This is a genomic window from Pseudomonas sp. DCB_AW (assembly GCF_026240895.1).
GTDB classification, from domain to species: domain Bacteria; phylum Pseudomonadota; class Gammaproteobacteria; order Pseudomonadales; family Pseudomonadaceae; genus Aquipseudomonas; species Aquipseudomonas kermanshahensis.
The window spans coordinates 1-56,195 of record NZ_JAPFCE010000030.1; the positions used below are offsets into that span (position 1 = coordinate 1).

Below are 56,195 nucleotides of genomic sequence, written 5' to 3' on the forward strand. Positions count from 1 at the left end.
CCCACAGGATGGCAGGGCTTTCAGGCACTGCGGGCTCCTGTGGGAGCGGGCTTGTCCCGCGAATGGGCCGGCACTGGCACAATCAGTCTCAGACTTTTTCGCTGGTCACCTGCACATGCAACGCCCGCCCAGCCCCAAGCCCGAAAACAATGGCACCCAGGCCTAGCACGGCAAAGATCCACCCCAGTGCCGCCCAGCCACCGGTCAGGTCATGCACCACCCCCACCGCAAACGGCCCCATCGACGCCAGTGTGTAGCCCACCCCTTGCGCCATGCTCGACAAATTCGCCGCCACATGGGCGTCTTTGGAGCGCAGCACGATCAACGTCAATGCCAGGGCAAACGTCCCGCCCTGCCCCAGGCCCAGCAGCACCGCCCACCCCCACAGCCCGGAAATAGGCGCATACAGGCAGCCAAACAGCCCGGCCAGGGTCACCAGCATGACAATTACGATGGCCAAGCGCTGGTCCTTGCCGCGCGTGGCCAGCCAGGGCGCACTGAGCGAGCTGATCAATTGCACGATCACCGAGCCCGACAGCACCAGCCCCGCCTCGGTTGGGCTCAGACCACGACCCATCAGAATCGAAGGCAACCAACCGAAAACGATATAGGCCAGCGACGATTGCAGGCCCATGTACAAGGTCACCTGCCAGGCCAGTGGGTCACGCCACAGGCCACGCACTCGATAGGCAACCTTGTGCAGGCCATGCCCCTGGCGCGCCTGCGGCAGCCAGACCAACATGGCCAACAGTGCCGGCACGGCCCAGAAGCCCAGCCCCAGCGCCCAGTTGCCTTCGTAGTGCTGGGCCAGGGGCACCGTGGCACCGGCCGCCATGGCCGCCCCCAGGCACAGCGCCATGGTGTAGACCCCGGTCAAGGTGCCGGCATGCTGTGGGAAGTCGCGCTTGACGATGCCCGGCAACAGCACGCCGATAATGCCAATGCTGGCGCCGGCCATGAGGCTGCCCAGGAACACCCCGGCCACCCCAAAGGCACTGCGCACTACAATGCCCAAGGCCAAGGTCAGGAGAATGCCGAGGATCACCCGCTCACTGCCAAAACGCCGCGCCAGCACCGGCGCCAGTGGCGCGAACAGGCCCAGGCACAGCACCGGCAAGGTGGTCAGCAAGCCAGCCTGCGAGGCGCTCAAACCCAGGCCTTCGGACACCAGGCCCAGCACCGGCGCCATGCTCGACAAGGCCGGCCGCAGGTTCAGCGCCACCAATACCAGGCCCAGCAGCAACAGCCAGGGCCGGCGCAGCAGCACAGGCTGTTGCTGCACCTGCTCGTCATCGGCTTCGGCGTCGATCAGCAGTTCGTCGAGTTCCCGCTCGCCGGGCGGGTTGCTACGGGTCATTGATTCAGCCATGGGCTTCTCGTGGTCAGGATTCGATGAGGGTCCGGCTCAGGCGCTTGGCCCGCTCCGAATCACGTTGTTCGATGGCGTCGAGGATTTCCCCGTGCAGATCGAACGTGGACTGGCAGCGCGGAACAGTGGTCATGTTGTGCTGCAGCGCAGCGGCCACCACGCCGGAAAAGTACCGGTACAACTCACTCAATGCCGGGTTGTGGGCGGCATCCACCAAGCGCTGGTGAAACACCAGGTCGCAGCTCACATACGCATCGATGTCACCGTGAAAATGCCCGGCGCTGCCCGCAAGGGCTTCACGCAACCCGTGCAGGTCGGCGTCGGTGCGGCGCAGCGCCGCCAGGCCGATGGCCTCGGCTTCGAGGATATGGCGAGTCTCCCGCGCCTGCTCGGGGGTGCAGCGGGACATCGCCTGTACCGCCATCAACGGGTCCTGGGCGGTGCGCAGGTAACTGCCATCGCCCTGCCGTATTTCCACCAGACCGCTGAACGCCAGCACGCGCATGGCCTCACGCACGGTATTGCGGCTGATGCCCAATTCCTGGGCCAGCTCCGGCTCAGTCGGCAGGCGCTGCCCTACCTGCCAGTCGCCGTTGAGGATGCGCTCGCGCATGCGCTCCACGGCAAGTTCGACCAGGGAACGCTTGGTCAGCTCTACGCTCATTACATTCAACCAATCATCCGATGAATTGCTGCAGCCTAATGGAAAGCCCTCTGAACAGCAAACCACCTGGTATTTCTGCCAGTTGTGAGCAGCACGCTTTATTGCAACGCTCGCTCTACCGTTCCCGGATGCCCCTTCATGCGATTATCAGCCCTGCTTCTGATGACACTGACGCTGCTGGCAGCTTGCGACCCGGCGCAGCCTGCGCGCCAACCGAAAACCCTGATCATCGGTATCGAAGGCGTGCAACTCGACCGTTACGAAGCATTGGGCGACGCCAGCAATCTGCAGCAACGCCTGTATTACGGCAGCGCCTACACCGGCGGCATCACCGGCAAGGCCAGCGAACAACCAACGCTCAGCGGCCCTGGCTGGGTCACCCTGCTCACCGGGGTCTGGAGCAACAAGCATGGCGTTGGCTCGAATGCCGAGTCGCTGCGGGTCTCCCCGGCCTTCCCCAGCCTGTTCAAACGGCTGCGCCAGGCGCTGCCCACCGCCTACCTGTCCAGTGTGGTGAACTGGTCGCCGATCAACACCGCGTTCCTGCTCGAGGACGCCCACGGCAACGACGTACGCGAGAGTGGCCTATCCGACGATAACGTCATCGCGCGGGCGCTGCAGATACTCGACACCACGCCCGCCGACTTCACCTTCATCCAGCTGGGCGAACCTGATGAAGCCGGCCACAACGGTGGCTTCGACAACCGCTACCAGCTGGCACTGCGAAAGGCCGACAACCAAGTGGGGGAACTGCTGGACGCGGTCGACCTACGCAGCCGCCGCCATCTGCGTGAAGACTGGTTGGTGATTGTCAGCACGGACCATGGCCGCGACTATTGGGGCAAAGGCCATGGCGGCGTCACAGAACAGGAAAAGACCATCTTCATCGCCAGCAATAAACCGCTGAACAAAGAACTGACCCAGCCCAGCATTCCGAAAGAAAACCCAGGGCCAAACAACCTGTACCGTCTGCCTGCGCAGACCTCAGTGGCACCCACCGTCCTGCGCCACATGGGCGTGGCACTAGAGCCGCAATGGCTGCTCGACGGCACACCCCTGCTCGGTAACACGGGCGCTCGCAAAGCAAGGGCCGATGAAGCCACTGCCCGCCTGCGCTGGCACAGTACCGCCAAGGGCTACGTGACCATCCTCAAGAACGGGCATGTGGTTGCACAAGTACCGGCTGGGGCCGAGCAGTGGACCGACCCGGACGGTATGGATGACGTCAACGACTATGTGCTGCTACTCGATGGCACCCCGACAGCCGTACGCAACAGGCCTGCCGGCATGCCGTACAGCATCGAGGGAATCGCCTATTGAGAGCCAGGTTCAGCCCTGAAAGCAAAAACCCCGCCTGGCAATCAGTGCCAGGCGGGGTCAGATCGAAGCAGGCGGCTACGTGAGCCCGCCTTGATCAGTTCAGCGCATCAAGCAACGCCTGGTTCATTTCCGGCGTACCGATGGTAATCCGCAGGAACTGGGCAATCCGCGCCTGCTTGAAGTGCCGCACGATCACGCCTTGCTCACGCAAGCGAGCCGCCAACTCGGCCGCATCCTGCTGCGGGTGACGGGCGAAGATGAAGTTGGCCGCCGAGGGCAGTACCTCGAAGCCTTTGGCCGTCAGTTGCTCGACCAGCACTTCACGGCTGTCGATCACCTTGCGGCAGGTTTCTTCGAAGTAAGCACGGTCTTCGAACGCCACGGCTGCACCGACGATCGCCGCACGGTCCAGCGGGTAGGAGTTGAAGCTGTTCTTGATCCGCTCCAGCGCTTCGATCAGGTCCGGGTGGCCCACTGCCAAGCCAACGCGCAGGCCAGCCAGCGAACGGGACTTGGACAACGTCTGGGTCACCAGCAGGTTGTCGTAGCGGTCTACCAGGCTGATGGCCGTCTCGCCACCAAAGTCGATGTAGGCCTCATCCACCACCACCACCGAATCCGGGTTGCCCTGCAGCAGTTGCTCGACCGCTTGCAGCGGCATCAGGCAGCCGGTCGGCGCATTCGGGTTAGGGAAGATGATCCCGGCATTCGGCTTTTTGTAGTCCTCGACGCGGATCTGGAACTGCTCGTCCAGCGCCACTTGCTCGTAGGCAATGCCATACAGGCCGCAGTACACCGGATAGAAGCTGTAGCTGATGTCCGGGAACAGCAGCGGTGCATCGTGCTGGAACAGGCCGTGGAAGATGTGCGCCAGCACCTCGTCCGAACCGTTGCCGACAAACACCTGCCCCGGGGTGACGCCGTAGTACTCGGCCACCGCCTGCTTGAGCCGGTCACCGTTCGGGTCCGGGTACAGGCGCAGGTTGTCGTTCAGCTCGCCGCGCATGGCTTCCAGCGCCTTGGGCGACGGGCCATAGGGGTTCTCGTTGGTGTTGAGCTTGACCAGGCGGGCCAGCTTGGGTTGCTCGCCCGGCACGTAAGGCACCAGGTCCTTGACGAAGGGGCTCCAGAATCGACTCATGCTCAGTTCCCCTTCTCTTGGGTCAGGATACGGTATTCAGCACTGCGGGCGTGGGCGGTCAGCGACTCGCCACGGGCCAGGACAGACGCGGTGTGGCCCAGCTCGGATGCGCCCTGCTCGGAGCAGAAGATGATCGACGAACGCTTCTGGAAGTCATACACCCCCAGTGGCGACGAAAAGCGCGCGGTGCCGGAAGTTGGCAACACGTGGTTGGGGCCTGCGCAGTAGTCACCCAGTGCTTCACTGGTGTGGCGGCCCATGAAGATCGCACCGGCGTGGCGAATCTGCGGCAACCAGGCCTGCGGGTCGGCGACTGACAGCTCCAAGTGCTCAGGAGCGATGCGGTTGGCCACGTCGATGGCCTGCTGCATGTCACGCACCTGGATCAGCGCGCCGCGGCCATTGACCGATTTCTCGATGATCTCGGCGCGTTCCATGGTCGGCAGCAGCTTGTCGATGCTGGCGGCAACGCGATCGAGGAACTCAGCGTCCGGGCTGACCAGGATGGCCTGGGCGTCTTCGTCGTGCTCGGCCTGGGAGAACAGGTCCATGGCGATCCAGTCCGGGTCGGTCTGGCCGTCACACACCACGAGAATTTCCGACGGGCCGGCGATCATGTCGATGCCGACCTGGCCGAACACGTGGCGCTTGGCGGTGGCGACATAGATGTTGCCCGGGCCGACGATCTTGTCCACCTGCGGCACGCTCTCGGTGCCATAGGCCAGCGCGGCGACGGCCTGTGCGCCACCCACGGTGAACACACGGTCGACACCGGCGATGCAGGCAGCGGCCAGCACCAGTTCGTTGACCTCGCCACGCGGGGTCGGCACCACCATGACCACTTCGGTCACTCCCGCGACCTTGGCGGGAATGGCGTTCATCAGTACCGAGGACGGGTATGACGCCTTGCCACCCGGTACGTACAGGCCAGCGCGGTCCAACGGTGTGACCTTCTGGCCCAGCACGGTGCCGTCGGCTTCGGTGTACTGCCAGGAATCCTGCTTCTGCCGCTCGTGGTAAATGCGCACGCGCTCGGCGGCTTTTTCCAGGGCTGCACGTTGGGTGTCGGTAATGCGCGTCAGGGCAAGCTCAAGGCGTTCACGGCCAAGAATCAGGTCATCGATGGACTTAGCATCGACACCATCGAAGCGCTGGGTGAACTCCACCAGCGCCGCATCGCCGCGTTCGCGAACGGCCTTGATGATGTCGAGCACGCGCTGGTTGACCGCGTCATCGGACACACTTTCCCAGCTCAGCAGATGATCCAGATGTCGGGCGAAATCCGGATCAGCGGCGTTGAGACGGGCAATTGCAGTGGACACGGTCATGGCGAGGGCCTCGATTATTAGCGAATGCTCAGGCGCCCTAGGCTACCAGTCCATCCGCGCGGGCACCCGAGAAAAGTGGCTATGACGCGGATAGACGGGCGCGACAGCGGAGGTCGCGCGCAGGAGTCAGCCGCGGTGTCGCGATTCGACGGCCTTGCGCAGGGTGTCGATCAGGCTCTGGATACGGGCGTGCTGCATCTTCATCGATGCTTTGTTGACCACCAGGCGGGAGCTGATCGTGGCGATCATTTCCTGGGGTTCCAGGCCATTGGCGCGCAGGGTATTGCCGGTGTCGACCACGTCGATGATCTTGTCGGCAAGGTTGATCAGGGGGGCCAGCTCCATCGAGCCATACAGCTTGATGATGTCGACCTGACGGCCCTGCTCGGCGTAATAACGCTTGGCGACGTTGACGAACTTGGTGGCCACGCGCAGACGGCCCTTGGGTTCAGGTGCGCCGACCACGCCAGCGGTCATCAGCTTGCAGCAGGCAATCTGCAGGTCCAGCGGCTCGTACAGGCCCTGGCCGCCGTACTCCATCAGCACGTCCTTGCCAGCCACACCGAGGTCGGCGGCGCCATGCTCGACGTAGGTCGGCACGTCAGTGGCACGCACGATCAGCAGGCGCACGTCGTCCTGCGTGGTGGGGATGATCAGTTTACGGCTCTTGTCCGGGTTCTCGGTCGGCACGATACCGGCCTCGGCCAGCAATGGCAGGGTATCGTCGAGAATTCGGCCTTTGGATAGCGCGATGGTCAACATGGGAAACGTCGGTCCTTAAGCGGCTACTGCCGGCCGGGCCTAGGCCCGACCTCATTCAATTCGTGTGTGGGAGCGGGCTAGCCCCGCGAACACCGGCAACGCCGGTGCCATACACCGCAGTGCCTCCTTCGCGGGACAAGCCCGCTCCCACATCGTGCGCCTGTGGGCTATTAACCCGGTACGCGGCGGATCTTGGCGCCCAGCATCTGCAGTTTTTCCTCGATGCACTCGTAACCACGGTCGATGTGGTAGATGCGATCGATCAGCGTATCGCCTTCGGCCACCAGCGCCGACAGTACCAGGCTGGCGGAAGCACGCAGGTCGGTGGCCATGACTGGCGCGCCCTTCAGCGTCTTGACGCCGGTGACGATGGCGGTGTTACCTTCGACCTGGATCTGCGCGCCCATGCGGTGCATTTCGTAGACGTGCATGAAGCGGTTTTCGAAGATCGTCTCGATCACCGCGCCAGTGCCTTCGGCGATGGCGTTGAGCGAGATGAACTGCGCCTGCATGTCGGTCGGGAACGCTGGGTACGGCGCGGTACGCAGGTTGACAGCCTTGGGCCGCTTGCCGTGCATGTCCAGCTCGATCCAGTCTTCACCGGTGGTGATGTCGGCGCCCGCTTCCTTGAGTTTTTCCAGTACCGCTTCAAGGATGGTCGGGTCGGTGTCCTTGACCTTGACGCGGCCGCCGGTGACGGCTGCGGCGACCAGGTAGGTACCGGTTTCGATACGGTCGGGCATGACGCGGTAAGTGGCCGAGTGCAGACGCTCGACGCCTTCGATGGTGATGGTGTCGGTGCCAGCGCCCTGAACATTGCCGCCCATGGCGTTGATGAAGTTGGCCAGGTCGACCACTTCAGGTTCACGGGCAGCGTTTTGCAGCACGCTGCGGCCTTTGGCCAGGGCAGCGGCCATCATGATGTTCTCGGTACCGGTCACGCTGACGGTGTCGAAGAAGAAGTGCGCACCGCGCAGGCCACCCTCAGGCGCCTTGGCCTTGATGTAGCCAGCTTCGACTTCGATCTTCGCACCCATGGCTTCAAGGCCACGGATGTGCAGGTCGACAGGGCGCGAACCGATGGCGCAACCGCCAGGCAGGGCTACTTCAGCCTCGCCGAAACGTGCAACCATCGGGCCCAGCACCAGGATCGAGGCGCGCATGGTCTTGACCAGCTCGTACGGCGCGACCAGCGTCTTGATGGTGCGTGGGTCGATTTCCACAGACAGCTTCTCGTCGATCACAGGCTCGATGCCCATGCGCCCGAACAGCTCGATCATGGTGGTGATGTCGTGCAGGTGCGGCAGGTTGGCCACAGTGACCGGGCCGTCAGCCAGCAGGGTCGCCGCCAGAATCGGCAATGCCGCGTTCTTCGCGCCCGAAATGCGGATCTCGCCGTCAAGGCGAGCGCCGCCAGTAATAATCAGTTTGTCCATTGGAGTCTCGCCGCCAAGTTGGCTCAGGTGCGCTCAGCCCAGGCTGCGCTGCTGAAAAATTTCATGGTTACCGCATGGATGCTGCCATTGGCGATCCAGGGATTAAGGTGAGCATAGATCGCCTGCTGACGCTTGACCGGGCTCAGGCCAGCCAACTCGTCGCTGATCACGTTCAATTGGAAGTTGCAGCCTTCGCCTTCAACTTCGACCCGGGATCCCGGCAATTTTTCTTCAAGGAAGCTTTTAACTTCTACGGCCTGCATGCTCAACCTCAATCGGCGCCCGATGCGCACGGGTCGGCCATCATACAAAAAAGCCCCTCGCCTGCGAAGCCCACTGAGGGCGTGCGCTGACCGAGGGGCCATCCTTCAGTGCATTGCCATCAAGTAGCCAGCACTTCATCGAGGTCATAAACCCCGGCAATTTCCCGCATGTCGTCGGGCATACCGCGTACTTCGAAGGCCTTGCCTGCCGCCTGGGCATCGCGGATAAACGCCAGCAGCAGCGACAGGCCGACGCTGGACGACTTCGCCACGGCCGAGCAATCCAGCACCATGTGCGGCTCGCGCGAGGCGTCGATCAATGCCTTGCCTTGCTTGCGCAAGGCCGGGCCGCTGCGATAGTCCAGCACGCCGGTCAAACGCAGTACGCCCGGCTCGGCCATGCTTACGCCAGCCTCACTCATTGCACTGCCTTCTCGGGCGACTTATCGGCGGTTTCCTTGGCCTTGGCCACTTCACCGGCCCAACCATCGATGGTCTTGTCCAGGTTGTTGCCGTTGCGCTGCATGGCATCGGCGAACTGGTCGCGGAACAGTTTGCCGATGTTGATGCCGTTGACGATGACGTTACGCACCTTCCACTCGCCGGCAATGTTCTCCAGGGTGTACTGCACCGGGTACACGGCGCCGTTGTTGCCGGTCACCTTCATGCCGACGCTGGCACGCTTGCCGTCATCAGCCTTGGCCGGGTCAACGACGATGCCCTGGTTGTTGTATTCCAGCAGGGCGTTGCCATAGAACTGCATCAGGCTGCGCTTGAAGTTCTCCTGGAAGCGCTGCATCTGCTCAGGCGTGGCCTTGCGCGAATACTTCACGGTCATGATGCTGCGGGAAATGCCGTCAGCGTCCACCACCGGGCCAAGGATGCGGTTGAGCGCATCGTAGAAGGCGTTGGGGTTGGACTTGTACTGATCCTTGTTGGCCTTGAGGTCGCCAAGCAATTCGTTGGTCGTGCCTTGCACCACATCGTGAGGCGTCTGCGCCGCCACGGTCAGCAAAGGGAAGGCCGCCAGCAGGACCAGCAGGCCACGTCGCAGGATCGAAATCATGGAAACTCCTTAATTAGCCGGTTGCGCTTCTTTCGGTTCCTTGCCAACGGAGTTGAGCAGGAACTTGCCAATCAGATCTTCCAGCACCAGTGCCGACTGGGTGTCGTGGATGGTCGCGCCATCCTTGAGCACGTCGTCTTCGCCGCCCACGCTGATGCCGATGTACTTCTCGCCCAGCAACCCGGCGGTCAGGATCGAAGCAGTGGAATCGGTCGGCAGGTTGTCGACGGTCTTGTCCAGCTGCAACGTCACCCGACCGGTGTAGGAATCACGGTCCAGATCGATGGCGGTGACCTTGCCGATCGTCACACCGGCCATGGTCACTTTAGCTCTGACCGTCAAACCGGCGATATTGTCGAAGTACGCATAAACTTTATAGGTATCGCTGCTCGGGCTGGCCGACAGCCCGCTGACTCGCAGGGCCAGCAGCAGCAGCGCCAGGATCCCGGCCAGGAGGAACAGGCCGACACCGATTTCCAGGGTGCGGTTTTGCATCAGAAATCTCCAAACATCAAGGCGGTCAGAATAAAGTCCAGACCCAGGACAGCCAACGAGGCATAGACCACGGTCTTGGTGGTGGCACGGCTGATCCCTTCTGAGGTGGGCTCACAGTCGTACCCCTGGAATACGGCGATCCAGGTGGTGACGAAGGCGAACACCAGGCTCTTGATCAAGCCGTTCAGCACGTCGTCGGTGAAGGAAACACTGTTCTGCATGTTGGCCCAGAACGAGCCCTCGTAGACGCCCAGCCAATCCACGGCGACCCACGACCCACCCCAGATGCCGACCACGCTGAAGATCAGCGCCAGCAGCGGCAGCGAGATGAAACCGGCCCATAGGCGTGGCGCAACGATGTACTTGAGCGGGTCGACGCCGATCATTTCCAGGCTCGACAGCTGCTCGGTGGACTTCATGTTGCCAATTTCGGCGGTCAGCGCAGAACCTGCGCGGCCGGCGAACAACAGTGCGGTCACCACCGGCCCGAGCTCACGCAGCAGGGTCAGGGCCACCATCTGCCCGACCGCCTGTTCAGAGCCGTACTTGGTCAGGATGCTGTACCCCTGCAGCGCCAGCACCATGCCGATGAACACACCGGACACGACGATGATCGCCAGCGACAGCACGCCCACCGAGTACAGCTGCTTGGTCAGCAGCTGGAAGCCACCGCCAATACCGCCACGCCCGATCAGCGCATGGAACAGAAACAGACAGGAACGCCCGAGCACGGCCAGCACGTCGATCGCCGAGCGACCGAACAGGCGAACACGTTCGAGTAAGGATTTTCTGCGCATCAACGCGCCCCCAGCAGGTCGGCGCGGTAATCAGGCGCGGGAAAGTGGAAGGGTACCGGGCCATCCGGATCGCCTTTCATGAACTGGCGAATACGCGGGTTGTCCGAGCCCATCAGCTCGTCGGGCGTGCCCTGCCCCAGCACCTGGCCATCCCCTACCACGTAGATGTAGTCGGCAATGCTGGCGGTTTCGGCCAGGTCGTGGGAAACCACGATGCTGGTGATGCCCAAGGCATCGTTGAGCAGGCGGATCAGGCGCACCAGTACCCCCATGGCGATCGGGTCCTGGCCGACGAACGGTTCGTCGTACATGAGGATCTGCGGGTCCAGGGCGATTGCACGCGCCAACGCCACCCGGCGCTTCATGCCACCGGACAGTTCGTCAGGCATCAGGTCGATGGCACCGCGCAGGCCGACAGCCTGCAGTTTCATCAACACGATGTCGCGAATCATCTCTTCCGACAGCTGGGTGTGCACGCGCAGCGGGAAGGCCACGTTCTCGAACACATCGAGGTCGGTGAACAGCGCGCCACTCTGGAACAGCACGCCCATCTGCTTGCGCGCGTCGAACAGGTCGCTGCGCGACAGCGTCGGCAGATTTTGCCCGGCTACCCATACCTCGCCGCTGGACGGACGCAGTTGCGCACCCATCAGGCGTAGCAATGTGGTCTTGCCGCAACCCGATGGCCCCATGATGCCGGTGACCTTGCCGCGCGGGATGCGTATGTCGACATTGCTGAAAATGCTGCGCGAACCGCGCTTGAAGGTCACTCCCTTCAACTCGACCGCGTAGGCGCTATCCACACTCATCTAGACTCCTTGCTAGTGCAGCCTCGTCCTAGTGGACGCTTGCCCTCATCGTGAAGGCACACGTGCCCCTGACAGGCCGAATAGCGGCGAACTATAGCACCGCTGACAGGGCGGCCCCAAGGCCATGGAGCGTGTCGTTCAGCACAACGACAGACTTCCATGGCATTTGCCGGGCAATCGAAAGGATGAGGCTTTCTTCCATTGCGGCTATAATCGCCGCCTTTTCATCAGGCATTGTTTGACGACATGAGCCAATCCAGTGAGCTGATCCAGTCCGCCCTGCGCACCTTGCGCCTCGAAGTCGAGGCCGTGGAAAGCCTGGCGCCGCGTATCGACGCCAACTTCGTCAAGGCCTGCGAGCTGATTCTGGCCAGCAAGGGCCGGGTCGTGGTGGTCGGCATGGGCAAGTCGGGGCATATCGGCAACAAGATCGCCGCCACCCTGGCCAGCACCGGCACGCCTGCGTTCTTCGTGCACCCCGCTGAAGCCAGCCATGGCGACATGGGCATGATCACCCGGGACGATGTCATCCTGGCCCTGTCCAATTCTGGCAGCACTGCAGAAATCATCACCTTGCTGCCGCTGATCAAGCGCCTCGGCATCCAACTGATCAGCCTGACCGGCAATGCCGATTCGCCCCTGGCCCAGGCTGCCGAGGTCAACCTCGACGCCCGCGTCACCCAGGAGGCCTGCCCGCTGAACCTGGCCCCCACTTCTTCGACCACCGCAGCGCTGGTGTTGGGCGACGCCCTGGCCATCGCCCTGCTCGAAGCCCGTGGCTTCACTGCCGAAGACTTCGCCTTTTCGCACCCCGGAGGCGCCCTTGGCCGCCGCCTGCTGCTCAAGGTCGAGAACGTGATGCACGCAGGCGCCGAACTGCCCCAGGTGGCACGCGGCACCCTGCTCAAGGATGCGCTACTGGAAATGTCACGCAAAGGCCTGGGCATGACCGTGATCCTCGAACCGGACGGCAAACTGGCCGGGATCTTCACCGACGGCGACCTGCGCCGCAGCCTGGACCGCAATATCGACATGCACACCACCTTGATCGACCAGGTGATGACCGTGCATGGCAAGACCGCCCGCGCCGAAATGCTGGCCGCCGAGGCCCTGAAAATCATGGAAGACCACAAGATCAACGCGCTGGTGGTGGTCGACCAGGACGACCGCCCGACCGGCGCCCTGAACATGCACGACCTGTTGCGCGCCGGAGTAATGTAAATGACCCAGGATTTGATTCAACGTGGCCAGGCCATCAAGCTTGCCGTGTTCGACGTTGACGGCGTGCTCACCGACGGCCGCCTGTACTTCCTCGAAGACGGCAGCGAGTTCAAGACCTTCAACACCCTCGACGGCCAGGGCATCAAGATGCTCATGGCATCGGGCGTGACCACGGCAATCATCAGCGGGCGCAAAACCCCGGTGGTCGAGCGCCGTGCGAAAAACCTCGGCATACCGCACCTGTACCAGGGCCGCGAGGACAAATTGGTGGTACTCGACGGCTTGCTCGCCGAACTCGGCCTAAGCTATGAACAAGTCGCCTACCTGGGCGACGACCTGCCCGACCTGCCGGTGATCCGCCGGGTCGGCCTGGGCATGGCGGTGGCCAACGCCGCCCCCTTCGTTCGCCAACATGCGCACGGGGTGACCCAGGCCCGCGGCGGTGAAGGCGCGGCGCGTGAATTTTGTGAACTGATCATGCAGGCCCAGGGCACCCTGGACGCTGCCAACGCACATTACCTTTAAGGCTGCTCATGTTCAGCAAGAAAGCCCGCAATATTGTGCTGCTCGTGGCCATCGGCGCCCTGCTGGCGGCGATCGGCTACTGGAATGTCAGCCCCGAGAGCTTCCTCGACCAGCCCACGGCCCAGGTCGACGAGAGCGCCATCGACTACTACGCGATCAATGCCCACAGCGTGCAGTTCCTGCCCGACGGCAAGTTGCAGTACGAAATGACCGCCGACAAGGTCGAACACCTGACGGCCACCGAGGTCACACTGGTGACCACGCCAGACCTGCACATGTACCGCGGCACCGAGTACCCGTGGCACGTGCAAAGTGTCCGTGCCGAGGTCAACCCGGACGGCACCGAGGTCGAGCTGATCGACCAGGTGCGCATTGCCCGCACTGACGAAAAGAAGCGTGAAACGATTATCACCAGCTCACGCATGACCGTATTCCCGCAGAAGCAATATGCGCAGACCGAGCAAGCCGTTAGAATCGACGGCGCCGGTGGCACGACCACGGGCAAAGGAATGAAAGCGTATTTGAAAGAAGGCAGGATGGACCTGCTCTCTAACGTAAGAGGACAGTATGAGGCTCGTTAAAACCCTCCCCCTTTTGCTCAGCCTGAGCGCAGCACTGGGAAGCGCGAGCGCCTTCGCACTGCCGACCGACCGTGACCAGCCTATCCGCATCCAGGCCGACAACGCGCACCTGGACGACAAGCAAGGCGTGGCCACCTACACCGGTGACGTCATCATCACCCAAGGCTCGATGATGATCAAAGGCAACACCGTGACCATGACCCGCGCCGCCAATGGCGACATCGACGTGGTCACCTCGGTGGGCAACCTGGCCTACTTCGAACAGCAGCAGAGCACCGCCAAGCCGGACAAGATGAAAGGCTGGGCCGTGACCATTCAATACCAGGCGCAGAAAGACACGGTGATCCTTACCGACCGCGCCAAGGTCGAGAATGAAGGCAACACCACTGAAGGCGAGAAGATCGTCTACAACACCAAGACCCAGGTTGCGACCGCCGGTCGTGGTGGCAACGTGACTCAACCACGTCAGCGCATCGACATGGTGATCCAGCCGAAGAAGAAGGCCGAGTAAATGGCAACCCTCAAAGCCCAGCACCTGGCCAAGAGCTACAAGGGTCGGCAAGTCGTGCGCGACGTCAGCCTGTCGATCGACAGCGGCCAGATCGTCGGCCTGCTCGGCCCCAACGGCGCCGGCAAGACCACCTGCTTCTACATGATCGTCGGCCTGGTCCAGGCTGAGCAAGGGCGCGTGCTGATCGACAACCTCGATGTCAGCCACCAGCCCATGCACGGTCGCGCGCGTGCCGGTATCGGCTACCTGCCGCAGGAAGCTTCGATCTTCCGCAAGCTGTCGGTGGCCGACAACATCATGGCGATCCTCGAGACCCGCAAGGAGCTCGACCGCGACGGCCGCCGCAAGGAGCTGGAAAGCCTGCTGCAGGAGTTCCACATCAGCCACATCCGCGACAACCTCGGCATGAGCCTCTCGGGTGGCGAACGCCGCCGTGTCGAGATCGCACGCGCCCTGGCGACCGCACCGAAGTTCATCCTGCTCGACGAACCCTTCGCGGGCGTCGACCCGATTTCCGTCGGTGACATCAAGCAGATCATCCACCACCTCAAGGCCAAGGGGATCGGCGTACTGATTACCGACCACAACGTGCGTGAGACCTTGGATATCTGCGAAACCGCCTATATCGTCAATGATGGCCGACTGATCGCCGAAGGCGACGCCGAGACCATCCTGGCCAATGAACTGGTCAAAGAGGTTTACCTGGGTCACGAGTTCCGGCTCTGACCCCGGGACGCACCTGGAGCACTGGCAAATCGACCCTGTCGGGGTTTAAGTTGTTACGGTGCTCTAGGCAAACGCTACAATTTAAGGCATAAAACTTGCTTGAATTTGGCGCTCCGGCGCCCTCGTGTAGTGGATGGCGCATGCGCGCCGGCGAACAAGGTATTAAGCCCCTGCCATGAAACCATCGCTCGTCCTAAAAATGGGCCAGCAACTGACGATGACTCCTCAGTTGCAACAGGCCATCCGCCTCCTCCAGCTCTCTACCCTGGACCTCCAACAGGAAATCCAGGAAGCGCTGGAATCGAACCCGATGCTCGAACGTCAGGAAGACGGCGAGGACTTCGACAACAGCGACCCGATGGCCGATAACGCCGAGAACAAACCGGCCGCCGAAGTCCAGGACAACAGCTTCCAGGAAAGCACCAACAGTGCCGAAAACCTGGAAGACGGCGAGTGGAGCGAGCGAATCCCCAACGAGCTGCCCGTCGATACCGCCTGGGAAGACATCTACCAGACCAGCGCCAGCAGCCTGCCGAGCAACGATGACGACGAGTGGGACTTCACCACCCGCACATCGGCCGGCGAAAGCCTGCAAAGCCACCTGCTGTGGCAGTTGAACCTGGCGCCGATGTCCGACACCGATCGCCTGATCGCCGTCACCCTGATCGACAGCATCAATGGCCAGGGCTACCTCGAAGACACCCTCGAAGAGATCTGCGCCGGTTTCGACCCCGAACTGGATATCGAACTGGATGAGGTCGAAGCGGTCCTGCACCGTATTCAGCAGTTCGAGCCTGCCGGCATCGCCGCACGCAACCTGGGCGAATGCCTGCTGCTGCAACTGCGCCAGCTACCGGCCAGCACGCCGTGGATGGCCGAGGCCAAACGCCTGGTCACCGACTTCATCGACCTGCTCGGCAGCCGCGACTACAGCCAGCTGATGCGGCGCATGAAGATCAAGGAAGACGAGCTGCGCCAGGTCATCGAGCTGGTGCAAAGCCTCAACCCGCGCCCTGGCTCGCAGATCGAATCGAGCGAGCCCGAGTACGTCGTGCCCGACGTCATCGTGCGCAAGGACAGCGACCGCTGGCTGGTGGAGCTGAACCAGGAAGCCATCCCGCGCCTGCGCGTCAACCCGCAGTACGCAGGCTTTGTCCGCCGCGCCGACACCAGCGCCGACAACACCTTCATGCGCAATCAGCTGCAAGAAGCGCGCTGGTTCATCAAGAGCCTGCAAAGCCGCAACGAAACCCTGATGAAAGTGGCCACGCAGATCGTCGAGCATCAGCGCGGCTTCCTCGACCATGGCGACGAAGCGATGAAGCCGTTGGTCCTGCATGACATCGCCGAAGCCGTCGGCATGCACGAGTCGACCATTTCGCGGGTTACCACGCAAAAATACATGCACACGCCCCGCGGCATCTACGAACTGAAATACTTTTTCTCAAGCCACGTCAGCACCGCTGAAGGCGGAGAATGCTCGTCCACAGCGATCCGCGCGATCATCAAGAAACTGGTTGCGGCGGAAAATCAGAAAAAGCCATTGAGTGACAGCAAGATCGCTGGTTTACTGGAGGCACAAGGCATCCAGGTAGCCCGTCGCACCGTCGCCAAGTACCGCGAGTCTCTCGGCATCGCACCGTCGAGCGAGCGCAAGCGACTGATGTAGCACCTGGTATGTGCCACAGCGTTTTTGGGGCAGGTGCAAGACTTGCCTCTTTATGCACGGGCAATAAAGGAGAAGCTGTATGCAAGTCAATATCAGTGGACAGCATGTAGAAGTCACCCAGCCGCTGCGCGATTATGTGCTTGAAAAGCTCGCCCGCGTGGAAAGTCACTTCGACAAGATCACTAACGTGCAGGTCATCATGAAGGTCGAGAAGCTGCAGCAGAAGGTCGAAGCGACCCTGCAGATTCCGGGCGGTGAAGTGGTAGCCAACGCGGAACACGAAGACATGTATGCAGCGATCGACGCCTTGGCCGACAAGCTCGACCGCCAACTGAAAAAACACAAGGAAAAACAGCAAAGCCTGCTGCAAGGTGCAGCTGCCCGCTGATCCCCCTCATCCATGATCCGACTTGAAACCATCCTGACCCCCGGCCGTTCCCTCGTGAACGTGCCGGGCGGCAGTAAGAAGCGCGCCCTCGAAAAGGTCGCCACCGTCATCGCCGAACAAGTGCCAGAGCTGGAGATGCAAGACGTCTTCGAAAAACTGGTCGCCCGTGAAAAACTCGGTTCGACCGGGTTCGGCAACGGCATCGCCATCCCCCACTGCCGACTCGAAGGATGCACCGCCCCGGTCAGCGCACTGCTGCACCTGGAGGCGCCGATCGACTACGACGCCATCGATGGCGCACCTGTGGACCTGCTGTTCGTCCTGCTGGTGCCCGAAGCTGCCACCGATGCGCACCTGGAACTGCTGCGCCAGATCGCCAGCATGCTCGATCGCAAAGAGGTCCGTGATCGTCTGCGTGCCGCCAGCAGTAACGAGGCCCTGTACCAGGTTGTCCTGGACGTACAGAACGAGCACTGAACATGCACCTGATCATCGTCAGCGGCCGGTCCGGCTCCGGCAAGAGCACCGCCCTCGATGTCCTGGAAGACAACGGTTTCTATTGCATCGACAACCTTCCCGCCGGGCTGCTGCCGCAGCTTGCGGAAGATGCCTTGATCAATACCGAGTTGCTGCAGCCCAAGGTCGCCGTGTCGATTGACGCGCGCAACCTGCCCAGCCACCTGACGCGTTTCCCCGAGCTGCTCGAAGAGGCCCGAGCCCGGCATATCAAGTGTGATGTGCTGTACCTGGATGCCGACGAAGACACCCTGCTCAAGCGCTTTTCGGAGACCCGTCGGCGTCACCCGCTGACCAATGCCGACCGTTCCCTGGCAGAAGCGATACGCGTGGAAAGCGACATGCTGGGGCCGATCGCCGACCTTGCCGACCTCAAGATCGACACCACCAGCCTCAACCTTTACCAGTTGCGCGACTCGATCAAGCTGCGCCTGCTCAACCAGCCAGAGCCTGGCACCGCGTTCCTGGTCGAATCCTTTGGCTTCAAACGTGGTATGCCGGTCGATGCCGACCTGGTGTTCGACGTGCGCTGCTTGCCCAACCCCTACTGGAAGCCCGAATTGCGTGAGCATTCTGGTCTCGAACAACCGGTAATCGACTACCTCGCCGCCCAGCCGGACGTCGAAGAGATGTTCAACGACATTTCCAGCTACCTGCTTAAATGGCTGCCCCGCTTCGCCGCCAGCAACCGCGCCTATGTCACCATCGCCATTGGCTGCACCGGTGGCCATCACCGGTCGGTGTACCTCACCGAACGCCTCGGCATGTTGCTGCAGCAATCCCTGAAAAACGTCCAGGTCCGCCACCGCGACCTCTAGCCCACAGGATCCACCCCACGATGCCCGCCCGCGAAATCACCATCATCAACAAGCTGGGCCTGCATGCCCGGGCGGCGGCCAAGTTCGTCGGCGTGGCCGGGCGCTTTCCCTGCCAGGTCAAGGTAGGCCGCGCGCCAGACAAGCTGGTGGACGGCAAGAGCATCATGGCGGTGATGATGCTCGCGGCAGGCAAAGGCACCCAAGTGCACTTGCTGACCGAAGGCGAACAGGACAACGACGCGCTGGACGCACTGGTCGAGTTGATCAACAACTACTTCGACGAAGGCGAGTAAAGCCCGGCAACATCCCCTGCCAATTTTCAGCATGACCAAGAGCGCGTTTGTATTTATACCTATATAGGTATAGATTAGGACGATGTCATGGATGCATTCAAACGTGTCAAACCGCTGTACTGGGTAGGAAGTAGTAAGAAGGATCTGCAGGAAGCGCCAAGCGATGTACAGGATATTTTCGGCTTTGCCCTGCATTTGGCACAAGAAGGGAGCAAACACCCTCAGGCGAAATGCCTGAAGGGCTTCACCGGTGCTGGCGTTCTGGAGGTGGTGGAAAACCACAACAGCGACACCTATCGCGCCATCTATACCGTAAGCCTGGGGGCTGCGGTGTACGTCCTGCATTGTTTCCAGAAAAAATCCAATTCAGGCATCAAGACACCCAAGCACGAATTGGACTTGATCAAGTCAAGGCTGAAGCAGGCAGTGGCTCACGCAAAAGGAACAACACATGATTGAGATCGAAGAAAGCAGCGGAAACGTCTATGCCGACCTCAACAGCGCAGACGCTGGCGAAATGCTGATAAAGGCACACCTGGCCAGCAAGATCTGCAGCATCATCAAGGCACGCCACCTGACTCAAGTGCAGGCAGCGGCAGTACTGGGGCTTCCGCAACCCAAGGTCTCCGAAATGATGCGAGGGAAGTTTCGCGGTATCAGCGAAACAAAAATGATTGATTGCCTGGCACGCCTTGGCCGCGACATTCAGATTGTGGTCAAGGCGGCGCCTCGCTCACGACGCGAGGGCCGGGTAGAAGTTATCTTCGCCTGACAACGTTGGCGAAGGGCAGCCTGCCTTCACCACATTCAAGACATCGCCGTGTCCATCACCATCATCAGGCAAAAACCGATACACAATCCCAAACTGGCCAGGCGGTGATGCCCATTGCTGCGCGACTCGGGGATGATCTCCTGGGTCACTACCAGCAGCATCGCCCCGGCGGCACACGCCAGGCCCAACGGCAACAGCAGCTCTGCCACATTTACCAGCCAGGCACAAATAACCGCTGCCACCGGTTCGACCAGGCCTGAAGCGGCACCAATCAAGAATGCCTTGAAACGCGGCATGCCCGCCCCCGCCAGCACCAGCGCAATCACCAGCCCTTCCGGCACATCCTGCAAAGCGATGCCCATTGCCAGGCTGTCGGCATCGGCCATGCCACCGCCCGCAGACACGCCAATGGCCATGCCTTCAGGAATGTTGTGGGCGATGATGGCGATCACGAACAACCAGATTCGCGCGGCGATCACCGGCTGGTTGTCCGTGCCGACCAAGGCTTCTGGCGAGGCTCCGGAGACCTTGAGGTCGACCAGGAACAGGCACAAGGCGCCAAACATCAGGCCAAAGCTGATCAGGCCGCCCGCGCCCCAAGGGCTGAAGCCGATGCCTTGCGCCGCCTCCAGCCCCGGGATGATCAGGGAAAACGCGGTGGCCGCCAGCATCACACCCGCGCCGAAGCCCAGCAGTGTGTCGGCCAGGGCTACCGGCATGTTACGAATCACCAACACCGGTACCGCGCCCAGCGCTGTCCCCAACGCGCACAATGCGCCCCCTTCGAGGGCACGCAGCATGCGCGGCTCTAGGCCCAGCCAGGCAATGCCCTGCGCCAGCAGCAATGCTGTGCCCGCCAGCAACAGCAAGGTTCCTATCGCCAGACGAAACAGACGCACGCTGCTGACGGACAACACCTGTGAACGCATACCGGATCGACTCACTTCAAGGCTTCGAGATAACGACGTTCCACTTCCGCCCAGTCGACGACGTTGTAGAAGGCACCGATGTATTCAGGGCGACGGTTCTGGTATTTCAGGTAGTAGGCGTGCTCCCACACGTCCAACCCGAGAATCGGCGTGTTGCCGTGCATCAGCGGGCTGTCCTGGTTACCGCTGCTTTCGACCACCAGCGTGTTGCCCGGGGTGACGCTGAGCCACGCCCAGCCACTGCCAAAGCGGGTCAGCGCTGCTTTGGTGAAGGCGTCCTTGAACGCGTCGAACCCACCCAGCTCGGCCTCGATGGCCTTGGCCACCTGACCGTGTGGCTGGCCGCCGCCGTGTGGCGCCATCACCGTCCAGAACAGCGTGTGGTTGGCGTGGCCGCCGCCTTGGTTGATCACGGCGCCCTGCAGCTTTTCTGGCAGCTGCTTGACCGCGCTTACCAACTGCTCCACCGGCCATTCGGCCCACTCGGTGCCTTCGATGGCAGCGTTGAGGTTGTTGATGTAGGTCTGGTGGTGCTTGCTGTGGTGAATTTCCATGGTCTGGGCATCGATGTGCGGCTCCAGCGCATCGTAGGCATAAGGCAACGCAGGCAAGGTATGTGGCATATCAATGGATTCCGTAAGCGTGGGTTCTGGGTGTCACGCCTGTTTGCGCGGCCAGCTCGCTGGCGGCGGGGGCGTGACGGTTGAGCAGGCGCTCGGTGCGCGGGTACTGTCCGTACTCGGCAATGAAACTCAGCAATTCGGTGTAGGTGCGTGAACTGTGGCGCAGCGCTGCATCCCGCAGCGCCTGGGGCAAGCGCGCTTCCTGGCTGGCCTGGAGCAGGCGCTGGTGTGCAGAGCACAGGTAGTCGGCGCTCTCGTGCGGCTGGTTCAGGCGCAGGTGCAGGTCGGCCAGGTTGTGGTGAGCGATGACGAACACCGCCACCGCTTCGTCGACGTCATGCCAGCGCTCGAACAGCACCTGGGCCAAGGCCAAGGCTTGCAGGTAGTGTTCCCGGGCATCGACCCATTCACCTTGCTCGAACAGGCGGTTGGCGGTTTCAGTGGTGCGTTTCCAGTGCTGCATGACGTTTCTCCTGAGCGCGATGGCTCGTACGCTCGGCGGTGACGCTGAGTCAGATACCGCCGGCCGTGAGTTTTTCCGGGTCCAGCAGGGCCTCGAGCTGGTCACGCGACAAGTCGGTGTGTTCCAGCGCCACGTCGATGATCGGGCGGCCCTGCTTGTAGGCGGTCTTGGCGATTTCGGCAGCCTTGAGGTAGCCGATGATCGGGTTCAGCGCAGTGACCAGGATCGGGTTGCGCGCCAGCGCCTCCTTGAGCTTGCTTTCATTGACCTTGAAGGTGGCGATGGCCTTGTCGGCCAGCAGGCGACTGACGTTGGCCATCAGCTCGATGCTTTCCAGCAGGTTGCGGGCGATCACCGGCAACATGACGTTCAGCTCAAAGTTGCCCGACTGCCCGGCGATGGCGATGGTCGCGTCATTGCCGATCACCTGCGCGGCGACCATGGCGGTGGCTTCCGGGATCACTGGGTTGACCTTGCCCGGCATGATCGACGAGCCCGGCTGCAAGCCTTGCAGCTCGATCTCGCCGAGGCCGGCCAAGGGGCCGGAGTTCATCCAGCGCAGGTCGTTGGCGATTTTCATCAGTGCCACGGCGGTGGTCTTGAGCTGGCCGGAAAGGGCCACCGCCGTGTCTTGCGAGCCGATCAGCGCAAACAGGTTTTGCCCGGGAGTGAACTCGACCTGGGTCAGGGCACTCAGCTGACGCGCGAAACCGGCCGCGAACTGTGGATGGGCGTTGATGCCGGTCCCGACGGCGGTACCGCCCTGGGCCAGCGCCTGCAAGCTCGGCAGGGTCGCCTCAATGTGCGCCAGCGCGCCGTTGATTTGCGCCGCCCAGCCGTCGAGCACCTGGCTCATGCGCACGGGCATGGCGTCCATCAGGTGAGTGCGGCCGGTTTTTACAAAGGCGTGCACCTGCACCGACTTGGCCTCGATCACCTGCACCAGGTGCCGCAACGCCGGCAGTAGCTGCTCGTGCAGCGCCAAGGCGGCACTGACATGGATGGTGGTCGGGATGATGTCGTTGCTGCTCTGGCCGCAGTTCACATGGTCGTTGGCATTGACCGCATCACCCAGCACACGGCTGGCCAGGGTGGCGATCACTTCGTTGGCGTTCATGTTCGAACTGGTGCCGGAACCGGTCTGGAACACGTCCACCGGGAAATGCTGGATGAAATCTTCCGCAAGCAGTTGCTCAACCGCCTTAACGATGGCCTGGCCCTGGTCGGCGGTCACTTGCTCCAGCTCGATGTTGGCCTTGGCCGCTGCGGCCTTGGCCAGCAGCAATGCGCGAATGAACTGGGCCGGCATGCGCTGGCCGCTGATCGGGAAGTTGTCGACCGCGCGCTGTGTCTGGGCGCCATACAGGGCCTCGGCAGGCACCTGAAGCTCACCCATGCTGTCACGCTCGATACGGGTATTACTCATCGTCTAATCCTTGCATCAGTTCATCGGGAGAAATCGAAGGCAGCAGCACGCAGTTGGCCAACTGCAGGGCGTAGGGCTGCCAGCGCTGGTTTTGTTCGCGGCGGTCGAGGTTGCGCAGGTCCAGCAACGGGCGCCAGGCCTGGTCCAGGCACAGGCAGCGCCAATGCCACGGCAGCATGCGGTCGCAGGCGGTATCCAGCAGCAGGCGGAAGGAGGTCAACGCCACCGTCCAGGACGAGGTTTCGGTGCAGCACACCAGGTAACGGCCTTCGGCCAGGTAGTGCTCGATAAGGCGCGGCTCATCGGGCTCGAGCGCGCAGCGAATGCGCCGGCTGAGCCAGCGCCAGTTTTCCAAATAGGGCAATTCGTGAAGGACGGATTTCATGAACACCATCGCCAAGCAACTGGGTAATGATATTCATTATTAAGTGATAAATAGAATCACTTCAAGTACAGATCGACTAAAGCCGTGAGGTAGGACGCATAAAAAAACCCGGCGCCAGGGCCGGGTTCTCTAAATCAGTCTTAAACAGACTGGGCTGTACCGGCCCCTTCGCGGGTAAACCCGCCCCCACAGCACCTGAAGCCAGTCGGTGATCCTGTGGGAGCGGGTTTACCCGCGAAGAGGCCAGAGCAGGTTACCTATCAGCTCCCTGCAACCGTCATTCGCTCGATCAGCACCGAGCCCGTATGGATATTGCTGCGTGTCTCTAGATCGTTACCGATCGCGACAATTTGCTGGAACATATCCTTCATGTTCCCGGCGATGGTCACTTCCTGCACCGCATGCTGAATCTCGCCGTTCTCGACCCAGAAACCCGCAGCCCCACGCGAATAATCGCCGGTCACCATGTTCAGGCCATGCCCCATCAGCTCGGTCACCAGCAAGCCACGCCCCATGCGGCGGATCAGGGCAGACTGGTCTTCGACGCCATGGGTTACGTACAAGTTGTGAACACCACCGGAGTTGGCCGTGCTCGGCAGCCCGAGCTTGCGACCGGAATAGGTGCCCAGCAGGTACGACACCAACTCACCTTTGTCGACGAACGGTTTGGCGTAGGTCGCCAAGCCATCGCCATCGAACGCGGCACTGCCCAAGGCCCGAGGAATATGCGGGCGCTCATCGAGGGTCAACCAGCTAGGGAACAGGCGCTGGCCAAGGGTGCCTTCAAGGAACGACGACTTGCGGTACAGGTTGCCGCCGGAAATCGCCGAGAGGAAGCTGCCGAACAGGCCGCCGGCCAGCTCCGCCGAGAACAGCACCGGCACTTCGCACGTTGGTACCGGGCGTGCGCCGAGGCGGCTGGCCGCACGCTGGGCCGCGCGCTGGCCGATGCTGCGCGGGTCAGCCAGCAAGGTGCCTTGGCGGTTCACGTCATACCAGTAGTCGCGCTGCATCTGCCCGTCGCCCTCGGCGATCATCACACAGCTCAGGCTGTGCCGGGTCGACGCATAACCACCGATGAATCCATGGCTGTTGCCATAGACCCGGCACCCTTGATGGGTATTGAGGGTGGTTCCATCGGCGTTGAGAATGCGGGCATCGGCGTCGAACGCCGCGGCCTCGCAGGCCAAGGCCATCTCGATCGCCTTCTCGGGTTCGATATCCCAGTCGTGATAAAGGTCCAGGTCCGGGATTTCGCGCGCCATCAACGCGGCATCGGCCAGCCCCGAGCATTCGTCTTCAGAGGTGTGCTTGGCGATGGCCAAGGCTGCGGCAACGGTCTCGCGGATCGCGTCTGGGCCACTCGCGGAGGTGCTGGCCGAGCCTTTGCGCTGGCCGACATAGAGGGTGATGCCAAAGCCCTGGTCACGGTTGAACTCGACCGTTTCGACCTCACGCTGGCGCACCGTGGTGGACAGGCCCTGCTCCAGCGACACCGCTACTTCGCAGGCACTGGCACCCTGGCGACGCGCTTCGGCGATGATCGCTTCGACCTGTTCCTGCAACGCTGGCAGGTCTTTGGGACCTACGCTCTGGACTGCACTCATGGTTCTCTCCACTCAAATTCTGCGTTCGGCGAGGGTCATTCTACGACCGGGCCGGACAAGCGGCCCCCGACTGGTTATCATGGCGGCGATTTCTAGCGGACTGCCACCATGGTTGATTCAAACGACGCCTACGACGGCGAAAAAAGCAAAACCCAGATCAAGCGCGAACTGCATGAACTGGTTGAACTCGGCGAGCGCCTCACTACGCTCAAGGCCGACACCCTGGCACGCCTGCCGTTGACCGACGAGCTACGCAAAGCGTTGGCCGAGGCCAGCAAGCACACAGCTCACGGAGCCCGCAAACGGCACATGTCGTTCGTCGGCAAGCTGATGCGCGTCCAGGACCTGGATGCCATCCATGCCTTGCTCGAACAGATGGACAGCTCGACCCGCCAGTACAACGAGCGCTTCCACGGCCTGGAGCGCTGGCGCGACCGGCTCATCGACGGTAATGACGAAGACCTCGAGCGCTTCGTCAACGAATACCCCGACACCGATCGCCAGCAACTGCGCTCGCTGATCCGCCATGCCCAGCACGAAAAAGCGCGGAACAAGCCGCCTGCTGCTGCGCGCAAGGTGTTCAAGTACATCCGCGACCTCGACGAGCTGCAGCGCGGTTTGCGTTGATGCCGTGGGGCCGCGTTGCGGCCCATTCGCAGCGCAAGGCTGCTCCTACAGGGGCATGCGATACCTGTAGGAGCAGCCTTGCGCTGCGAAAGGACCGCAAAGCGGTCCCCAACGCCATCACGCGCCAGTACCGCCAACTGTGATCGCATCCAGCTTCAGCGTCGGCTGCCCTACCCCTACCGGCACCGATTGCCCATCCTTGCCGCAGGTCCCGACACCACTGTCCAGGGCCAGGTCATTGCCGACCATCGACACGCGGCTCATCGCCTCCGGTCCGTTACCAATCAGCGTTGCCCCTTTGACCGGCGCAGTAATCTTGCCGTCCTCGATCAAGTACGCCTCACTGGTTGAGAACACGAACTTGCCGCTGGTGATATCCACCTGGCCACCACCAAGGTTGGCGCAGTAGATGCCTTTTTTCACCGAGGCGATGATTTCTTGCGGGTCGCTCTCGCCGGCACGCATGTAGGTGTTGGTCATGCGTGGCATCGGCAGGTGCGCGTAGGACTCGCGACGGCCGTTGCCGGTCACCGCCATGCCCATCAGGCGGGCGTTCAGCTTGTCCTGCATGTAGCCTTTGAGCACACCGTTTTCGATCAGCGTGGTGCACTCGGTCGGGGTACCTTCGTCATCCACGCTCAGTGAGCCACGGCGGCCTTCAAGGGTGCCGTCGTCGACGATGGTGCACAGCTTCGACGCCACCTGCTCACCGATACGGCCGCTGAACGCCGAGCTGCCCTTGCGGTTGAAGTCGCCTTCCAGGCCATGGCCCACCGCCTCATGCAACAACACGCCCGACCAACCCGAGCCCAGCACCACCGGCAAGGTACCCGCCGGCGCAGGAATCGCTTCCAGGTTCACCAGCGCTTGGCGCAAGGCCTCACGGGCATAGCCCATGACCTTGTCTTCGGTGAAGAACCGGTAGTCGGTACGCCCGCCACCGCCCTGGCCACCGCGCTCGCGGCGGCCATTCTGTTCGACGATGACACTGACGTTGAAACGCACCAGCGGGCGCACGTCGGCGGCCAGGCTGCCATCAGCCGCGGCGATGAGAATGCGCTCCCAGACCCCGGCCATGCTCACGCTGACCTGCTGGATACGCGGGTCCAGCGCACGGGTCGCCGCGTCGACACGCTTGAGCAGGTCGACCTTTTCGGCGCGCGTCAGCACATCCAGCGGGTTGTCCGGGGCATACAGGGCGGTCACATCCTGGCTACGGAACGCCTGCACTGTGCCATTCTGCCCAGCGCGGGAAATCGAACGCGCGGCGCGGGCCGCCGAGGTCAAGGCTTCCAGGTTGATGGCATTGCTGTAGGCGAAGCCGGTCTTTTCACCGGATTGGGCACGTACGCCCACGCCCTGATCCAGGTTGAAGCTGCCCTCTTTGACGATGCCGTCCTCGAGCGCCCAGGTTTCTGAGATCTGGCCCTGGAAATACAAGTCGGCGGCATCGATGCCCGGGCCGGCCAACTCACCCAGCACAGCCTGCAGGCTGTCCAGGGTCAATCCGCCTGGGGCCAGGAGCTGCTCGCTGACGGTGGATAACATCTGGCTCATAGTCACTCCGAGGTGTGCGCAGGCCGCAAGGCGTCCTGCGAGAAAAAGCGCCGGTGCGATACCACCGGCATGCGCGCCCGAATGGACGCTTGTTCGTCAATGTCGCGCTCGGCGAGCAATACCGCTTCGCCCTGCGCCTGCTGCGCAACGATCCGCCCCCAAGGGTCGATGATCGCTGCATGGCCATGGGTTTCTCGTGGCCCTGGATGGGTGCCGCCCTGCGCTGCGGCCAACAGGTAGCACTGGGTCTCGATGGCACGCGCGCGAATCAGCACATCCCAGTGCGCCGCCCCCGTCACCGCCGTGAAGGCGGCAGGTGCGGTGATCAGTTCTGCCCCGGCTGCGCGCAGTGCGCTGTACAACTCGGGGAAGCGCAGGTCATAGCATACGCTCAAGCCCAGGCGCCCCACCGGGGTATCGGCCACCACCACCTGTGCGCCATGGGCATAGTCGTCAGACTCGCGATAACGGCCGCGGTTGTCGGCGACGTCCACGTCAAACAGGTGCAACTTGTCATAGCGCGCTGCCACTTCACCGTGTTCATCGATCAACAACGAGCAGGCATGGGCCTTGGCATCAGGTTGGCCGACCGGTGGCAACGGCAACGTGCCGGCGACAATCCATAACTTGAGGTCGCGCGCCGTGCGTTTCAACCAGGGCACGATCGGCCCTTCCCCCAAGGCTTCAGCACGCCCGATCGCCGCAGCATCCTTGCGCCCCATTGCAGCGAAGTTCTCTGGCAGCACGGCCAGGCGTGCGCCACCGAGCACGGCCTGCTCAAGCAGGGCGCCGGCCCGCTGCAGGTTGGCCAGCACGTCGTCCTGGCTGACCATCTGGATCACCGCTGCCTTCATGAATACTCCTGGCGCTATTTCTCGAAAGGTTTCACAAATGTGATTCTAGGCTCTTTCCACGGCCCCTCGACGCGGTAATGCACGCTGGCAAAGCGTGAGACCCGGTCGCCGATCAACCGATCCACAAGGAACAGCGCGCCCCCGACCGCTGGAGCACCGACGATCAAAGCGGCCAGCGGCAGGTTGTTGGTGACCGGCAGGGTCACTTGCAGGTTGGCATCCACCCGGTCACGGACCATGTCCAGGGTGCCCTCGAGCTCGAAATTGCTCGAAGGGCCGGTCACCGTAATCGGTTCACGGGTCACGTACACGCCATTACTGGCCACCAGCAGGCCTTTGACCCGGTCATAGGCCAGGCCTTTTTCGAACAGGTCGGAGAAGTCCAGGCGCAGGCGACGGCCGATGGAGTTGAAATTGAGCAGGCCGAACACGCGCAAGGCCTGGGCACTGCCTTCGACTTCGACAAACTGGCCGGTACGCAACGCCGCGTCCATGCTCCCGGAGAAGCGGTTCAGGCCCACCCAGGCAGGCGAACCGGGCCAACGGCCATCGACATCCAGGCGGAAATCGCGGCTGGTTACGGTAGGCGCGAACCCCCACGCCTTGAGCACATCAGCCAGGTTCTTGCCATCCAGGCGCCCTTTGTACCAGCTGCTGGTGCTGCCCGGCTGGCCTTCCCAGCCACCGCCGCCGTCGATGCGCAGGCCTTTGAAGTCCAGGTCAATATCGTCTGCCGAAACGCCGCGCGTGGTTGGGCGCAGCTTGATCGAGGCGCTGCCGAACAGGTCGTCGCCGCGGTAGAGCTTGTCGATGCTCAGGTCCAGCGCAGGTACCTTGCGCGGGTCGAACGAGGCCAACGGGTCAGGCCCTTCCTCGGCCTGGGCCTGGGCCGGGTCGGCCGCCGGCAGGCGCAAGGTCTGCAAGCGAATCGACATGGGCGCGCCCTTGGCATCCGGCACGCGTGCGTTGCCGATGACTTCCTTGCTGTCCAGCCGCAGGTCCCACGCCGGGCCACCTCGGGCCAGGCGTACCACCGCCTGGTTGAGGTCCATGCCGAAGGCCTTCAGTTGGCCAATGCTCAGGTCGACGCTTTGCAGGATCTGCCGCGCACTGCCACCTGGGTCATCACCGCCCAGGCTGGCCACCTTGGCCTGCCAGGGGGCCAGGTCGAGTGTTTCCAGGCGCCCACGTACGCGCAAGCCCTGGCCGGCCGGTACTTGCGCCTGCCCCGTGCCCAGCAGCAATTCGCCGCGGCCCTGGGCCAGTTTGTCGGAAGGCGCGGCATAGGCGAAGCGCGCGAGGTCGGCATAACCGGCGTCAATGCGCCGCTCCGACCCTTGCAGGTTCATGCTGAAACGGCTGTCGCGGGTGTCCGCAGCGGCCTTGCCGAAGGGCGCAGGCAAGTCGATGGCAAGGCCCTTGAGTGAGGAATTGACGCTAAGGCTGTTGTCCCGGCTGCCCAGGTTGAGCTGCAACTGGTACGGCAAGTCGCCCGAGGCCGGCAAGGCCTGGTTGAATTGCAGCCACTCGGTCAGCGCCTTCAGCGCGACCTGGCCATTGGCGTTGATGCGAGTCTGCATCTGCCCTGGCGCGCCCTCGGCAACGATCTGCGCGGTGACCGGCTTGCCGAACGCCTGCAAGCTGATGTTCTTGCCACTGAGCCCTTTGTCCAAATCGAAGCTGAAATCGCCCTTCAGGCGGTTCAACTCCAGGGTAGGCGGGGCCACCTTGAGGCGGGCATCAGCGGTGGCGAAGTCCACCTGAACCTTGGGCCGTTCCCCATGGGCCAGAGGGATATCGAGCTTGACCTTGCCCTTGAGCGGGCCCTCGCCTTCCCAGCCGGCGAAGATCTCGCCCGTGCCGATCGGCGCCTCTTTGAGAATTTTCAGGCCGTCGTCCAGGCCGCCGTCGAAATCGCCATCGAGATATAGGTGGCTGTGCTGGTCACCCTCGACGTGGGGGATATCGACACTGACGTCACTGACCTTGGTGTCGAGCAACAGGCCATGGTGTGCCTTGATGCGCACACCGCTGTCCTCGATCAGCACATCACCGTCCACCTGCTGCACCTGTGGCCAGCCGGGCTGGAAGTCCAACACCGCGTCGCGCACCTTGAAGAACAGGCTGATACTGCGCGCCTCTGGCGCGGCGCCATGGTTCAGCGAGCCCTGGTACTGGAAGTAGCCCTCGTCCACGGTGCCTTTGACGATCGCACTGCGCAGCCATTCGTCGAGGGCCGGGCTCAGCACTTCGGGCAGGTACTTGGCCGTGTAGCGGCCATCGCCCTCGGTCAAGCCGACGCGCAGGTCCATGTAGTCTTCGCGGCCCTCTTCGAACAGCAGGCGAATGAGGAAGTCACCGGCGATCTTGCCCTCCTCGCCCAGTACCTTCAGGTAGGGCGCGACGAGGGTGAAGCCTTCTTTGTCGAGGGCCCAGGTCAGGCGCGCATTGGCCTGCTGGTAATGCCAGGGTTTGGCGAAGATCGGGTACAGGTGCAGCATGAACGCATCAGTATCCAGCCGCAGCTCGCCGTGGCCCAGGTCACCACTGACGCTGCCGCTGACATTGCCGGCCGCCGGGGCACCGTGGTAAGCGTTGAAACCAACCTTCTCCAGGTTGGCGGCAAACTGCAGGCGCTGGTCGCCTTCGGCTTTGGGCCGCGCCTCCAGGCGCACGTTGCGCAGCGCGCCGGTGACGTTCAGGCCATCAACCACGGCCATGAGGTTGTCCGGCAGCGGTGCCAAGGCATCGATCAACGGGGTCAAGGGGGTGAGGTCGAGGCGGTCGGCCTGCACTTGCCAGCGCTCATCAGCGGGGGCCTGCCCTGGGCGCTGACGTAACTGAAGGTGGGATTCCCAACGGTTCTTGCCGATATTCATGGCCAGGGAATCGACCATCACATCAAAACCTTGCTCGTTGCGCTGGAACCACGCAGACAACGCCAGGTTCTCCAAGGTCGCGGCTTTGCGCTCGGCATAAGCGCCTTGTAGCTGGGGCGCATTGAGCCGGACCACGGCTTGCTGCAACTGGCCTTTGCCCCAGTCGACCCAGAACTCGCCACCCGCGCGCAATGCGCTGGCGTGCCACTTGCCCAGCAGGCTCGGCGGCAACCAGCGTGCCCAGTCGCTTTGCGGCAGGCTCAGGTAGGCGGCAACCTGGCCATCGCGCCAGGCCTCGGCCGACGCGCGGCTGCGCAGGTTCAGCGCCAGGGGCTGGCCGTCAGGCAGCGTGGCGCGCAGGTCGAGGGCCTGGCGCGAGGCACCGGCCTGCAAGCCCACGCTCACGTAGGTCAAGGTCAGGGGGTCGCGCTGCCAGGGATGCAGGGTTACCTGGCTGTCGAACACATCGATGCGCCCCAGTTGGCGCAGGCGCTGCAGCAACTCGGCGGGGTCGAGCGGGGCATCATCCTTCTTCGGCAGCCCTTCGAGGTTCCAGGCGCCTTGCGCGTCTTCGCGCAGGATCAGTTGCAAGCCACCCAGTTGGATACGTGCCAGGCGTACCTCACGGGAGGTCAGGCTGGCCCAGAGGTCTGGCACCAGCTTGACCTCGTCCAGGCGCAACGCGCCAGCACCTTCGCCCAATTGCAGGTCGCGAACGCGCAGTACAGGCGCAAGCCCGCTCCAGCGGCCCTCCAGGGCACCAACGTGCACCGGCAAGCCCAACGCTTGCTCGGCCTTGTGCTCGACATCGGCCCGGTATTCGGCCACCAGCGGCACCAGTTGCCGGCCAACGCTAACGTACAGCGCCACCAACACCGCCAGCAGCGCGCAAATGCCCAGCCCCCAGCGGGTCGAGGCGACAAGAACGCGGTTCAGACGTCCCATGGCCATGGCCCTCCAGGTCGTTTATCCATGATGGCCCTAAGTGCCGGTTTTGCCAGCCCGGCCATCCTGTGGCGCGTTTCGCGAAACCTCAGAGCAGCACCACATCGTATTGTTCCTGCGAGTACATCGACTCGACCTGGAAGCGGATAGTTCGGCCGATGAAGGTTTCAAGCTCCGCAACGTTGCCGGACTCCTCGTCCAGCAGCCGGTCGACCACCTTCTGATTGGCCAGCACGCGGTAGCCCTCGGCCTGATAGGCACGTGCCTCGCGCAGGATTTCACGGAAGATTTCGTAGCAGATGGTCTCGGGGGTTTTCAGCTTGCCGCGCCCCTGGCACGCCAGGCACGGCTCGCACAGCACCTGCTCGAGGCTCTCGCGGGTGCGCTTGCGGGTCATCTGCACCAGGCCCAGCTCGGTAATGCCAATGATGTTGGTCTTGGCGTGATCTCGCTCGAGCTGTTTTTCCAGGGTGCGCAGCACCTGGCGCTGATGCTCTTCATCTTCCATGTCGATGAAGTCGATGATGATGATGCCGCCGATATTGCGCAGGCGCAGTTGCCGGGCAATGGCGGTGGCAGCTTCTAAGTTGGTCTTGAAGATGGTCTCTTCGAGGTTGCGATGGCCGACAAAGGCACCGGTGTTGACGTCGATGGTGGTCATCGCTTCAGCCGGGTCGACCACCAGGTAGCCACCGGATTTGAGCGGCACCTTGCGCTCCAGGGCGCGCTGAATCTCGTCTTCGACGCCGTACAGGTCAAAGATCGGCCGTTCGCCAGGGTAATGCTCGAGGCGATCGGCGATTTCGGGCATCAGTTCGCCGACGAACTGCGTGGTTTTCTGGAACGTTTCGCGCGAATCGATGCGGATTTTCTCGATCTTCGGGTTGACCAGGTCGCGCAGGGTACGCAGTGCCAGGCCGAGGTCTTCGTAGATTACCGTGGGTGCGCCGCAGCTCTGGATCTGGCTGCCGATCTGTTCCCACAGGCGGCGCAGGTAGCGGATGTCCTGGAGGATTTCTTCCGCGCGCGCGCCTTCGGCGGCAGTACGCAGGATGAAACCCCCGGCATCCTTGATGTTCTCGCTGTCCATGCAGCTGCTGACTACCTGCTTGAGGCGATCACGCTCAGCTTCGTCTTCGATCTTCAGGGAAATACCGACATGGCTGCTGCGCGGCATGTACACCAGGTAACGCGAAGGGATCGACAACTGCGTGGTCAGGCGTGCGCCCTTGGTGCCGATCGGGTCTTTGGTCACCTGTACCACCAGGGCCTGGCCTTCATGCACCAGCGCGGTAATGTTCTCTACCGCCGAGCCTTCGCGCTGGGAGATCTCCGAGGCGTGGATGAACGCCGCACGCTCCAGGCCGATGTCGACGAAGGCCGCCTGCATGCCGGGCAGCACGCGCACCACCTTGCCCTTGTAGATATTGCCGACGATGCCGCGGCGCAGGGTGCGCTCGACGTGCACTTCCTGCAGCACCCCGTTTTCCACCACCGCCACACGTGACTCCATCGGGGTGATGTTGATCAGGATCTCTTCACTCATGGCAGGCTCTCGTCAAAGGTCTTGGATAATGATGGATCGCGTACGCGGTACTGGCTACCGCGCGTTTGTTACCTCTGAAGAAAGCGCGGGCAATTGCCAGCAGGCAATGCCGAACTGGGCCAGCAAATCGGCGGTCTCGCTCAATGGCAAGCCGACCACTGCGGAGTAGCTGCCCGTCAGGGCGGTGACGAATACCGCCGCCAGCCCCTGGATGGCATAGCCACCGGCTTTGTCGGCAGGCTCGCCGCTGGCCCAATAACGGGCAGCTTCATCGGCGCTGATGGTACGAAAACGGACGTTGCTGGTGACGCACAGGCTTTGCCTGCGCTGGCCATCGCTCAGGGCGACAGCCGTCAGCACTTGATGCTCGCGGCCAGACAGGTCGGCCAGCATCGCCAGGGCATGTTCGCGGTTTTCGGGTTTGCCGAGAATACGGCCTTCGAGGACCACCGCCGTATCTGCGCCCAGGACGACAGCAGGGCCCTGGAGGCAGGCCAGGCCAGCCTCAGCCTTGGCCCGGGCAAGGCGCTCGACATAGGCTGCGGCGCCTTCGTCGGCGAGCGGGGTTTCATCGATGGGGGCGCTGACCGTGGTGAACGGTACGCCGATCTGGGTCAGCAATTCACGACGACGTGGCGAGCCAGAGGCCAGGTAAAGCGGGTTCATGTAGACATCTCCCTGTCAGTCGCGGCAACGCCGTCAATTTATACGCAAGCGTCGGCGCAGGTCGCGCAGGGCAAAGCTGATCCATGGCCAGAGCAAGGCACTGATGACCGCTGACCACACCAGCGCCAAGGTCGGCAGGCGGTTACCGGTCAAGGCACTGAGCCACAGCTGGATCAACTGGGCAATACCGAAAATCACCAGAATCACCAGGCTCTGCTGCCACATCGGGAACATGCGCAGGCGCTGTTGCAATGACAGCACCAGGAAGGTGATCAAGGTCAGGATCAGCGCGTTCTGCCCCAGCAAGGTGCCATACAGCACATCCTCGGCCAGCCCTAGCACAAAGGCCGTGGTCATGCCGACCTTGCTCGGTACCGCGAGTGTCCAGAACGACACCAGCAGCGCCAGCCACATAGGCCGGAACACTTCCATGAACTGCGGCATCGGCGAAACGCTGAGCAGCAGGCCGATGGCGAACGTCAACCAGATGACCCAGCCATTATTACGGCGTGATGCAGCCATCATTGCCTCCGAGGTTGGGCGGGCGCTGCCGCAGGCGTGGCGGGCGCTGCAGGGGCCGCGGTGGGCTGCGGGGTAGCGGCTGCAGGTGCTGCAGGCGTCGCCGCCGGAGTAACAGGTGCGCCCTGCTCGCCATTGGCGCCAGGCTGGACGCCCACCGATGTGCCTTTGCGATCGGCCTCTTCCTGCGCGATCGCAGCGTCAGTGGCGCGTTGCTCCGGGCTGCGTCGGTCGCTGAACACCAGCAGCATGTAGCGGCTGCGGTTGAGCGCGGCAGTAGGGATGGCACGAACGATCGCGAACGGCTGGCCGGAGTCGTGAATCACTTCATTGACCGTGGCCACCGGGTAACCCGCGGGGAAGCGCTGGCCCATGCCGGAACTGACCAGCAGGTCGCCTTCCTTGATGTCGGCGGTATCGGCCACATGGCGTAGCTCCAGGCGCTCAGGGTTGCCGGTGCCACTGGCGATGGCGCGCAGGCCGTTGCGGTTGACCTGCACCGGAATGCTGTGGGTGGTATCGGTCAGCAGCAGTACCCGCGAGGTGTAGGGCATCAACTCGACCACTTGGCCCATCAGGCCGCGGGCATCGAGCACCGGCTGGCCGAGGAACACGCCATCGCGCTCGCCCTTGTTGATCAGGATGCGGTGGGTGAACGGGTTAGGGTCGACGCCGATCAACTCGGCCACTTCAACCTTTTCGTTGACCAGGGCGGATGAGTTGAGCAGTTCACGCAAGCGCACGTTCTGCTCGGTCAGGGCCGCCAGCTTCTGCAGGCGCCCCTGCAACAGCAGGGCCTCGGTCTTGAGTTTTTCGTTTTCCGCGATGAGTTCGGTACGGCTGCCGAACTGGCCTGCCACGCCTTGCCACAAACGCTGCGGCAAATCGGTGATCCAGTACGACTCCATCAATACCAGGCCCATCTGGCTGCGCACGGGTTTGAGCACGGCAAAGCGCGCATCGACCACCATCAGCGCGACCGACAGCACCACCAATACGAGCAGACGAACGCCCAGCGAAGGGCCCTTGGAGAAAAGCGGTTTAATGGGCCGTTCCTCGTGGACGACTCAGGAGGTCATTGGACATGGGACAACGCACCAGCCTGGTTGCGGGTTGACGGAAACGACGCCCGGACGGACGCCAGCCCAGCGCATACAGGTAGCACTGTGCGTGCTACCTGTAAACCGGGCGCTCAGGAACAGCGAGCTGCATCACTCGCTGGAGAGCAGGTCCATCGCGTGCTTGTCCATCATCTCCAGGGCGCGACCGCCGCCACGGGCGACACAGGTCAGCGGGTCCTCGGCGACGATCACCGGCAGGCCAGTTTCCTGGGCCAGCAGTTTGTCGAGGTCGCGCAGCAGTGCGCCACCACCGGTCAGCACCAGGCCACGCTCGGCGATGTCGGAGGCCAGCTCCGGCGGCGATTGCTCCAGGGCGCTTTTGACCGCCTGGACGATGGTCGCCAGGGATTCTTGCAGCGCTTCCAGCACTTCGTTGGAATTCAGGGTGAAGGCACGCGGTACGCCTTCGGCCAAGTTACGGCCGCGGACATCGACTTCGCGTACTTCGCCACCTGGGTAGGCGGTGCCGATTTCCTGCTTGATGCGCTCGGCGGTGGACTCGCCGATCAGGCTGCCGTAGTTGCGGCGCACGTAGGTCACGATGGCTTCGTCGAAGCGGTCGCCGCCGACGCGGACGGATTCGGCGTAAACCACGCCGTTCAACGAGATCAGGGCGATTTCAGTGGTACCACCACCGATATCGACGACCATCGAACCACGGGCTTCTTCGACCGGCAGGCCGGCACCGATGGCGGCGGCCATTGGCTCTTCGATCAGGAACACTTCACGGGCACCGGCACCCAGGGCCGACTCGCGAATCGCGCGGCGCTCTACCTGGGTCGACTTGCACGGCACGCAGATCAGCACGCGAGGGCTGGGCTGCAGGAAGCTGTTCTCGTGAACCTTGTTGATGAAATACTGCAACATTTTTTCACAAACGCTGAAGTCGGCAATGACGCCGTCCTTCATCGGACGAATGGCAGCAATGTTGCCGGGCGTACGGCCCAGCATGCGTTTGGCTTCGGTACCGACGGCGACGACGCTTTTCTGATTGCCATGGGTACGGATGGCAACAACCGAGGGCTCATTCAGGACGATACCGCGCTCACGCACGTAAATAAGGGTGTTGGCAGTACCCAGGTCGATGGAAAGATCGCTGGAAAACATGCCACGCAGTTTCTTGAACATGGGAAAGTGACCCTGGGGAAAGCGTGGGTAAAAAAGTGCGGCAAACTCTAACAATGGCAGGGATTTTGGGCAAGGAGCCAATATGTTAAATTGGTCGTTTTTCCGAGCACGCCAGCAGATGATCGCGGCCGTATGACCGCCAGAATGCCGACATGTTCCTCATCACGGACCCTAATTCCGTTCTTTGTTTCCCCTGGAGATCCCCATGGCGCTTGAACGCTGCGACGTGGAAAAGATCGCCCATCTGGCCCGTCTGGGGCTGAATGATGGCGAACTGCCACGCATTACCGATGCACTGAACAGCATTCTCGGGCTGGTCGACCAGATGCAAGCGGTCGACACCACTGGCATCGAGCCCCTCGCCCACCCCCTGGAGGCCAGCCAGCGACTGCGTCCCGACCAGGTCACCGAAAGCAACCAGCGCGAGGCCTACCAGGCCATCGCACCGTCGACCGAAAGCGGTCTGTACCTGGTTCCCAAAGTCATCGAGTAAGGGATAGAGCCTGCCATGCACCAATTGACCCTGGCCGAGATCGCCCGCGGACTCGCCGACAAGTCGTTTTCTTCCGAAGAGCTGACGGGCGCCCTGCTGGCGCGCATCAAACAGCTCGACCCGCAAATCAACAGCTTCATCAGCGTCACCGAGGAACTGGCCCTGGGCCAGGCCCGTGCCGCTGACGCCCGTCGCGCCGCTGGCGAGGCTGGCGCCCTGCTGGGTGCGCCCATTGCCCACAAGGACCTGTTCTGCACCAACGGCGTACGCACCAGCTGCGGCTCGAAGATGCTCGACAACTTCAAGGCGCCGTACGATGCCACCGTGGTCGCCAAGCTGGCTGAAGCCGGCATGGTCACCCTGGGCAAGACCAACATGGACGAATTCGCCATGGGTTCGGCCAACGAATCCAGCCACTACGGCCCGGTGAAAAACCCGTGGAACCTCGAGCACGTCCCGGGCGGTTCGTCGGGCGGCTCGGCTGCGGCAGTCGCCGCGCGCCTGCTGCCGGCCACCACCGGCACCGACACTGGCGGCTCGATCCGACAGCCGGCAGCGCTGACTAACCTGACTGGCCTGAAACCGACGTACGGTCGTGTTTCGCGCTGGGGCATGATCGCTTACGCCTCCAGCCTCGACCAAGGCGGCCCGCTGGCCCGTACGGCCGAAGACTGCGCGCTGCTGCTGCAAGGCATGGCCGGTTTCGATACCAAGGACTCCACCAGCATCGAAGAGCCGGTGCCGGACTACAGCGCCAACCTCAACGCTTCGCTGCAAGGCCTGCGCATCGGCCTGCCGAAGGAATACTTCGGCGCAGGCCTGGACCCGCGCATCGCTGACCTGGTGCAAGCCAGCGTCAAGGAGCTGGAAAAACTCGGCGCCGTGGTCAAGGAAATCAGCCTGCCGAACATGCAGCACGCCATCCCGGCGTACTACGTGATCGCGCCTGCTGAGGCATCCTCCAACCTGTCGCGTTTCGACGGCGTGCGCTTCGGCTACCGCTGCGAAGCGCCAAAAGACCTGACCGACCTGTACAAGCGTTCCCGTGGCGAAGGCTTCGGTGCCGAAGTGCAGCGCCGCATCATGGTGGGCACGTACGCCCTATCGGCCGGCTACTACGACGCCTACTACGTCAAAGCCCAGCAGATTCGTCGCCTGATCAAGAACGACTTCATGGCCGCGTTCGAAGGTGTTGACCTGATCCTCGGCCCGACCACGCCGAACCCGGCCTGGAAGCTCGGCGCCAAGAGCAGCGACCCCGTCGCCGCCTACCTGGAAGACGTCTACACCATCACCGCCAACCTGGCGGGCCTGCCGGGCCTGTCGATGCCGGCTGGCTTCGTCGATGGCCTGCCGGTCGGCGTGCAACTGCTGGCGCCCTACTTCCAGGAAGGCCGCCTGCTCAACGTCGCGCACCGCTACCAGCAAGTGACCGACTGGCACACCCGCGCCCCCAACGGCTTCTGAGGAGTTCACACATGCAATGGGAAGTTGTGATCGGGCTGGAAATTCATACTCAGCTCGCCACCCAGTCGAAGATCTTCTCCGGCAGCGCCACCACCTTCGGCTCCGAGCCGAACACCCAGGCCAGCCTGGTTGACTTGGGCATGCCCGGTGTACTGCCGGTGCTGAACCAGGAAGCCGTGCGCATGGCGTGCATGTTCGGCCTGGCGATCGATGCCGAGATCGGCAAGCGCAACGTGTTCGCGCGCAAGAACTACTTCTACCCCGACCTGCCGAAGGGCTACCAGATCAGCCAGATGGACCTGCCGATCGTCGGCAAGGGCCACCTGGACATCGCTCTGGAAGACGGCACCATCAAGCGCATCGGCGTGACCCGTGCGCACCTGGAGGAAGACGCCGGCAAGAGCCTGCACGAAGACTTCAGCGGCTCCACCGGCATCGACCTGAACCGCGCCGGCACGCCGCTGCTGGAAATCGTTTCCGAGCCGGACATGCGTAGCGCCAAAGAAGCCGTGGCCTACGTCAAGGCGATCCACGCCCTGGTGCGCTACCTGGGCATCTGCGACGGCAACATGGCCGAAGGCTCGCTGCGTTGCGACTGCAACGTGTCGATCCGGCCAAAAGGCCAGGCCGAGTTCGGTACCCGCTGCGAGATCAAGAACGTCAACTCGTTCCGCTTCATCGAACGCGCGATCAACAGCGAGATCCAGCGCCAGATCGACCTGATCGAAGACGGTGGCAAGGTCATCCAGGAAACCCGCCTGTACGACCCGAACAAGGACGAGACCCGCTCCATGCGCAGCAAGGAGGAAGCCAACGACTACCGTTACTTCCCCGACCCAGACCTGCTGCCGGTGGTCATCGAGGACAGCTTCCTCGACACCATCCGCGCCGGCCTGCCAGAGCTGCCGCCGCAGAAGGTCGAGCGCTTCCAGAGCCAGTACGGCCTGTCGGCCTACGACGCGAACGTGCTGGCATCGAGCCGCGAACAGGCAGACTACTTCGAGCAAGTGGTGAAGATTGGTGGCGACGCCAAGCTGGCAGCCAACTGGGTCATGGTCGAGCTGGGCAGCCTGCTGAACAAGCTGGGTGTCGAGATTGACCAGGCGCCGGTCAGCGCCGAGCAGTTGGGTGGCATGCTGCTGCGTATCAGCGACAACACCATCAGCGGCAAGATCGCCAAAACCGTGTTCGAGGCCATGGCCGCCGGTGAAGGCGATGCCGACAGCATCATCGAGAGCCGTGGCCTGAAGCAGGTCACCGACACCGGTGCGATCGACAAGATGCTCGACGAAATGCTGGCTGCCAATGCCGAACAGGTCGAACAGTACCGCGCCGCCGACGAGGCCAAGCGCGGCAAGATGTTCGGCTTCTTCGTCGGCCAGGCGATGAAGGCGTCGAAGGGCAAGGCCAACCCGGGGCAAGTGAACCAATTGCTCAAAGCCAAGCTCGAAGGGTGAGCTGAAAAATGCGGCGAGGGCTACGCCCTCGTTCGCGGGGCAAGCCCGCTCCCACAGGTATTCCACAGTTTCGAAGCCACTGAAATACCTGTGGGAGCGGGCTTGCCCCGCGAAGGCCGCACAGCGGCCCCAATGGCAGCACCGGAGCATCAGACTTGCTAAAACGATCCCTCGGCACCCTCGCCTTGTTCTCCCTGCTGGCCGGCTGTGCCAGCCACGATATCGACCCCCGCGGCTACGACAAGACCGGCACCGCCTCCTATTACGGTTCGCGCCACCACGGCAAACGCACGGCCAGTGGCGAACCGTTCAACCAGCACGGCCTTACCGCCGCTCACCGCAGCCTGCCGTTCGGCAGCCGCGTGCTGGTCACCAACCTCGCCAACCAACGCAGCGTGGTGGTGCGCATCAATGACCGCGGCCCGCATACACGCGGCCGGCTGATCGACCTGTCACGCGCTGCAGCAGAAAAAATCGGCATGCTCCGTAGCGGAACGGCGCGCGTGCGGGTACAAGGTCTGAGCGACTGACCCTACTGGAGCCCTGACCATTTTCGACCTAGCCACCCTTCCCACCTTCAGCCTCCTGCAACTGGGCGTCGCCTTGTTGCTGCTGGCCTGCGGTGCCGAGCTGCTGGTACGCATGGCCCTGCGCCTGGCCTTGCGCCTGCACGTGCGCCCACTGATCATCGGGCTGAGCCTGGTGGCCTTCGGCAGCACCGCACCGCAGCTCACGGTAAGCCTACAGGCCGCCTTCCAGGGCGCACCGGATGTCGCCGTCGGCAGCGTGATTGGCAGCAACATCTTCAACGTACTGGTGATTCTCGGCTTGGCCGCGCTGATCATCCCGCTGCGTGTTTCACGCCAACTGGTTCGTCTGGACATCCCCTTGATGATCGTCGCCAGCGCGCTGGTGTATGCGCTGGCCGCCAATGGCTACCTGGGCCGCGGGGAGGGCCTGCTGCTGTTGCTGGCGCTGGTGGGCTACTTGGTCATGCTCTGGCATCAATCACGCCATTACGCTCGCACCTACCCCGCGCCCAGCAACATCAAGGTCAGTGGTGCACGTTTTTGGTCAAGCACGCTGCTGCAGATTGCGCTTGGCCTTGGCCTGCTGAGCCTGGCCGGCCACTTGCTGCTGGAAGCCGCCGTTGAGGTGGCGACTGACCTGGGCCTTTCCGAACGCATCATCGGCCTGACCGTGGTCGCAGTCTGCACGTCATTGCCAGAGCTGGCCGCCGCGATGATTGCCGCCCTTCGCGGCGAACGGGAAATCGCCGTTGGCACGGTGATCGGCAGCAACCTGTTCAACTTGCTGGGAGTGCTGGGCCTGACCGCGCTGATCACCCCTGAACCGCTGTCGATCTCACCCAACGCGCTGGCCTTCGACCTGCCCGTGATGCTGGGCGTCGCCGTCTTGAGCCTGCCAGTGTTCTATTCGGGCTACCGGATCACCCGCGCTGAAGGCCTGGTGTTTCTCTGCCTGTACCTGGCCTATGGGCTGCATGTGGTGGCCTTTACCACCGGCATGCCATTGGCCGGCCGCCTGGAGCGGCTCATGCTGTTCTATGTCTTGCCAGTGCTGGCCTTGGTGCTGCTGTACACCACCGTACGTGCGTGGCGGCGGCAGCACTGAGGCCAGCGGAGGGCGCCACAAGCCCTCAGCCCTGCCGGGCCTTCTTCAACCGGAACGCGACCCAAAGCACCGCAATCCAACCCGGAATCAGCATCACCGAGATGCGAATCGGCGGCGTCAGGTACATCACGACCAGAATCAGCACGATGAACGCCAGGCACAGGTAATTGGTAACCGGGTGCCCCCAGCTCTGGTAGAACGGGGTAATACCCGACGCCAGCTTGGCTTTGCGGAATTTGAGGTGAGTGATGCTGATGCTCGCCCAGTTGATCACCAGCGCCGACACCGCCAGGGCCATCAGCAAGCCAAAGGCTTCACCCGGCATCAGGTAGTTGATCAGTACGCACATGCCCGTGGCAAACGCCGAAACACCCAGCGCTGTCAGCGGTACACCGCTGCGGCTGACTTTGAGCAACTGGCGTGGCGCATCCCCCTGGCTGGCCAGGCCGAACAGCATGCGGCTGTTGGCGTAGACGCAGCTGTTGTAGACCGACAGCGCCGCCGTCAGCACCACGACATTGAGGATGGTCGCCACCAGGTCGCTGTCCAGTTCATGGAAAATCATCACGAACGGGCTGCCCCCCTGCACCACCTTCTGCCACGGGTACAGCGACAACAGCACCGCCAGGGCGCCGATGTAGAAAATCAGGATGCGGTAGACCACTTGGTTGGTGGCCTTGGGGATGCTCTGGCGCGGGTTATCTGCCTCGGCGGCGGTGATACCCACCAGCTCCAGCCCACCGAAAGAGAACATGATCACAGCCAAGGCCATGATCAGGCCAGTAACGCCATTCGGGAAGAACCCGCCGTATTGCCACAGGTTGGCCACGCTGGCGTCTGGGCCGCCGTGGCCGCTGCTCAGCAGCCAGGCACCAAAGCCAATCATGCTGACGATGGCCACTACCTTGACCAAGGCGAACCAGAACTCCATCTCCCCGTAGACCTTCACTTGGGTCAGGTTGATGAGGTTGATCGCCACGAAGAAGATCGCCGCCGTCGCCCAGGTGGGGAAATCGGGCCACCAGTACTGCACATAGATGCCCACGGCGGTCAGTTCGGCCATGCCCACCAGCACGTACACCACCCAGTAGTTCCAGCCCGAGACGAAGCCTGCGAACTCGCTCCAGTACTGGTGGGCGAAGTGGCTGAAGCTGCCGGCTACCGGCTCTTCGACCACCATTTCGCCCAACTGGCGCATGATGAAGAAAGCCATCAGGCCGGCGATGGCGTAGCCCAGCAAAACGGAAGGGCCGGCCAGTTGAATGGTTTGGGCGATCCCCAGGAACAGCCCGGTGCCGATGGCCCCACCCAGCGCGATCAGCTGGATATGGCGATTCTTCAGCCCGCGCTGCAAGCGCTCGGGCGTGCTCTGGTCTTGCATGAAGTGTCCTTTAGCTCAGTGAGGCAGTGTTATTGCTGTTATTTGCAGTCAAGGATCTAGATCCATCCGCCCCACTGCAAGATGAAAATACCGATATTGGTGGTGATCGCCGCCATTAGCGTAGTGATCACGATGATCGAAGCCGCCAACTCATGGTTGCCGTTGGCCGCCCGCGCCATGACATAGCTGGCTGCCGCCGTCGGGCTGCCGATGTACAGGAACAGGATGCCCAGCTCGGAACCGCGGAACCCGCACAGCCATGCACCCAGTGTGCCGATCAGCGGTAACCAGACCATCTTCACCAGGCTGGCATCGATGGCCAGCCTGCCACTGTCACGCAGCGCCGCCAGCGACAGGGTGCCACCGATGCACATCAATGCCAGCGGCAAGGTCATTTGCGCCAGGTAGTCGCCTGAAGTGAGCAACCAGTTGGGCAACGGCACTTGGCCATAGGCCATGGGCGTTGCCACCAGCACACTGATGATCAATGGGTTGCTGAAGATGTTCTTGCAGATGCTCCACGGGTCGGACTTGAGGTCCGGGCTGTACACCGCCAGCACCACCGCCGACAGCGAGTTGTACAGGAGGATCACCAGGCCTGCCAGCACCGCTCCCAGGGAGATGCCGTAGTCGCCATACAAGCTGGCGGCCAGGGCCAGGCCGATGACGCCGTTGTTGCCGCGAAATGCGCCTTGGGTGTAGATGCCGCGGTCCGCTGGCGGGCAACGCCAGATGGCCAGCCCCCAGGCCACGCCAAAGCCAACCAGGGTGGCCGCGACGAAATACAGCAGCACGCCCGGTTTGACCGCCGTTGCCAGGTCGGCGTGGTAGATGCCGAGGAACAGCAGCGCCGGCATGCAGACGTTGAACACCAGCTGTGAGGCGACGCGGTTGAAGTTGTCGTCGATCAGGTGGATGCGTTTGAGCAGCACGCCCATGAACAGCATGGCGAAGACAGGTGCCGTGATGTTCAGCGTCTGGATAAGAAGGGCGAGCATGCGCAAGCGATCCTGCAGGGAGTTGCCGTTAGGGGGCTAATGATACGTCAACGGCTGCGAGTTGCGGGGATCGGGATGCGATACAGGGCAATTTCTGTCAGTGCCGGCCTCTTCGCGGGGCAAGCCCGCTCCCACAGGTGCCCATCCTTCTCGGGCTCAGTGGTGTCCCTGTGGGAGCGGGCTTGCCCCGCGAAAGGGTCAACGCCGATTCAGCGCCGAACCGGCCGCTTCTGCAGTTTGCGCTGCAAGGTCCGCCGGTGCATGCCCAGCGCCCGCGCCGTGGCCGAGATATTGCCCTCGTGCTCGTTCAGCACACGCTGGATGTGCTCCCACTGCAGGCGGTCGACCGACATCGGGTTTTCCGGCACCAGGGCATCCAGGTCGGCATGCTCGGAAAGCAACGCAGCCAGTACATCGTCGGCATCGGCCGGCTTGCACAGGTAGTTGCAGGCGCCGCGCTTGACCGCCTCCACCGCGGTGGCGATGCTGGAATAACCCGTCAGGATCACCACGCGCATTTCCGGGTCCAGCTCCAGCAGCTTGGGCAGCAGCACAAGCCCCGAGTCGCCTTCCATCTTCAGGTCCAGCGTGGCGTAGTCTGGCAGGTCCTGCTGGGCCAGGATCAGCCCTTCTTCAGCGGAGCCGGCAGTGCTCACGCGGAACCCGCGACGGCTCATGGCGCGCGCCATGACCCGGGTGAAGGTGGCATCGTCATCCACCAGCAGCAGGTGCGGCAGCTCTTCGCTTTCAAGCTGGGTTTCGTCACTCATCATTCATCTCCTCGCTTGCCATGGGGCAGGCGCAATTCGGTCAGGGTGCCACCCTGCTCATGACTATAGAGTTTCACCGAACCGCCCGCACGCGTCACGCTGGCCTTGCTCAAGAACAGGCCCAGGCCGAAGCCTTTGCCCTTGGTGGTAATAAAGGGTTTGCCAATCGCCTCGGCGATCGCTGGGGGCACACCGGGGCCATGGTCACGGATACTGATGACAATGTCCTGGGCGTCCCAGTCAAGGCGCACCTCGAGATCGTCCGGGCACGCGTCGGCTGCATTGTTCAGCAGGTTCAGCAGCGCCTGGGTCAGGTCCGGTGGCGGGGTCAGGCGCGGTACCTGGCCATCCCTGAGGCGCTGGAAGCGGTAGCTGGCCTCGGGCCGCATCAGGTGCCAACGGTTGAGCGCTTCGTCGAGCCAGGCGGTAACGTCCTGCTCGACCATCGCCAGGCGGCGGTTGGCCTCGGCGGCACGCACCAGTTGCTGCAAGGTCTCCTTGCACAGTTTGACCTGGTCCTGAAGGATCTGCAGGTCTTCCTGCAACAGCGGGTCGGGGTGGTCCTGGCGCATTTCGTTGAGCAGCACGCTCATCGTCGCCAGCGGGGTGCCCAGTTCGTGGGCAGCGCCAGCGGCCTGGGTGGCCACGGCCAGCAACTGCTCATCGCGCAGGCTCTCCTCACGGCGCTCGGAACGCAGTTGTTCCTGGCGGCGGAGTTCTTCGGCCATGCGCGCGGCAAAGAAGGTGATGACCGCTGCCGCCAGGGCAATGCTCAGCCACATACCGTAGACCTGCATCTTGTCCCGCGCCAGCGGCAGCCCTTCCAGCGGGTAGAACTGCACCAGCAGCAGGCTGTAGGCCGTCAGGGCAATGCCCGAAAGAATCAGCGAATAGAGCCAGGGCAAGGTCACCGCAGCAATGGCCAGCGGCACCAGGTAATACGAAACGAACGGGTTGGTCGAACCGCCGGAGTAATACAGCAAGGCACTGTGGATCAGCAGGTCACAGGCAAGCTGCAGTGCATATTCCATTTCGGTGACCGGCAGCGACAGGCGCAGGCGCAACGCAGTGAAGGCGCACAGGATGGACGACAGGGCCAGCGTCGCCGCCAGCGAAAACCACGGCAAGGGCAGCAGGTCGGTCCAGTAGGCGACGCCCACGGAGCCTGCCTGGGCAGCCAGGACCAGCACGCGAATAACAGTCAGGCGCCAGAGGTTCTGACGTGTAGCGGACAACGGTTGTACGTCGGCGAGCATGAGCTCTCCTGATGAGTGCTCCAGAAAATCGGCTGGAGTATACCGAAGCCGGGCGCCTCGCTGCAGCGATGCGGCAAAGCGCCACACTTTGTCACAGGTTCATGATGGCACTTTTGAACCCACTACACTGTTCCCGGTCTGATGGGCCATGCGTGGAATGGAGAGCCAGCACCCACGCCCTTTTATTGCCAAGGAGTCTTACATGCAAATCCCTCGTCGCGGCACTGCCTTGATCCTGTCTTGCGGCCTGCTCACCAGCCTGTCTGCGCTGGCGGCCGATGAGCCGCGCTTCAACCAGGTGTCGCTGCGTGCCGAAGTCAGCAAGGAAGTGCCACGCGACCTGATGGTCGTGACCCTCTACAGCGAAGCGCAGAACACCGACCCGGGCAAACTTGCCAAAGAGATCACCGAGACCATGAACAAGGCTGTGCAGCAGTCTCGCCAGGTCAAGGATGTGAAGATCAGCCAGGGCAGCCGCAACAGCTACCCGGTCTATGACAGCAAAGGGCAGAAAATCACCGGCTGGCGTGAACGCGCCGAGCTGCGCCTGGAAAGCGCCAACTTCCCAGCCCTGTCGCAATTGACCGCCGACCTGCTGCAAGACCTGAAAATGGGCGGCATGGACTTCTCCATCGCCCCGGCCACGCGCAAGGCCAGCGAAGATGATTTGCTCAAGGACGCGGTCAATGCCTTCAAGGCACGCGCACAGCTGGCCACCGAGGCGCTGGGTGGCAAGGGCTACAAAGTGGTCAACCTGAACCTCAACAGCAGCGGCTACCCACGCCCGTACCTGCGCAGCGCACCGATGGCCATGAAAGCCATGGGCGCTGACGAAGCGGCGCCGGCGCCGGATATCGAAGCGGGTACCAGCGAAGTGAGCATGAATGCCGATGGTTTGATCGAAGTTCAGATGCCCTGATCTGAATGGGGCCGCCTTGCGGCCCAATCGCCTGCAAGCCGACTCCCACAGGGGCAGCGCAGAGCCTAAGGCTTGTGCTGCACCGGTAGGAGCGGCCTTGCGTCGCGATGGGCTGCAAAGCAGCCCCAATTCTGCAATTTAAGACATTTCCTACGCACTTTTAAGGTGCAGCTTACATATCCCTCCCCCTCGAAACATCCTGCAATTGCCATCATTTTGCCCGCGCAAACGTTCAACTTCGTCGAAAGTTATACTGATGCGACATCCATGTACGCTCGTACCACCTTTCTGGCGCCAACTATCCTTCTGAGTGTTGCATTGGGAACAGCCCCTGCATAAGTATCCTCAGGTCGGCTCACGAGGCCACCTCAATCAAAAATGACAACAATGAGGCCACCATGCTCAAACACGCAGTCATTCCGTTCTTGCTAGGCGCAGGTTTGCTGGCCGGCGCCCCGCTCGCCCACGCAGCGTCCAACCTGGTGTTCTGCTCCGAAGGCAGCCCGGCTGGCTTCGACCCAGGGCAATACACGACGGGAACCGACTTCGACGCCTCGGCCGAGACCGTGTTCAACCGCCTGACCCAGTTCGAACGCGGCGGTACCGCTGTGATCCCGGGCCTGGCGACTAAATGGGAAGTGTCCGACGACGGCAAGACCTACACCTTCCAGCTGCGCGAAGGGGTCAAGTTCCACACCACCGACTACTTCAAGCCTACCCGCACATTCAATGCCGATGACGTGCTGTTCACGTTCAACCGCATGCTCGACAAGAACCACCCGTTCCGTAAGGCCTACCCCACCGAATTCCCGTACTTCACCGACATGGGCATGGACAAGAACATCGCCAAGCTCGAGAAGGTCGACGAGCACACCGTGCGCTTCACCCTCAACGAGGTGGACGCCGCGTTCATCCAGAACCTGGCGATGAGCTTCGCGTCCATCCAGTCGGCCGAGTATGCCGACCAGTTGCTGAAAGGCGGCAAGGCTGCCGACCTCAACCAGAAACCGATCGGCACCGGCCCATTTGTGTTCAGCAAGTACCAGAAAGACGCGCAAATCCGCTTCAAGGGCAACAAGGACTACTGGAAACCCGAGGACGTGAAGCTCGACAACCTGATCTTCGCCATCACCACCGATGCCTCGGTGCGCATGCAGAAGCTCAAGAAAGGCGAGTGCCAGGTCACGCTGTTCCCGCGTCCTGCCGACATCGAGCCGCTCAAGGCCGACAAGAACCTGCAGATGCCGCAACAGGCCGGCTTCAACGTCGGCTACATCGCCTACAACGTGATGGACAAAATCAAAGGCAGCAGCGTGCCCAACCCCATGGCCAAGCTCGAAGTGCGTCAGGCACTGGACATGGCGGTGGACAAGAAGAAGATCATCGAATCGGTTTACCAGGGTGCCGGCCAACTGGCGGTAAACGGCATGCCACCCACCCAGTGGTCCTATGACGACAGCATCAAGGACGCCCCCTACGACCCGGAAAAGGCCAAGCAGCTGCTCAAGCAAGCCGGCATCCCGGAGGGCACCGAGATCACCCTGTGGGCCATGCCCGTGCAACGCCCGTACAACCCCAATGCCAAGCTGATGGCCGAAATGCTGCAATCGGACTGGGCCAAGATCGGCATCAAGGCGAAGATCGTCAGTTATGAATGGGGCGAATACATCAAGCGCTCCAAAGGCGGCGAACAGGGCGCCATGCTGATCGGCTGGAGCGGCGACAACGGTGACCCGGACAACTGGCTAGGGACCCTGTACGGCTGCGATGCGATCGACGGCAACAACTTCTCCAAGTGGTGCTACAAGCCCTACGACGACCTGATCAAAAAGGCCAAGGCCACCTCGGACCCCGCCAAACGCACTGAGCTGTACCAACAGGCGCAGCACATCCTCAAGCAGCAGGTGCCGATTACCCCGATCGCCCACTCCACCGTGTACCAGCCCATGAGTGTCAAGGTGAAGGACTTCAAGATCAGCCCGTTCTCGCTGAACTCCTTCTACGGCGTCAGCGTGGACGAATAATAGGGTAGCCCCCGGCACCCGCCGCGCGGCGGGTGCCTGCCCCACCACAGCCAACCCCCATCACGCCTGCCTGCTGCTACCCGCAGCGGTATAGGCAACCTGTTGCCGTCATTCGTACCCCGAGGCGGCGAAACAGACGAACAAGGACTTGCCATGCGCCATGCCACCGCCCTTTCGACCCTGCTCGCGCTGGGCCTGATGAGCCAATCCCCGGCCCTGCTCGCGAAAAACCTGGTGTTCTGTTCTGAAGGCAGCCCGGCTGGTTTCGACACCGCCCAGTACACCAGCGCCACCGACAACGACGCCGCCGAGCCGATCTACAACCGCCTGGTCGAATTCGAACGCGGCGGCACTGCCGTACACCCGGCCCTGGCGACCAAATGGGACATTTCCGAGGATGGCCTGCGCTACACCTTCCACCTGCGCGAGGGCGTCAAATTCCACGCCAACAAGGCGTTCACCCCAGGCCGCGACTTCAATGCCGACGACGTGCTGTTCACCTTCAACCGCATGCTCGACAAGGGCCACCCGTTCCGGCTGGCCTACCCCACCGAGTTCCCCTACTTCGTCAGCATGGGCCTGGACAAGAACATCGCCCGCATCGAGAAGGCCGGCCCGCTGACCGTGGTGTTCACCCTGAACAAGGTCGACGCCGCGTTCATCCAGAACCTTGCCATGAGCTTCGCGTCCATCCTGTCTGCCGAATACGCCGAGCAGTTGATGACCCGCGGGCGCCCCAGCGACATCAACCAGCAACCCATCGGCACCGGGCCGTTCGTGTTCCAGCGCTACCAGAAGGACGCGCAGATCCGCTTCAAGGGCAACAAGGACTATTGGGCACCGGACGAAGTGAAGATCGACAACCTGGTGTTCTCGATCAACACCGACCCTTCGGTGCGCATCCAGAAGCTGCGCCGCAACGAATGCCAGGTCACCTTGCACCCACGGCCGGCCGACCTGCCCGCGCTCAAGGCCGACAAGACACTCGAGGTGCTGCAACGGCCCGGCTTCAACCTCGGCTACATCGCCTACAACACCCAGCACCCGCCCTTCGACCGCCTGGAAGTGCGCCAGGCCATGGACATGGCAGTCAACAAGCAGGCGATCCTGCAGGCGGTGTATCAGGACTCCGGGCAACTGGCAGTGAACGCCATGCCGCCCACCCAATGGTCCTATGACGACAGCCTCAAGGACGCCCCCTTCGACCCGGAAAAAGCCAAGCAACTGCTCAAGCAGGCCGGGGTCAAGGACGGCACCGAAGTCACCCTATGGGCCATGCCGGTGCAGCGCCCGTACAACCCCAACGCCAAGCTGATGGCCGAGATGCTCCAGGCCGACTGGAACAAGCTGGGCTTCAAGGTGCGCATCGTCAGCTACGAATGGGGCGAGTACCTCAAGCGCATGAAAAGCGGCGAGCACGACATCGCCCTGATTGGCTGGACCGGCGACAACGGCGACCCCGACAACTGGCTCGGCACCCTCTACAACTGCGACGCCATCGGCAGCAACAACTACTCCCTGTGGTGCGACCCGCAGTACGACAGCCTGGTCAAGCAGGCCAAGCAGGTGACCGACCGCGACCAGCGCACCGCCCTCTACCGCCAGGCCCAGCAGCGGCTCAAGCAACAGGTGCCGATTACCCCGGTGGCGCATTCCACGGTGAACCAGCCGATCAGTGTCAAGGTTTCCGACTTCAAGGTCAGCCCCTTTGGCCGCAATGATTTTTCCGGTGTGAGTGTTGATTGATTTTTCAACCTGCACCGGCCTCTTCGCGGGTAAACCCGCTCCCACAGGTTCCCCACGAAGAGGCCAGTGCAGGCAACACCTCTCCCCCTGATTAGCCCGGCAACCCCAGGCAAACCTGGCAACACCGCAGCAAAAAACCCGGCTCACAAGGCCGGTAATAACTAGAAAAAGGAAAGGGAGCTTTCACCTTGAGAATATTCACCTCAACCGCACTGGCCTTAACCATCGGCAGCTTTTGCTCCGTGGTCGAAGCCGACCCTCAGAGCCAGGACTACGTCCCGCTCACCCTCAAGACCGGCAACGAACAGGAACAAGCCACTGGCTTCATCGACGGCCAGAGCCTGTCTGGCTCTACCCGCAACTGGTACGCCCGCGAGCGCGCCACCCGCGGCCCGTTGTGGAAGTACTACAAAAGCGACGGCACCCGCCACGACACCCACAGCCGCGAGAACTGGCTGCAAGGCACCATCCTCAACTACAGCTCGGGCTTTACCCAAGGCACCGTGGGCTTTGCCGTTGAAGCGGCCGGCTACAACGCCGTTGCCCTGCTACAGGACCGCGAGGCCATCGCCGGCCCCAACAACCGGACGCTGACCCACAGCGACGGCGACCCCATTGGCCAGTGGAGCAAACTGGGCCTGGGCAACATCAAAGCCCGTGTGTCCAACACCACACTCACCGTCGGCCGCCAGTCAGTGGACACGCCGATGATCGCTTACATCGGCAACCGCGCCCTGCCTTCGAGCTTCCAAGGTGCCTTTCTGCACAGTGCCGAATTCGACAACCTCTCGTTCGACCTGGGCACCTTCGACCGCGTCTCGCCGCGCACCGAGCAAAGCCTCAGCAAGTTCCGCAGCGAGTACGGCGCCGCTGGCGTCGAGACCGACCGCGCCAGCACCACCGGGGTCAACTACCAGCCGTTCAAGAGCCTGACCACCAGCCTGTACGCCACCAAGGTCGACGACTTCTGGAACCAGTACTACTTCGGCGCCAACCACGTGCTGGGTGACAGCGCCGTACTCAGCCTGAGCACCGGTCTGAACTACTACAAGACCGTGGACGAAGGCAGCAAGAAGATGGGTGAGATCGACAACGACACCTACAGCCTGTCGCTTGGCCTGACCCACCAGGCCCACACCCTTTCGGCAGCCTGGCAGCAGGTCAACGGCAACGAGTACTTCGACTACCTGCACGAAACCAACGGCATCTACCTGGCCAACTCGCTGCTCTCGGACTTCAACGGCCCCAACGAGAAATCCCTGCAGATTTCCTATGTGCTGAACATGGCGCCCTACGGCGTGCCGGGCCTGAAGTTCAACCTGTACAACGCCCGCGGCTGGGGCATCGACGGCACGCACTACCGCGGCACCGCCTATGACGTGAAGGGGCTGGACGGCGAGACCCACTACGAGTGGGGCATCGGCACCAGCTACGCGGTGCAGAGCGGCCCGCTGAAAGACACCAGCATCCGCGCCACCTATACCGCACACCGCGCCAGCAAGGCCCAGGCCGATGGCAGCCTGGACGAGTTCCGTGTGGTGACAACCATTCCGTTCAACATCCTCTGACCCATGACGCCACGGCCTGCTTCGCCCACTGAAAAAAACAGGCCGTGGCGGCTACGCTGGAATCAAAGCTTGCAGGGAGTATTCATGAAATCGCTACCGCTCCGCGCTGCCCTGGCAGCGCTCATCCTGGGCAGCGCCGCGCCGCTTGCGGCCAAGCCGCTGGTGGTGTGTACCGAAGCCAGCCCCGAGGGCTTCGATGTCGTCCAGTACACCACGGCCGTGACGTTCGATGCCTCGTCCGAAACCCTGTTCAACCGCCTGGTCGATTTCACCCCCGGGACGACCGACATCCAGCCGGCACTGGCGGAACGCTGGGACATCTCCGCTGATGGCCTGACGTACACCTTCCACCTGCGCCAGGGGGTGAAGTTCCACACCACCGACTACTTCACGCCCAGCCGCGACTTCAATGCCGACGACGTGCTGTGGAGCCTGCGCCGCCAACTGGACCCACAACACCCCTGGCACGACAAGACCAGCGTCGGCTACCCGTATTTCGAAAGCATGGCCTTTGGCAAATTGCTCAAGTCGGTAGACAAGACTGACGATCACACCGTGGTGATCACCCTCACCCGCCCGGAAGCACCGTTTCTGCGTGACATGGCCATGGGTTTCACCTCGATCTACTCCGCCGAATACGGCGACCAGTTGCTAAAGGCCGGTAAGACAGGCGACCTCAACAGCAAGCCGATCGGCACCGGCCCGTTCATCTTCCAGCGCTACAGCAAGGACGCACAGGTCCGCTACAAGGCCAACCCAGACTACTTCCGTGGCAAGCCACCGGCCGATGCCCTGATCTTTGCCATCGCCAACGACAGCAACGTCCGCCTGCAGAAGCTGCGCGCCAACGAATGCCAGGTGGCGCTGTACCCCAAGCCCGAGGACGTGCCGTCGATCAAGGCTGACCCTGAGCTCAAGATCGCCAACACCGAAGCACTGGTTACCGGCTACATCGCCATGAACACCGAGCACAAATACCTCAGCGATGTGCGGGTGCGCAAAGCCATCGACATGGCCTTCGACCGCCAGAGCCACGTCGACCAGTTGTTCGGCAAAGGCAACGCCCTGGTCGGTATCAACCCCTACCCGCCGTCAATGATCGGCTTCAACCACGACAACAAAAACCCGCCCCGCGACCTCGACAAGGCACGTGCGCTGCTCAAGGAGGCCGGTGTGCCGGAGGGTACGGTCATCACCCTGTTCACCCGCAACGGCGGCGGCCCGACCAACCCCAACCCGCGGCTGTCGGCCGAGATGTTGCAATCAGACCTGGCCAAGGTTGGCATCAAGCTCGACATCCGCGTCATGGAGTGGGCCGAGATGCTGCGCCGGGCAAAAAAAGGCGAAGCCGACCTGGTGTCCACCGGCTGGGCCAGCGACAACGGCGACCCGGACAATTTCCTCACACCGCTGCTCAGCTGCGAGGCGGCGAAAAATGGCGAGAACTACGCGCGCTGGTGCAACTCGAAATTCCAGGCGTTGATCACCCAAGCCCGCGAGGTGATCGATAACGACGCGCGTGCAAGGCTCTATAGCGAGGCATTGAAGGTGTACGATGACGACCAGCCCTGGATCAGCATGGCCCACCCGAAGGTGTTTACCGCCATGCGTGACAACGTGGAGGGTTACGTGATCAACCCTCTGACCAACAACAACTTCGCCACCACCCGGGTGAAGTAGAAAAACAACGACCGCCGGCAGCCCACACGGGGACCGGCGGCACTGCCGTGGCGTGCTGACTGCCGCCTGGCCTGAAGAGGTAACCCCGACAATGTTGAGTTTTATTGCCCGGCGCCTGGGCCTGCTGATCCCGACCTTCTTCGGTATCACCTTGCTCACCTTCGCGCTCATACGCCTGATCCCCGGCGACCCGGTGGAAGTGATGATGGGCGAGCGCAGGGTCGACCCCGAAATGCACGCCCAGGCCATGGAGCGCCTGGGCCTGAACAAGCCACTGCCGGTCCAGTACCTGGACTATGTGGGCAAGCTCGCCCAGGGTGACCTGGGCGAATCGCTGCGTACCCGCGAGAGCGTGTGGACCGAATTCCTCACCCTGTTCCCCGCCACCTTGGAGCTGGCCTTCGCCGCCCTGCTGTTCGCCGGCATCGTCGGCCTGCTGGCCGGGGTGATCGCGGCACTGAAGCGGGGCTCGCTGTTCGATCATGGGGTGATGGGCATCTCGCTCGCTGGCTACTCCATGCCGATTTTCTGGTGGGGCCTGATCCTGATCATGTTCTTCTCGGTCAGCCTGGGCTGGACGCCGGTGTCCGGGCGCATCGACCTGCTCTACGACATCGAGCCGAAAACCGGTTTCATGCTGATCGACACCCTGCTCAGCGACGAAGAAGGCGCGTTCAAGGATGCGGTGATGCACCTGATCCTGCCGGCCATCGTCCTGGGCACCATTCCGCTGGCGGTGATTGCCCGTATGACCCGCTCGTCAATGCTCGAAGTACTGCGCGAAGACTACATTCGCACCGCCCGCGCCAAGGGCCTGTCGCCCGCCCGCGTGGTGTTCGTGCACGGCCTGCGTAACGCGCTGATCCCGGTGCTCACCGTGTTCGGCCTGCAAGTCGGCACACTGCTGGCCGGCGCCGTGCTGACCGAAACCATCTTTTCCTGGCCGGGCATCGGCAAATGGCTGATCGAAGCCATCGGTGCCCGTGACTACCCCGTGGTCCAGAACGGCATCCTGTTGATCGCCTGCCTGGTGATTCTGGTCAACTTCGTCGTGGACATCCTCTACGGCCTGGCCAATCCACGCATCCGTCATCAGCGCTGAGGCCTTCGCCATGACTAGCCCGATTGCAAAATCCGTCGCACCGGCCAGCCCGGTGGACCAAAGCCTGCTCTACCCCTCGCCGTACAAGGAATTCTGGCACGCCTTCTCGCGCAACAAAGGCGCGGTGATGGGCCTGGCCTTCATGTGCCTGGTGGTGTTCTGCGCCCTGTTCGCCCCTTGGGTCGCACCGCATGACCCGAGCGAGCAGTACCGCGACTTCCTGCTGACCCCGCCGGTGTGGCTCGAAGGCGGTACCTGGCAGTTCATCCTCGGCACCGACGAACTGGGCCGCGACCTGCTGTCGCGCTTGATCCAGGGCGCCCGGCTGTCATTGCTGATCGGCCTGTCGTCGGTGGTGATGTCGCTGATCCCAGGGATTCTGCTGGGCCTGCTGGCCGGCTTCTTCCCGAACTTCCTCGGCCCCTCGATCATGCGCCTGATGGACGTGATGCTGGCCCTGCCCTCCCTGCTGCTGGCCGTGGCCATCGTCGCCATCCTCGGCCCTGGCCTGATCAACACCGTGATCGCCATCGCCATCGTCTCGTTGCCTGCCTATGTGCGCCTGACCCGCGCCGCGGTAATGGGCGAACTCAACCGCGACTACGTCACCGCCGCCCGCCTGGCCGGTGCCAGCTTGCCGCGGCTGATGTTCGTCACCGTGCTGCCCAACTGCATGGCGCCGCTGATCGTGCAGGCCACCTTGAGTTTCTCCTCGGCGATCCTCGACGCCGCGGCCCTGGGCTTCCTCGGCCTGGGCGTGCAACCGCCCACTCCCGAGTGGGGCACCATGCTGGCCTCGGCCCGCGACTACATCGAGCGGGCCTGGTGGGTGGTGAGCCTGCCGGGGGTGACCATTCTGCTCAGCGTGCTGGCAATCAACCTGATGGGCGACGGACTGCGCGATGCGCTGGACCCGAAACTCAAGAACGCCGCCTGAGGAGAACGCCATGTCAC

57 protein-coding genes (1 of these 57 running past the window's edge) are annotated in these 56,195 nt (G+C 62.7%); 27 read left to right on the plus strand and 30 right to left on the minus strand.

Annotated features, from left to right (window positions below; genetic code table 11):
- Positions 1-88: 88 nt before the first annotated feature.
- Positions 89-1,369 carry an MFS transporter gene (locus OO306_RS16885; RefSeq protein WP_265969406.1) on the minus strand — a complete coding sequence of 427 codons (1,281 nt, stop codon included), beginning with the start codon at positions 1,367-1,369 and terminating at the stop codon, positions 89-91.
- Between the two features lie 13 nt (positions 1,370-1,382).
- Complete coding sequence (locus OO306_RS16890) at positions 1,383-2,033, minus strand: FadR/GntR family transcriptional regulator (RefSeq protein ID WP_099453009.1); 651 nt, start codon at positions 2,031-2,033, stop codon at positions 1,383-1,385.
- A 138-nt stretch (positions 2,034-2,171) separates the two neighbouring features.
- Here OO306_RS16890 and OO306_RS16895 point away from each other — a divergent pair, with 138 nt between their 5' ends.
- The gene (locus OO306_RS16895) at positions 2,172-3,353 is read left to right on the plus strand and encodes an alkaline phosphatase family protein (RefSeq protein ID WP_265969407.1); all 1,182 of its coding nucleotides are present in this window, start codon (positions 2,172-2,174) and stop codon (positions 3,351-3,353) included.
- A gap of 94 nt (positions 3,354-3,447) precedes the next feature.
- Here OO306_RS16895 and hisC read toward each other — a convergent pair whose 3' ends face one another.
- From hisC to OO306_RS16945, 10 genes are all read right to left on the minus strand, one after another.
- Entirely contained in the window at positions 3,448-4,494 is a 1,047-nt protein-coding gene (hisC, locus tag OO306_RS16900) for a histidinol-phosphate transaminase (RefSeq protein WP_027595619.1), read from the minus strand.
- A gap of 2 nt (positions 4,495-4,496) precedes the next feature.
- A complete protein-coding gene (hisD, locus tag OO306_RS16905; protein ID WP_027595618.1) occupies positions 4,497-5,822 on the minus strand; it encodes a histidinol dehydrogenase in 1,326 nt (441 codons plus the stop codon).
- A 126-nt stretch (positions 5,823-5,948) separates the two neighbouring features.
- Positions 5,949-6,584: an ATP phosphoribosyltransferase gene (gene hisG / locus OO306_RS16910; RefSeq protein ID WP_033701084.1), complete on the minus strand. Its 636-nt coding sequence runs from the start codon at positions 6,582-6,584 to the stop codon at positions 5,949-5,951.
- A 170-nt stretch (positions 6,585-6,754) separates the two neighbouring features.
- Entirely contained in the window at positions 6,755-8,020 is a 1,266-nt protein-coding gene (murA, locus tag OO306_RS16915) for a UDP-N-acetylglucosamine 1-carboxyvinyltransferase (RefSeq protein ID WP_099428396.1), read from the minus strand.
- A 23-nt stretch (positions 8,021-8,043) separates the two neighbouring features.
- Complete coding sequence (locus tag OO306_RS16920; RefSeq protein ID WP_003255121.1) at positions 8,044-8,283, minus strand: BolA family protein; 240 nt, start codon at positions 8,281-8,283, stop codon at positions 8,044-8,046.
- Positions 8,284-8,402: 119 nt separating this feature from the next.
- Positions 8,403-8,705, minus strand: a complete 303-nt coding sequence (locus OO306_RS16925) for a lipid asymmetry maintenance protein MlaB (protein WP_027595615.1) — start codon at positions 8,703-8,705, stop codon at positions 8,403-8,405.
- A complete protein-coding gene (locus OO306_RS16930; RefSeq protein ID WP_186675639.1) occupies positions 8,702-9,349 on the minus strand; it encodes a phospholipid-binding protein MlaC in 648 nt (215 codons plus the stop codon). Before OO306_RS16930 ends, OO306_RS16925 begins: the two co-directional genes overlap by 4 nt.
- Positions 9,350-9,358: 9 nt before the next feature.
- Positions 9,359-9,844 (minus strand): outer membrane lipid asymmetry maintenance protein MlaD, encoded by a 486-nt coding sequence (gene mlaD, locus OO306_RS16935; RefSeq protein WP_027595613.1) that lies wholly within the window; start codon positions 9,842-9,844, stop codon positions 9,359-9,361.
- Complete coding sequence (gene mlaE / locus OO306_RS16940; RefSeq protein ID WP_027595612.1) at positions 9,844-10,641, minus strand: lipid asymmetry maintenance ABC transporter permease subunit MlaE; 798 nt, start codon at positions 10,639-10,641, stop codon at positions 9,844-9,846. Before mlaE ends, mlaD begins: the two co-directional genes overlap by 1 nt.
- On the minus strand, positions 10,641-11,450 hold the full coding sequence (locus tag OO306_RS16945; RefSeq protein WP_016501329.1) for an ATP-binding cassette domain-containing protein: 810 nt from the start codon (positions 11,448-11,450) through the stop codon (positions 10,641-10,643). Before OO306_RS16945 ends, mlaE begins: the two co-directional genes overlap by 1 nt.
- A 246-nt stretch (positions 11,451-11,696) precedes the next feature.
- Here OO306_RS16945 and OO306_RS16950 point away from each other — a divergent pair, with 246 nt between their 5' ends.
- The 12 genes from OO306_RS16950 (at position 11,697) to OO306_RS17005 (ending at position 19,470) form a co-directional block, all read left to right on the plus strand.
- Positions 11,697-12,671 (plus strand): KpsF/GutQ family sugar-phosphate isomerase, encoded by a 975-nt coding sequence (locus OO306_RS16950; protein WP_027595611.1) that lies wholly within the window; start codon positions 11,697-11,699, stop codon positions 12,669-12,671.
- Positions 12,672-13,196, plus strand: a complete 525-nt coding sequence (locus OO306_RS16955; protein WP_027595610.1) for an HAD family hydrolase — start codon at positions 12,672-12,674, stop codon at positions 13,194-13,196. It abuts the gene before it with no gap.
- A gap of 8 nt (positions 13,197-13,204) precedes the next feature.
- Positions 13,205-13,777 carry an LPS export ABC transporter periplasmic protein LptC gene (lptC, locus tag OO306_RS16960; RefSeq protein WP_027595609.1) on the plus strand — a complete coding sequence of 191 codons (573 nt, stop codon included), beginning with the start codon at positions 13,205-13,207 and terminating at the stop codon, positions 13,775-13,777.
- Positions 13,764-14,288: a lipopolysaccharide transport periplasmic protein LptA gene (lptA, locus tag OO306_RS16965; protein WP_027595608.1), complete on the plus strand. Its 525-nt coding sequence runs from the start codon at positions 13,764-13,766 to the stop codon at positions 14,286-14,288. Before lptC ends, lptA begins: the two co-directional genes overlap by 14 nt.
- Positions 14,289-15,014 (plus strand): LPS export ABC transporter ATP-binding protein, encoded by a 726-nt coding sequence (gene lptB, locus OO306_RS16970; RefSeq protein WP_027595607.1) that lies wholly within the window; start codon positions 14,289-14,291, stop codon positions 15,012-15,014.
- Positions 15,015-15,189: 175 nt separating this feature from the next.
- Entirely contained in the window at positions 15,190-16,683 is a 1,494-nt protein-coding gene (locus OO306_RS16975; protein ID WP_027595606.1) for an RNA polymerase factor sigma-54, read from the plus strand.
- A 79-nt stretch (positions 16,684-16,762) separates the two neighbouring features.
- A complete protein-coding gene (gene raiA / locus OO306_RS16980) occupies positions 16,763-17,071 on the plus strand; it encodes a ribosome-associated translation inhibitor RaiA (protein ID WP_003255135.1) in 309 nt (102 codons plus the stop codon).
- A gap of 12 nt (positions 17,072-17,083) precedes the next feature.
- Entirely contained in the window at positions 17,084-17,548 is a 465-nt protein-coding gene (gene ptsN, locus OO306_RS16985; RefSeq protein WP_027595605.1) for a PTS IIA-like nitrogen regulatory protein PtsN, read from the plus strand.
- 2 nt (positions 17,549-17,550) lie between these two features.
- The gene (gene rapZ, locus OO306_RS16990) at positions 17,551-18,405 is read left to right on the plus strand and encodes an RNase adapter RapZ (protein ID WP_265969408.1); all 855 of its coding nucleotides are present in this window, start codon (positions 17,551-17,553) and stop codon (positions 18,403-18,405) included.
- Positions 18,406-18,425: 20 nt separating this feature from the next.
- Positions 18,426-18,698, plus strand: a complete 273-nt coding sequence (locus OO306_RS16995) for an HPr family phosphocarrier protein (RefSeq protein WP_027595603.1) — start codon at positions 18,426-18,428, stop codon at positions 18,696-18,698.
- Positions 18,699-18,785: 87 nt separating this feature from the next.
- Complete coding sequence (locus OO306_RS17000) at positions 18,786-19,157, plus strand: type II toxin-antitoxin system RelE/ParE family toxin (protein WP_265969409.1); 372 nt, start codon at positions 18,786-18,788, stop codon at positions 19,155-19,157.
- On the plus strand, positions 19,150-19,470 hold the full coding sequence (locus OO306_RS17005; RefSeq protein ID WP_238210372.1) for a helix-turn-helix domain-containing protein: 321 nt from the start codon (positions 19,150-19,152) through the stop codon (positions 19,468-19,470). Before OO306_RS17000 ends, OO306_RS17005 begins: the two co-directional genes overlap by 8 nt.
- Positions 19,471-19,505: 35 nt before the next feature.
- Here OO306_RS17005 and OO306_RS17010 read toward each other — a convergent pair whose 3' ends face one another.
- From OO306_RS17010 to pmbA, 6 genes are all read right to left on the minus strand, one after another.
- Positions 19,506-20,399 carry a ZIP family metal transporter gene (locus OO306_RS17010; RefSeq protein WP_027595602.1) on the minus strand — a complete coding sequence of 298 codons (894 nt, stop codon included), beginning with the start codon at positions 20,397-20,399 and terminating at the stop codon, positions 19,506-19,508.
- A gap of 11 nt (positions 20,400-20,410) precedes the next feature.
- Positions 20,411-21,022, minus strand: coding sequence for a superoxide dismutase (locus OO306_RS17015; protein WP_027595601.1), 612 nt, complete (start codon positions 21,020-21,022; stop codon positions 20,411-20,413).
- 1 nt (position 21,023) lies between these two features.
- Complete coding sequence (locus OO306_RS17020) at positions 21,024-21,485, minus strand: hypothetical protein (RefSeq protein WP_027595600.1); 462 nt, start codon at positions 21,483-21,485, stop codon at positions 21,024-21,026.
- Between the two features lie 49 nt (positions 21,486-21,534).
- Positions 21,535-22,911, minus strand: coding sequence for a lyase family protein (locus OO306_RS17025; protein ID WP_099428394.1), 1,377 nt, complete (start codon positions 22,909-22,911; stop codon positions 21,535-21,537).
- On the minus strand, positions 22,904-23,305 hold the full coding sequence (locus tag OO306_RS17030) for a hypothetical protein (protein WP_027595598.1): 402 nt from the start codon (positions 23,303-23,305) through the stop codon (positions 22,904-22,906). The genes OO306_RS17025 and OO306_RS17030 overlap by 8 nt, the downstream gene beginning before the upstream one ends.
- Positions 23,306-23,556: 251 nt before the next feature.
- Positions 23,557-24,903: a metalloprotease PmbA gene (gene pmbA / locus OO306_RS17035; RefSeq protein ID WP_099428393.1), complete on the minus strand. Its 1,347-nt coding sequence runs from the start codon at positions 24,901-24,903 to the stop codon at positions 23,557-23,559.
- Between the two features lie 108 nt (positions 24,904-25,011).
- Between pmbA and yjgA the strand changes: the two genes are divergently transcribed.
- The gene (yjgA, locus tag OO306_RS17040; protein ID WP_027595596.1) at positions 25,012-25,530 is read left to right on the plus strand and encodes a ribosome biogenesis factor YjgA; all 519 of its coding nucleotides are present in this window, start codon (positions 25,012-25,014) and stop codon (positions 25,528-25,530) included.
- Between the two features lie 117 nt (positions 25,531-25,647).
- On the opposite strand, the gene tldD is transcribed toward yjgA, so the two are convergent.
- The 8 genes from tldD to mreB form a co-directional block, all read right to left on the minus strand.
- Complete coding sequence (tldD, locus tag OO306_RS17045) at positions 25,648-27,087, minus strand: metalloprotease TldD (RefSeq protein WP_027595595.1); 1,440 nt, start codon at positions 27,085-27,087, stop codon at positions 25,648-25,650.
- Between the two features lie 2 nt (positions 27,088-27,089).
- Entirely contained in the window at positions 27,090-27,941 is an 852-nt protein-coding gene (locus tag OO306_RS17050; RefSeq protein ID WP_265969410.1) for a carbon-nitrogen hydrolase family protein, read from the minus strand.
- Between the two features lie 14 nt (positions 27,942-27,955).
- A complete protein-coding gene (locus tag OO306_RS17055; protein WP_265969411.1) occupies positions 27,956-31,771 on the minus strand; it encodes a YhdP family protein in 3,816 nt (1,271 codons plus the stop codon).
- A gap of 82 nt (positions 31,772-31,853) precedes the next feature.
- Positions 31,854-33,311, minus strand: coding sequence for a ribonuclease G (gene rng, locus OO306_RS17060; RefSeq protein WP_027595592.1), 1,458 nt, complete (start codon positions 33,309-33,311; stop codon positions 31,854-31,856).
- Positions 33,312-33,365: 54 nt separating this feature from the next.
- Positions 33,366-33,977 (minus strand): nucleoside triphosphate pyrophosphatase, encoded by a 612-nt coding sequence (locus OO306_RS17065; RefSeq protein ID WP_265969412.1) that lies wholly within the window; start codon positions 33,975-33,977, stop codon positions 33,366-33,368.
- A 33-nt stretch (positions 33,978-34,010) separates the two neighbouring features.
- The gene (gene mreD / locus OO306_RS17070) at positions 34,011-34,499 is read right to left on the minus strand and encodes a rod shape-determining protein MreD (RefSeq protein ID WP_027595590.1); all 489 of its coding nucleotides are present in this window, start codon (positions 34,497-34,499) and stop codon (positions 34,011-34,013) included.
- Positions 34,499-35,542 (minus strand): rod shape-determining protein MreC, encoded by a 1,044-nt coding sequence (gene mreC / locus OO306_RS17075; protein WP_265969421.1) that lies wholly within the window; start codon positions 35,540-35,542, stop codon positions 34,499-34,501. The genes mreD and mreC overlap by 1 nt, the downstream gene beginning before the upstream one ends.
- 165 nt (positions 35,543-35,707) lie before the next feature.
- Positions 35,708-36,745, minus strand: coding sequence for a rod shape-determining protein MreB (gene mreB, locus OO306_RS17080; protein ID WP_003255163.1), 1,038 nt, complete (start codon positions 36,743-36,745; stop codon positions 35,708-35,710).
- A gap of 205 nt (positions 36,746-36,950) precedes the next feature.
- Here mreB and gatC point away from each other — a divergent pair, with 205 nt between their 5' ends.
- The 5 genes from gatC to OO306_RS17105 all read left to right on the plus strand — a co-directional run bounded on the left by gatC (position 36,951) and on the right by OO306_RS17105 (position 41,797).
- Complete coding sequence (gatC, locus tag OO306_RS17085; RefSeq protein WP_027595588.1) at positions 36,951-37,238, plus strand: Asp-tRNA(Asn)/Glu-tRNA(Gln) amidotransferase subunit GatC; 288 nt, start codon at positions 36,951-36,953, stop codon at positions 37,236-37,238.
- Positions 37,239-37,253: 15 nt separating this feature from the next.
- Entirely contained in the window at positions 37,254-38,705 is a 1,452-nt protein-coding gene (gene gatA, locus OO306_RS17090) for an Asp-tRNA(Asn)/Glu-tRNA(Gln) amidotransferase subunit GatA (protein WP_085272654.1), read from the plus strand.
- A gap of 11 nt (positions 38,706-38,716) precedes the next feature.
- On the plus strand, positions 38,717-40,162 hold the full coding sequence (gatB, locus tag OO306_RS17095) for an Asp-tRNA(Asn)/Glu-tRNA(Gln) amidotransferase subunit GatB (RefSeq protein WP_085272653.1): 1,446 nt from the start codon (positions 38,717-38,719) through the stop codon (positions 40,160-40,162).
- 155 nt (positions 40,163-40,317) lie between these two features.
- On the plus strand, positions 40,318-40,692 hold the full coding sequence (locus OO306_RS17100; RefSeq protein ID WP_027595585.1) for a septal ring lytic transglycosylase RlpA family protein: 375 nt from the start codon (positions 40,318-40,320) through the stop codon (positions 40,690-40,692).
- 61 nt (positions 40,693-40,753) lie between these two features.
- Positions 40,754-41,797: a calcium/sodium antiporter gene (locus tag OO306_RS17105; RefSeq protein WP_027595584.1), complete on the plus strand. Its 1,044-nt coding sequence runs from the start codon at positions 40,754-40,756 to the stop codon at positions 41,795-41,797.
- Between the two features lie 25 nt (positions 41,798-41,822).
- On the opposite strand, the gene OO306_RS17110 is transcribed toward OO306_RS17105, so the two are convergent.
- The 4 genes from OO306_RS17110 to OO306_RS17125 form a co-directional block, all read right to left on the minus strand.
- Positions 41,823-43,178: an amino acid permease gene (locus tag OO306_RS17110; RefSeq protein ID WP_027595583.1), complete on the minus strand. Its 1,356-nt coding sequence runs from the start codon at positions 43,176-43,178 to the stop codon at positions 41,823-41,825.
- Positions 43,179-43,234: 56 nt separating this feature from the next.
- Positions 43,235-44,176, minus strand: a complete 942-nt coding sequence (locus OO306_RS17115; RefSeq protein ID WP_265969413.1) for an AEC family transporter — start codon at positions 44,174-44,176, stop codon at positions 43,235-43,237.
- A 209-nt stretch (positions 44,177-44,385) separates the two neighbouring features.
- Complete coding sequence (locus tag OO306_RS17120; protein WP_027595581.1) at positions 44,386-44,946, minus strand: response regulator transcription factor; 561 nt, start codon at positions 44,944-44,946, stop codon at positions 44,386-44,388.
- Positions 44,946-46,202, minus strand: a complete 1,257-nt coding sequence (locus OO306_RS17125) for an ATP-binding protein (RefSeq protein ID WP_027595580.1) — start codon at positions 46,200-46,202, stop codon at positions 44,946-44,948. The genes OO306_RS17120 and OO306_RS17125 overlap by 1 nt, the downstream gene beginning before the upstream one ends.
- Positions 46,203-46,404: 202 nt before the next feature.
- Between OO306_RS17125 and OO306_RS17130 the strand changes: the two genes are divergently transcribed.
- The 8 genes from OO306_RS17130 to OO306_RS17165 form a co-directional block, all read left to right on the plus strand.
- The gene (locus tag OO306_RS17130; RefSeq protein ID WP_265969414.1) at positions 46,405-47,121 is read left to right on the plus strand and encodes an SIMPL domain-containing protein; all 717 of its coding nucleotides are present in this window, start codon (positions 46,405-46,407) and stop codon (positions 47,119-47,121) included.
- A gap of 398 nt (positions 47,122-47,519) precedes the next feature.
- A complete protein-coding gene (locus OO306_RS17135; protein ID WP_265969415.1) occupies positions 47,520-49,145 on the plus strand; it encodes an ABC transporter substrate-binding protein in 1,626 nt (541 codons plus the stop codon).
- Positions 49,146-49,298: 153 nt separating this feature from the next.
- The gene (locus OO306_RS17140; protein WP_265969416.1) at positions 49,299-50,891 is read left to right on the plus strand and encodes an ABC transporter substrate-binding protein; all 1,593 of its coding nucleotides are present in this window, start codon (positions 49,299-49,301) and stop codon (positions 50,889-50,891) included.
- Positions 50,892-51,079: 188 nt separating this feature from the next.
- Positions 51,080-52,459: an OprD family porin gene (locus OO306_RS17145; protein WP_265969417.1), complete on the plus strand. Its 1,380-nt coding sequence runs from the start codon at positions 51,080-51,082 to the stop codon at positions 52,457-52,459.
- Between the two features lie 84 nt (positions 52,460-52,543).
- Entirely contained in the window at positions 52,544-54,139 is a 1,596-nt protein-coding gene (locus OO306_RS17150; RefSeq protein WP_265969418.1) for an ABC transporter substrate-binding protein, read from the plus strand.
- Between the two features lie 91 nt (positions 54,140-54,230).
- A complete protein-coding gene (locus OO306_RS17155; protein WP_016485006.1) occupies positions 54,231-55,241 on the plus strand; it encodes an ABC transporter permease subunit in 1,011 nt (336 codons plus the stop codon).
- 10 nt (positions 55,242-55,251) lie between these two features.
- On the plus strand, positions 55,252-56,178 hold the full coding sequence (locus OO306_RS17160; RefSeq protein WP_099428383.1) for an ABC transporter permease subunit: 927 nt from the start codon (positions 55,252-55,254) through the stop codon (positions 56,176-56,178).
- A 10-nt stretch (positions 56,179-56,188) separates the two neighbouring features.
- Positions 56,189-56,195, plus strand: the 5' portion of a protein-coding gene (locus tag OO306_RS17165; protein ID WP_027595573.1) for an ABC transporter ATP-binding protein. 962 nt of this gene lie beyond the right edge of the window; 7 of the gene's 969 nt are visible here — the first part of the coding sequence; it begins with the start codon at positions 56,189-56,191; the stop codon falls past the right edge of the window.

What these genes read in the sequence shown, in the direction of transcription:
- hisC (WP_027595619.1), bottom strand. Translation starts at nt 4,494, where the DNA reads ATGAGTCGATTCTGGAGCCCCTTCGTCAAGGACCTGGTGCCTTACGTG.
- OO306_RS16930 (WP_186675639.1), bottom strand. Translation starts at nt 9,349, where the DNA reads ATGATTTCGATCCTGCGACGTGGCCTGCTGGTCCTGCTGGCGGCCTTC.
- gatA (WP_085272654.1), top strand. Translation starts at nt 37,254, where the DNA reads ATGCACCAATTGACCCTGGCCGAGATCGCCCGCGGACTCGCCGACAAG.
- rng (WP_027595592.1), bottom strand. Translation starts at nt 33,311, where the DNA reads ATGAGTGAAGAGATCCTGATCAACATCACCCCGATGGAGTCACGTGTG.
- OO306_RS17130 (WP_265969414.1), top strand. Translation starts at nt 46,405, where the DNA reads ATGCAAATCCCTCGTCGCGGCACTGCCTTGATCCTGTCTTGCGGCCTG.
- lptC (WP_027595609.1), top strand. Translation starts at nt 13,205, where the DNA reads ATGTTCAGCAAGAAAGCCCGCAATATTGTGCTGCTCGTGGCCATCGGC.
- hisG (WP_033701084.1), bottom strand. Translation starts at nt 6,584, where the DNA reads ATGTTGACCATCGCGCTATCCAAAGGCCGAATTCTCGACGATACCCTG.
- OO306_RS17000 (WP_265969409.1), top strand. Translation starts at nt 18,786, where the DNA reads ATGGATGCATTCAAACGTGTCAAACCGCTGTACTGGGTAGGAAGTAGT.
- OO306_RS17025 (WP_099428394.1), bottom strand. Translation starts at nt 22,911, where the DNA reads ATGAGTAATACCCGTATCGAGCGTGACAGCATGGGTGAGCTTCAGGTG.
- OO306_RS17150 (WP_265969418.1), top strand. Translation starts at nt 52,544, where the DNA reads ATGAAATCGCTACCGCTCCGCGCTGCCCTGGCAGCGCTCATCCTGGGC.
- OO306_RS17115 (WP_265969413.1), bottom strand. Translation starts at nt 44,176, where the DNA reads ATGCTCGCCCTTCTTATCCAGACGCTGAACATCACGGCACCTGTCTTC.
- rapZ (WP_265969408.1), top strand. Translation starts at nt 17,551, where the DNA reads ATGCACCTGATCATCGTCAGCGGCCGGTCCGGCTCCGGCAAGAGCACC.
- OO306_RS17015 (WP_027595601.1), bottom strand. Translation starts at nt 21,022, where the DNA reads ATGCCACATACCTTGCCTGCGTTGCCTTATGCCTACGATGCGCTGGAG.
- gatB (WP_085272653.1), top strand. Translation starts at nt 38,717, where the DNA reads ATGCAATGGGAAGTTGTGATCGGGCTGGAAATTCATACTCAGCTCGCC.
- OO306_RS17030 (WP_027595598.1), bottom strand. Translation starts at nt 23,305, where the DNA reads ATGGTGTTCATGAAATCCGTCCTTCACGAATTGCCCTATTTGGAAAAC.
- OO306_RS17055 (WP_265969411.1), bottom strand. Translation starts at nt 31,771, where the DNA reads ATGGCCATGGGACGTCTGAACCGCGTTCTTGTCGCCTCGACCCGCTGG.
- OO306_RS17010 (WP_027595602.1), bottom strand. Translation starts at nt 20,399, where the DNA reads ATGCGTTCACAGGTGTTGTCCGTCAGCAGCGTGCGTCTGTTTCGTCTG.
- OO306_RS16975 (WP_027595606.1), top strand. Translation starts at nt 15,190, where the DNA reads ATGAAACCATCGCTCGTCCTAAAAATGGGCCAGCAACTGACGATGACT.
- murA (WP_099428396.1), bottom strand. Translation starts at nt 8,020, where the DNA reads ATGGACAAACTGATTATTACTGGCGGCGCTCGCCTTGACGGCGAGATC.
- OO306_RS17110 (WP_027595583.1), bottom strand. Translation starts at nt 43,178, where the DNA reads ATGCAAGACCAGAGCACGCCCGAGCGCTTGCAGCGCGGGCTGAAGAAT.
- lptB (WP_027595607.1), top strand. Translation starts at nt 14,289, where the DNA reads ATGGCAACCCTCAAAGCCCAGCACCTGGCCAAGAGCTACAAGGGTCGG.
- hisD (WP_027595618.1), bottom strand. Translation starts at nt 5,822, where the DNA reads ATGACCGTGTCCACTGCAATTGCCCGTCTCAACGCCGCTGATCCGGAT.
- OO306_RS17065 (WP_265969412.1), bottom strand. Translation starts at nt 33,977, where the DNA reads ATGAACCCGCTTTACCTGGCCTCTGGCTCGCCACGTCGTCGTGAATTG.
- OO306_RS17155 (WP_016485006.1), top strand. Translation starts at nt 54,231, where the DNA reads ATGTTGAGTTTTATTGCCCGGCGCCTGGGCCTGCTGATCCCGACCTTC.
- gatC (WP_027595588.1), top strand. Translation starts at nt 36,951, where the DNA reads ATGGCGCTTGAACGCTGCGACGTGGAAAAGATCGCCCATCTGGCCCGT.
- OO306_RS16885 (WP_265969406.1), bottom strand. Translation starts at nt 1,369, where the DNA reads ATGGCTGAATCAATGACCCGTAGCAACCCGCCCGGCGAGCGGGAACTC.
- OO306_RS16925 (WP_027595615.1), bottom strand. Translation starts at nt 8,705, where the DNA reads ATGAGTGAGGCTGGCGTAAGCATGGCCGAGCCGGGCGTACTGCGTTTG.
- tldD (WP_027595595.1), bottom strand. Translation starts at nt 27,087, where the DNA reads ATGAGCCAGATGTTATCCACCGTCAGCGAGCAGCTCCTGGCCCCAGGC.
- ptsN (WP_027595605.1), top strand. Translation starts at nt 17,084, where the DNA reads ATGATCCGACTTGAAACCATCCTGACCCCCGGCCGTTCCCTCGTGAAC.
- OO306_RS17135 (WP_265969415.1), top strand. Translation starts at nt 47,520, where the DNA reads ATGCTCAAACACGCAGTCATTCCGTTCTTGCTAGGCGCAGGTTTGCTG.
- mreB (WP_003255163.1), bottom strand. Translation starts at nt 36,745, where the DNA reads ATGTTCAAGAAACTGCGTGGCATGTTTTCCAGCGATCTTTCCATCGAC.
- OO306_RS16895 (WP_265969407.1), top strand. Translation starts at nt 2,172, where the DNA reads ATGCGATTATCAGCCCTGCTTCTGATGACACTGACGCTGCTGGCAGCT.
- OO306_RS17160 (WP_099428383.1), top strand. Translation starts at nt 55,252, where the DNA reads ATGACTAGCCCGATTGCAAAATCCGTCGCACCGGCCAGCCCGGTGGAC.
- mlaD (WP_027595613.1), bottom strand. Translation starts at nt 9,844, where the DNA reads ATGCAAAACCGCACCCTGGAAATCGGTGTCGGCCTGTTCCTCCTGGCC.
- OO306_RS17005 (WP_238210372.1), top strand. Translation starts at nt 19,150, where the DNA reads ATGATTGAGATCGAAGAAAGCAGCGGAAACGTCTATGCCGACCTCAAC.
- OO306_RS17140 (WP_265969416.1), top strand. Translation starts at nt 49,299, where the DNA reads ATGCGCCATGCCACCGCCCTTTCGACCCTGCTCGCGCTGGGCCTGATG.
- mreD (WP_027595590.1), bottom strand. Translation starts at nt 34,499, where the DNA reads ATGGCTGCATCACGCCGTAATAATGGCTGGGTCATCTGGTTGACGTTC.
- lptA (WP_027595608.1), top strand. Translation starts at nt 13,764, where the DNA reads ATGAGGCTCGTTAAAACCCTCCCCCTTTTGCTCAGCCTGAGCGCAGCA.
- OO306_RS16955 (WP_027595610.1), top strand. Translation starts at nt 12,672, where the DNA reads ATGACCCAGGATTTGATTCAACGTGGCCAGGCCATCAAGCTTGCCGTG.
- OO306_RS16920 (WP_003255121.1), bottom strand. Translation starts at nt 8,283, where the DNA reads ATGCAGGCCGTAGAAGTTAAAAGCTTCCTTGAAGAAAAATTGCCGGGA.
- OO306_RS17050 (WP_265969410.1), bottom strand. Translation starts at nt 27,941, where the DNA reads ATGAAGGCAGCGGTGATCCAGATGGTCAGCCAGGACGACGTGCTGGCC.
- OO306_RS17020 (WP_027595600.1), bottom strand. Translation starts at nt 21,485, where the DNA reads ATGCAGCACTGGAAACGCACCACTGAAACCGCCAACCGCCTGTTCGAG.
- pmbA (WP_099428393.1), bottom strand. Translation starts at nt 24,903, where the DNA reads ATGAGTGCAGTCCAGAGCGTAGGTCCCAAAGACCTGCCAGCGTTGCAG.
- OO306_RS16995 (WP_027595603.1), top strand. Translation starts at nt 18,426, where the DNA reads ATGCCCGCCCGCGAAATCACCATCATCAACAAGCTGGGCCTGCATGCC.
- mlaE (WP_027595612.1), bottom strand. Translation starts at nt 10,641, where the DNA reads ATGCGCAGAAAATCCTTACTCGAACGTGTTCGCCTGTTCGGTCGCTCG.
- raiA (WP_003255135.1), top strand. Translation starts at nt 16,763, where the DNA reads ATGCAAGTCAATATCAGTGGACAGCATGTAGAAGTCACCCAGCCGCTG.
- yjgA (WP_027595596.1), top strand. Translation starts at nt 25,012, where the DNA reads ATGGTTGATTCAAACGACGCCTACGACGGCGAAAAAAGCAAAACCCAG.
- OO306_RS16950 (WP_027595611.1), top strand. Translation starts at nt 11,697, where the DNA reads ATGAGCCAATCCAGTGAGCTGATCCAGTCCGCCCTGCGCACCTTGCGC.
- OO306_RS16945 (WP_016501329.1), bottom strand. Translation starts at nt 11,450, where the DNA reads ATGAGTGTGGATAGCGCCTACGCGGTCGAGTTGAAGGGAGTGACCTTC.
- OO306_RS17125 (WP_027595580.1), bottom strand. Translation starts at nt 46,202, where the DNA reads ATGCTCGCCGACGTACAACCGTTGTCCGCTACACGTCAGAACCTCTGG.
- OO306_RS16890 (WP_099453009.1), bottom strand. Translation starts at nt 2,033, where the DNA reads ATGAGCGTAGAGCTGACCAAGCGTTCCCTGGTCGAACTTGCCGTGGAG.
- OO306_RS17120 (WP_027595581.1), bottom strand. Translation starts at nt 44,946, where the DNA reads ATGAGTGACGAAACCCAGCTTGAAAGCGAAGAGCTGCCGCACCTGCTG.